The 56,867-nt window shown below is 45.0% G+C and carries 57 protein-coding genes and 2 tRNA genes (1 of these 59 running past the window's edge); 32 read left to right on the top strand and 27 right to left on the bottom strand.

Translation table 11 applies throughout. From position 1 onward, the window contains the following. The 6 genes from TH606_RS02135 to TH606_RS02110 all read left to right on the top strand — a co-directional run. On the top strand, positions 1–1,679 hold the 3' portion of the coding sequence (locus tag TH606_RS02135; protein WP_068541054.1) for an N-acetylmuramoyl-L-alanine amidase. Its footprint begins 1 nt before the window's first position; the window shows 1,679 of its 1,680 coding nt (coding positions 2–1,680); its start codon straddles the left edge of the window (only 2 of its three bases are visible, at positions 1–2); the stop codon is at positions 1,677–1,679. 258 nt (positions 1,680–1,937) lie between these two features. Beyond that, positions 1,938–2,657, top strand: a complete 720-nt coding sequence (locus TH606_RS02130) for a universal stress protein (protein WP_068541053.1) — start codon at positions 1,938–1,940, stop codon at positions 2,655–2,657. Continuing rightward, positions 2,657–4,267, top strand: a complete 1,611-nt coding sequence (locus TH606_RS02125) for a sodium/solute symporter (RefSeq protein WP_068541052.1) — start codon at positions 2,657–2,659, stop codon at positions 4,265–4,267. Before TH606_RS02130 ends, TH606_RS02125 begins: the two co-directional genes overlap by 1 nt. A 41-nt stretch (positions 4,268–4,308) precedes the next feature. Further along, positions 4,309–5,586: a bifunctional folylpolyglutamate synthase/dihydrofolate synthase gene (locus TH606_RS02120; RefSeq protein WP_068541051.1), complete on the top strand. Its 1,278-nt coding sequence runs from the start codon at positions 4,309–4,311 to the stop codon at positions 5,584–5,586. A 95-nt stretch (positions 5,587–5,681) separates the two neighbouring features. Then, entirely contained in the window at positions 5,682–7,139 is a 1,458-nt protein-coding gene (locus TH606_RS02115) for an acetyl-CoA carboxylase biotin carboxylase subunit (RefSeq protein WP_068541050.1), read from the top strand. Positions 7,140–7,150: 11 nt separating this feature from the next. After that, entirely contained in the window at positions 7,151–9,178 is a 2,028-nt protein-coding gene (locus TH606_RS02110; protein WP_068541049.1) for a biotin/lipoyl-containing protein, read from the top strand. A gap of 44 nt (positions 9,179–9,222) precedes the next feature. Here the strand turns inward: TH606_RS02110 and TH606_RS02105 are convergent, their stop codons facing one another. The 7 genes from TH606_RS02105 to TH606_RS02070 form a co-directional block, all read right to left on the bottom strand. Beyond that, on the bottom strand, positions 9,223–10,686 hold the full coding sequence (locus TH606_RS02105) for a multiheme c-type cytochrome (protein ID WP_068541048.1): 1,464 nt from the start codon (positions 10,684–10,686) through the stop codon (positions 9,223–9,225). Positions 10,687–10,736: 50 nt separating this feature from the next. Continuing rightward, positions 10,737–12,065, bottom strand: a complete 1,329-nt coding sequence (locus TH606_RS02100; protein ID WP_068541047.1) for a multiheme c-type cytochrome — start codon at positions 12,063–12,065, stop codon at positions 10,737–10,739. A gap of 21 nt (positions 12,066–12,086) precedes the next feature. Then, the gene (gene rd / locus TH606_RS02095) at positions 12,087–12,248 is read right to left on the bottom strand and encodes a rubredoxin (protein WP_068541046.1); all 162 of its coding nucleotides are present in this window, start codon (positions 12,246–12,248) and stop codon (positions 12,087–12,089) included. A 115-nt stretch (positions 12,249–12,363) separates the two neighbouring features. Further along, positions 12,364–12,963, bottom strand: coding sequence for a thioredoxin-dependent peroxiredoxin (prxU, locus tag TH606_RS02090; protein WP_157627839.1), 600 nt, complete (start codon positions 12,961–12,963; stop codon positions 12,364–12,366). Positions 12,964–13,096: 133 nt separating this feature from the next. Further along, complete coding sequence (locus TH606_RS02080; RefSeq protein WP_068541043.1) at positions 13,097–14,878, bottom strand: cation:proton antiporter; 1,782 nt, start codon at positions 14,876–14,878, stop codon at positions 13,097–13,099. Continuing rightward, positions 14,879–15,352, bottom strand: a complete 474-nt coding sequence (locus TH606_RS02075; protein ID WP_068541042.1) for an HAD family hydrolase — start codon at positions 15,350–15,352, stop codon at positions 14,879–14,881. Positions 15,353–15,361: 9 nt separating this feature from the next. Beyond that, entirely contained in the window at positions 15,362–16,195 is an 834-nt protein-coding gene (locus TH606_RS02070) for a fumarate hydratase (protein ID WP_068541041.1), read from the bottom strand. A 73-nt stretch (positions 16,196–16,268) separates the two neighbouring features. Between TH606_RS02070 and aroB the strand changes: the two genes are divergently transcribed. Next, positions 16,269–17,354: a 3-dehydroquinate synthase gene (gene aroB / locus TH606_RS02065; protein ID WP_068541040.1), complete on the top strand. Its 1,086-nt coding sequence runs from the start codon at positions 16,269–16,271 to the stop codon at positions 17,352–17,354. Here aroB and TH606_RS02060 read toward each other — a convergent pair. Beyond that, complete coding sequence (locus TH606_RS02060) at positions 17,340–18,758, bottom strand: metallophosphoesterase (protein ID WP_068541039.1); 1,419 nt, start codon at positions 18,756–18,758, stop codon at positions 17,340–17,342. The genes aroB and TH606_RS02060 overlap by 15 nt on opposite strands. 247 nt (positions 18,759–19,005) lie before the next feature. Here TH606_RS02060 and TH606_RS02055 point away from each other — a divergent pair, with 247 nt between their 5' ends. Next, complete coding sequence (locus TH606_RS02055; RefSeq protein WP_068541038.1) at positions 19,006–19,566, top strand: GNAT family N-acetyltransferase; 561 nt, start codon at positions 19,006–19,008, stop codon at positions 19,564–19,566. Here the strand turns inward: TH606_RS02055 and TH606_RS02050 are convergent. Then, the gene (locus tag TH606_RS02050; protein ID WP_068541037.1) at positions 19,482–20,564 is read right to left on the bottom strand and encodes a M20 family metallopeptidase; all 1,083 of its coding nucleotides are present in this window, start codon (positions 20,562–20,564) and stop codon (positions 19,482–19,484) included. The genes TH606_RS02055 and TH606_RS02050 overlap by 85 nt on opposite strands. 68 nt (positions 20,565–20,632) lie before the next feature. On the opposite strand from TH606_RS02050, the gene TH606_RS02045 reads away from it, so the two are divergent. After that, a tRNA-Arg gene (locus TH606_RS02045) sits at positions 20,633–20,709 on the top strand. Positions 20,710–21,066: 357 nt separating this feature from the next. On the opposite strand, the gene nth is transcribed toward TH606_RS02045, so the two are convergent. Further along, a complete protein-coding gene (gene nth / locus TH606_RS02040) occupies positions 21,067–21,747 on the bottom strand; it encodes an endonuclease III (protein WP_068541036.1) in 681 nt (226 codons plus the stop codon). Next, entirely contained in the window at positions 21,747–22,427 is a 681-nt protein-coding gene (locus TH606_RS02035; RefSeq protein ID WP_068541035.1) for a hypothetical protein, read from the bottom strand. The genes nth and TH606_RS02035 overlap by 1 nt, the downstream gene beginning before the upstream one ends. Between TH606_RS02035 and TH606_RS02030 the strand changes: the two genes are divergently transcribed. The 3 genes from TH606_RS02030 (at position 22,426) to TH606_RS11975 (ending at position 24,621) form a co-directional block, all read left to right on the top strand. Further along, the gene (locus tag TH606_RS02030; RefSeq protein WP_068541034.1) at positions 22,426–23,643 is read left to right on the top strand and encodes an MFS transporter; all 1,218 of its coding nucleotides are present in this window, start codon (positions 22,426–22,428) and stop codon (positions 23,641–23,643) included. The genes TH606_RS02035 and TH606_RS02030 overlap by 2 nt on opposite strands. Positions 23,644–23,738: 95 nt before the next feature. Then, the gene (locus tag TH606_RS02025) at positions 23,739–24,227 is read left to right on the top strand and encodes an FKBP-type peptidyl-prolyl cis-trans isomerase (protein ID WP_068541033.1); all 489 of its coding nucleotides are present in this window, start codon (positions 23,739–23,741) and stop codon (positions 24,225–24,227) included. A gap of 271 nt (positions 24,228–24,498) precedes the next feature. After that, entirely contained in the window at positions 24,499–24,621 is a 123-nt protein-coding gene (locus TH606_RS11975) for a hypothetical protein (RefSeq protein WP_269451039.1), read from the top strand. A 278-nt stretch (positions 24,622–24,899) separates the two neighbouring features. On the opposite strand, the gene TH606_RS02020 is transcribed toward TH606_RS11975, so the two are convergent. Then, entirely contained in the window at positions 24,900–25,748 is an 849-nt protein-coding gene (locus TH606_RS02020; RefSeq protein WP_068541032.1) for an SDH family Clp fold serine proteinase, read from the bottom strand. Positions 25,749–25,758: 10 nt separating this feature from the next. Further along, complete coding sequence (locus TH606_RS02015; protein WP_068541031.1) at positions 25,759–26,496, bottom strand: rhomboid family intramembrane serine protease; 738 nt, start codon at positions 26,494–26,496, stop codon at positions 25,759–25,761. A 58-nt stretch (positions 26,497–26,554) separates the two neighbouring features. Here TH606_RS02015 and TH606_RS02010 point away from each other — a divergent pair, with 58 nt between their 5' ends. The 8 genes from TH606_RS02010 to TH606_RS01975 are packed head-to-tail and all read left to right on the top strand — an operon-like array spanning position 26,555 to position 35,340. Continuing rightward, positions 26,555–27,508, top strand: a complete 954-nt coding sequence (locus TH606_RS02010) for an ABC transporter ATP-binding protein (protein WP_068541030.1) — start codon at positions 26,555–26,557, stop codon at positions 27,506–27,508. After that, positions 27,492–28,448, top strand: a complete 957-nt coding sequence (locus TH606_RS02005; RefSeq protein ID WP_068541029.1) for an ABC transporter ATP-binding protein — start codon at positions 27,492–27,494, stop codon at positions 28,446–28,448. Before TH606_RS02010 ends, TH606_RS02005 begins: the two co-directional genes overlap by 17 nt. Beyond that, positions 28,433–29,479: an RNA 3'-terminal phosphate cyclase gene (gene rtcA / locus TH606_RS02000; protein WP_082863465.1), complete on the top strand. Its 1,047-nt coding sequence runs from the start codon at positions 28,433–28,435 to the stop codon at positions 29,477–29,479. The genes TH606_RS02005 and rtcA overlap by 16 nt, the downstream gene beginning before the upstream one ends. Before the next feature lie 4 nt (positions 29,480–29,483). After that, positions 29,484–30,656, top strand: a complete 1,173-nt coding sequence (locus TH606_RS01995; protein WP_068541027.1) for an RNA ligase — start codon at positions 29,484–29,486, stop codon at positions 30,654–30,656. Between the two features lie 53 nt (positions 30,657–30,709). Beyond that, complete coding sequence (gene miaB / locus TH606_RS01990) at positions 30,710–32,041, top strand: tRNA (N6-isopentenyl adenosine(37)-C2)-methylthiotransferase MiaB (RefSeq protein WP_068541026.1); 1,332 nt, start codon at positions 30,710–30,712, stop codon at positions 32,039–32,041. Then, positions 32,042–32,557 (top strand): bifunctional nuclease family protein, encoded by a 516-nt coding sequence (locus TH606_RS01985; RefSeq protein WP_068541025.1) that lies wholly within the window; start codon positions 32,042–32,044, stop codon positions 32,555–32,557. Positions 32,558–32,559: 2 nt separating this feature from the next. Continuing rightward, positions 32,560–33,204: a histidinol phosphate phosphatase domain-containing protein gene (locus TH606_RS01980; RefSeq protein ID WP_068541024.1), complete on the top strand. Its 645-nt coding sequence runs from the start codon at positions 32,560–32,562 to the stop codon at positions 33,202–33,204. 27 nt (positions 33,205–33,231) lie between these two features. After that, a complete protein-coding gene (locus tag TH606_RS01975; protein ID WP_068541023.1) occupies positions 33,232–35,340 on the top strand; it encodes an ATP-dependent helicase in 2,109 nt (702 codons plus the stop codon). A 341-nt stretch (positions 35,341–35,681) separates the two neighbouring features. Here the strand turns inward: TH606_RS01975 and TH606_RS01970 are convergent, their stop codons facing one another. From TH606_RS01970 to TH606_RS01960, 3 genes are all read right to left on the bottom strand, one after another. Beyond that, positions 35,682–36,479 (bottom strand): prephenate dehydrogenase/arogenate dehydrogenase family protein, encoded by a 798-nt coding sequence (locus tag TH606_RS01970; RefSeq protein WP_068541022.1) that lies wholly within the window; start codon positions 36,477–36,479, stop codon positions 35,682–35,684. After that, positions 36,463–36,744 (bottom strand): hypothetical protein, encoded by a 282-nt coding sequence (locus TH606_RS01965; RefSeq protein ID WP_068541021.1) that lies wholly within the window; start codon positions 36,742–36,744, stop codon positions 36,463–36,465. Before TH606_RS01965 ends, TH606_RS01970 begins: the two co-directional genes overlap by 17 nt. Before the next feature lie 135 nt (positions 36,745–36,879). After that, positions 36,880–37,737 (bottom strand): transposase, encoded by an 858-nt coding sequence (locus TH606_RS01960; protein ID WP_068541020.1) that lies wholly within the window; start codon positions 37,735–37,737, stop codon positions 36,880–36,882. A 191-nt stretch (positions 37,738–37,928) separates the two neighbouring features. On the opposite strand from TH606_RS01960, the gene TH606_RS01955 reads away from it, so the two are divergent. Both TH606_RS01955 and TH606_RS01950 read left to right on the top strand, forming a co-directional pair. After that, positions 37,929–39,467, top strand: a complete 1,539-nt coding sequence (locus TH606_RS01955; protein ID WP_082863464.1) for a sigma-54 interaction domain-containing protein — start codon at positions 37,929–37,931, stop codon at positions 39,465–39,467. A 1-nt stretch (position 39,468) separates the two neighbouring features. Further along, positions 39,469–40,689, top strand: a complete 1,221-nt coding sequence (locus TH606_RS01950) for a hypothetical protein (RefSeq protein WP_068541019.1) — start codon at positions 39,469–39,471, stop codon at positions 40,687–40,689. Here the strand turns inward: TH606_RS01950 and TH606_RS01945 are convergent. Both TH606_RS01945 and TH606_RS01940 read right to left on the bottom strand, forming a co-directional pair. Continuing rightward, positions 40,686–41,363, bottom strand: coding sequence for a haloacid dehalogenase type II (locus TH606_RS01945; RefSeq protein ID WP_068541018.1), 678 nt, complete (start codon positions 41,361–41,363; stop codon positions 40,686–40,688). The genes TH606_RS01950 and TH606_RS01945 overlap by 4 nt on opposite strands. Then, positions 41,347–41,658, bottom strand: a complete 312-nt coding sequence (locus tag TH606_RS01940) for a hypothetical protein (RefSeq protein ID WP_068541017.1) — start codon at positions 41,656–41,658, stop codon at positions 41,347–41,349. Before TH606_RS01940 ends, TH606_RS01945 begins: the two co-directional genes overlap by 17 nt. An 86-nt stretch (positions 41,659–41,744) precedes the next feature. Here TH606_RS01940 and TH606_RS01935 point away from each other — a divergent pair, with 86 nt between their 5' ends. The 4 genes from TH606_RS01935 to hisF all read left to right on the top strand — a co-directional run bounded on the left by TH606_RS01935 (position 41,745) and on the right by hisF (position 45,055). Further along, entirely contained in the window at positions 41,745–42,512 is a 768-nt protein-coding gene (locus TH606_RS01935) for an MBL fold metallo-hydrolase (RefSeq protein WP_068541016.1), read from the top strand. Positions 42,513–42,576: 64 nt separating this feature from the next. Further along, positions 42,577–42,653 (top strand) — tRNA-Arg (locus tag TH606_RS01930). 23 nt (positions 42,654–42,676) lie between these two features. Further along, the gene (locus TH606_RS01925) at positions 42,677–43,372 is read left to right on the top strand and encodes a hypothetical protein (RefSeq protein WP_068541015.1); all 696 of its coding nucleotides are present in this window, start codon (positions 42,677–42,679) and stop codon (positions 43,370–43,372) included. An 87-nt stretch (positions 43,373–43,459) separates the two neighbouring features. After that, positions 43,460–45,055: an imidazole glycerol phosphate synthase subunit HisF gene (hisF, locus tag TH606_RS01920; protein ID WP_068541014.1), complete on the top strand. Its 1,596-nt coding sequence runs from the start codon at positions 43,460–43,462 to the stop codon at positions 45,053–45,055. On the opposite strand, the gene TH606_RS01915 is transcribed toward hisF, so the two are convergent. The 9 genes from TH606_RS01915 to TH606_RS01875 form a co-directional block, all read right to left on the bottom strand. Further along, the gene (locus TH606_RS01915) at positions 45,052–45,801 is read right to left on the bottom strand and encodes a dihydroorotate dehydrogenase electron transfer subunit (protein ID WP_068541063.1); all 750 of its coding nucleotides are present in this window, start codon (positions 45,799–45,801) and stop codon (positions 45,052–45,054) included. The two genes, hisF and TH606_RS01915, sit on opposite strands and share 4 nt — an antisense overlap. Then, complete coding sequence (locus tag TH606_RS01910) at positions 45,798–46,322, bottom strand: YeeE/YedE thiosulfate transporter family protein (protein WP_068541013.1); 525 nt, start codon at positions 46,320–46,322, stop codon at positions 45,798–45,800. Before TH606_RS01910 ends, TH606_RS01915 begins: the two co-directional genes overlap by 4 nt. Position 46,323: 1 nt before the next feature. After that, complete coding sequence (locus tag TH606_RS01905) at positions 46,324–46,851, bottom strand: YeeE/YedE thiosulfate transporter family protein (RefSeq protein WP_068541012.1); 528 nt, start codon at positions 46,849–46,851, stop codon at positions 46,324–46,326. Next, positions 46,848–47,912 carry a hypothetical protein gene (locus TH606_RS01900; protein WP_068541011.1) on the bottom strand — a complete coding sequence of 355 codons (1,065 nt, stop codon included), beginning with the start codon at positions 47,910–47,912 and terminating at the stop codon, positions 46,848–46,850. The genes TH606_RS01905 and TH606_RS01900 overlap by 4 nt, the downstream gene beginning before the upstream one ends. A 56-nt stretch (positions 47,913–47,968) precedes the next feature. Continuing rightward, the gene (locus TH606_RS01895) at positions 47,969–48,604 is read right to left on the bottom strand and encodes an RsmG family class I SAM-dependent methyltransferase (RefSeq protein WP_068541010.1); all 636 of its coding nucleotides are present in this window, start codon (positions 48,602–48,604) and stop codon (positions 47,969–47,971) included. Continuing rightward, entirely contained in the window at positions 48,588–50,267 is a 1,680-nt protein-coding gene (locus TH606_RS01890) for a CTP synthase (RefSeq protein WP_068541009.1), read from the bottom strand. The genes TH606_RS01895 and TH606_RS01890 overlap by 17 nt, the downstream gene beginning before the upstream one ends. 2 nt (positions 50,268–50,269) lie before the next feature. Beyond that, positions 50,270–50,662, bottom strand: coding sequence for a hypothetical protein (locus TH606_RS01885; protein WP_068541008.1), 393 nt, complete (start codon positions 50,660–50,662; stop codon positions 50,270–50,272). Between the two features lie 133 nt (positions 50,663–50,795). After that, the gene (locus TH606_RS01880) at positions 50,796–51,035 is read right to left on the bottom strand and encodes a transposase (protein ID WP_231887721.1); all 240 of its coding nucleotides are present in this window, start codon (positions 51,033–51,035) and stop codon (positions 50,796–50,798) included. Then, a complete protein-coding gene (locus TH606_RS01875) occupies positions 51,004–51,450 on the bottom strand; it encodes a hypothetical protein (RefSeq protein ID WP_068541006.1) in 447 nt (148 codons plus the stop codon). The genes TH606_RS01880 and TH606_RS01875 overlap by 32 nt, the downstream gene beginning before the upstream one ends. Before the next feature lie 338 nt (positions 51,451–51,788). On the opposite strand from TH606_RS01875, the gene TH606_RS12040 reads away from it, so the two are divergent. The 6 genes from TH606_RS12040 to TH606_RS01845 all read left to right on the top strand — a co-directional run bounded on the left by TH606_RS12040 (position 51,789) and on the right by TH606_RS01845 (position 56,770). Next, on the top strand, positions 51,789–51,875 hold the full coding sequence (locus tag TH606_RS12040; RefSeq protein WP_331710687.1) for a hypothetical protein: 87 nt from the start codon (positions 51,789–51,791) through the stop codon (positions 51,873–51,875). Between the two features lie 259 nt (positions 51,876–52,134). Continuing rightward, positions 52,135–53,529: a response regulator transcription factor gene (locus TH606_RS01865; RefSeq protein WP_197460487.1), complete on the top strand. Its 1,395-nt coding sequence runs from the start codon at positions 52,135–52,137 to the stop codon at positions 53,527–53,529. Positions 53,530–53,962: 433 nt separating this feature from the next. Beyond that, a complete protein-coding gene (locus TH606_RS11630) occupies positions 53,963–54,334 on the top strand; it encodes a hypothetical protein (protein WP_068541003.1) in 372 nt (123 codons plus the stop codon). Continuing rightward, positions 54,258–54,656, top strand: a complete 399-nt coding sequence (locus TH606_RS01855; RefSeq protein ID WP_197460486.1) for a VPLPA-CTERM sorting domain-containing protein — start codon at positions 54,258–54,260, stop codon at positions 54,654–54,656. Before TH606_RS11630 ends, TH606_RS01855 begins: the two co-directional genes overlap by 77 nt. Positions 54,657–54,725: 69 nt before the next feature. Further along, positions 54,726–54,947 carry a hypothetical protein gene (locus TH606_RS01850; protein ID WP_068541001.1) on the top strand — a complete coding sequence of 74 codons (222 nt, stop codon included), beginning with the start codon at positions 54,726–54,728 and terminating at the stop codon, positions 54,945–54,947. Next, entirely contained in the window at positions 54,944–56,770 is a 1,827-nt protein-coding gene (locus TH606_RS01845) for a PKD domain-containing protein (RefSeq protein WP_068541000.1), read from the top strand. The genes TH606_RS01850 and TH606_RS01845 overlap by 4 nt, the downstream gene beginning before the upstream one ends. Positions 56,771–56,867 lie beyond the last annotated feature (97 nt).

Genomic DNA, 56,867 nt, shown 5'->3' with positions numbered 1-56,867 from the left:
TGTCTCTGGCTGTCAAAAAATCAACGATTTTGTTTTTATTTTTGACGATTTTGTCCCTTACTTTTGGTTCTTATGAAATTCAAGCTGCCAGTGCAGAAAGGGCCTTTCAGCAGGCGGAGAAAGAACTTAAACGTTTTGCTAACTCCCGGAAGATAAAATACCGCCGCTACTGGATAGAAATTATAAATCGCTACCGGCAAATTTATTTGCGTTATCCTGAAAGTTCGGTGGCTCCCCGGGCGCTTTATAGGTGTGGGCGTTTATACGAGGAGCTATACGGCTATTCAGGGAAAAAGAGTGATTTAAAACGGGCCCTTAAGTATTACCGTTTAATCTGGGAAAAATATCCTAAAAGTTCATTGAAAGAGCTGGCCTTAAAAAGGGCCATTTTTATTTATGAAAAGAAGCTGAAAGACCCTGTAAAGGCTTTGGCTCTCAAAAAGAAGCTCAAAACTCTGGCTAAAAATATTTCTCAATCACAACCAGCTAGTAAAAAAGCTTCAAAGACAAGTCCATCAGAGAGTAAGGCCCCCAAAAATCTAAATACTAATAATTCTGGAAGGCTCCTGGCCTTCAAAATAGGCGGCACCGTCAAGCAAATTCGCCATTGGTCTGGTGAAAATTACAGCCGGGTTGTTCTGGATTTGACCAAGCCGGTTAAATACAAAGCTCACGTGCTTAAGGCCCACCAGGGAAAGCCGCCTCGTCTATATGTGGATCTTAAACCTGCAAGAATTTCTCCTTATACCAAGCCGTCAGTTCCCATAAAAGATAGCTTTCTTAAACAAGTCCGTTTTGGGCAATATCGGAAAGATACCGTAAGGGTGGTGTTAGATTTAACCAGCCTTACTGACCACCGTGTTTTCTTTTTGAATGAGCCTGCCCGCCTGGTGATAGATCTATATAACCAGGGACCTTCTTCTTCCCCGGGAGTTTCAGTAGCCAAGCCCAAAATCATAAATGGCGAACTTTCTTTGGCCCAGCAGCTTGGTTTAGGGATAAGGCGTATAGTAATTGACCCTGGCCACGGTGGAAAAGACCCTGGTTGCCGCTATGGCCGCCTTAAAGAAAAATATATTGTTCTAGAGGTTTCAAAACGTCTGGCCCAAAAACTTCGCGCTCGCCTGGGTTGTGAAGTGGTTCTTACACGCACTCGTGATAAATTTATCCCCCTTGAAGAGCGCACCGCCATTGCCAATCTAAAAAATGCAGATCTTTTTATATCTATCCACGTAAACAGCTCGCCTAACAGACGGGCTTATGGCCTTGAAACATATTACCTGAATTTTGCCAGTGACGAAGAGGCTATGCGCACCGCTGCCCTTGAAAACGCGGCTTCGTCACACTCCCTCAGCGAACTCCAGGATCTGCTGAAAAATATTCTTCTAAATACCAAGCTTGAAGAATCTAAACGTTTAGCCGTAGCTGTCCAGAAAAACATGGTAAGCCAGGTGAAAAGTCGTTATCGGCGCGTAAAAGATAGAGGAGTTCGAACGGCACCCTTTATTGTTCTAATTGGTACCAGAATGCCGGCTATACTGGTAGAAATAGGTTTTGTAAGTAATCGCTACGAAAGAGCCCGCCTTAAAAGCCCTGCCTACTGGAATACCATAGCTGATGGTATTGCCAAAGGAATAGAAGAATATATTAAATCCATGAAAGTAGCTACTCTTCCTTAGTTTTTTGTCATCAACGGGAGCCAAAAGGCGTGACATTTTGACCTGCCTTTTTAAATACGAATAATCTCAGAGACTGCCTGGCTTCTCCTGGACAAAGCTAGAATTTTTGCTATAACTTGATTAAATTTTGCTGAACAAAATGTAAAATCTTTTAAAAAATTTTTTTGTCAAAAAATCTGTATAAAATGTTTCATTTAATGAAATTTTTGGTTATTTATAGTCTCCTCAAAAATATCAAATTTGTTCAGGAGGTGTCGGATGGGTTTTAGGAAGATGTTGGTGGCGGTGGATGGCTATGAGCCATCCCTAGGGGCCTTTAAAAAGGCTGTTGAATTGGCACGGGACTACCAAGCAGAGGTAGTGGTTCTCCAGGTGGAGGAAGAAGTGCCTTTGCTCCCCACGGAAAAAATGATGGAAGCTGTGGAGCCGCCTATTACAGAAGAACCTCTTGAGCTGGCGAAAGCTTATGCACAGCTCATGAATGTACCGGTAAAAGTAGTTAAAAAAACAGGGCCAGTAGCCGGGGCCATTCTGGCAACTGCCAAAGAAGAAAATGTTGAGCTTATTCTTCTGGGAGATTCAGGGCGCAAAGGTTTTCAAAAGCTATATTTTGGTAGTGTGGCCCAGGCGGTCTCTGAAAATGCTGACCGCCCGGTGTTAATAATTAAACGGGGCTGGGTAGATATTTCTGACCTCAAAGAATTAGCCAAGCAAATTGTTGAAAAACCAGAAGCCATTGAGATTCCTGTCTATGACCCCCGCCTTGTTTACGAAAACCTTAAGTTTTCTGGGACTCTTTTCCTTGTTCTTACCTGTTTGTACTTTTTTGCCGCTATTATAACCTCAAAACCCTTAAAAGATGTGGCTGCTTTAGAAATAGCAGGTCTTCCTTTTGGTATCTGGTGCGGTTTAATCTTGGTCGTTTCAGGAATATTTTTAACCCGTATATATCTTAGCAAACAAGGAGGTGAGAGCTAATGAGTTTGACCTATCCTATTGCATTTCTTATCGTAGCCATAAGTGTTTTGATCTCTATTTATATTAGTTTTTATTTCCGTAAGCACACCAGAACCACTGCTGCTTTTTATGTGGCTGAAGGTAAAATCCCCTGGCGCATTAATGGTATGGCCATGTTTGGGGATTACTGTAGTGCTGCCAGTTTCTTAGGGGTAGCTGGAGCCATTTCTCTTATGGGGGTTGATGGCTGGTGGCTGGCTTTAGGATTTTTTGCCACCTGGATGGCTGTCTTGTTTTTAGTCGCTGCTCCTCTCAAGAATGCCGGTAAATTTACTGTAGGAGATGTTTTGGGGGCCCGTTTTGGTCATAGTAAAGGCATTAGAACTGTTTCCATGTTGACTACTATTGTATTGTGTTCTCTTTATCTTGTGCCTCAGATAGTAGGTGCCGGGCATCTTTTTAAGCTTCTGCTTGGCTGGGAATATCTAACCACCGTTATTGTATCAGGTGTTCTTATTACGGCGCTGGTAGTTCTGGGGGGCATGCGGGGAACCACTTTTAATCAGGCGGTTCAGGGGGTAGTTCTTCTCGGTGCCATGTTAATTCTTTTGATTAGCGCTACCATTATTTACTTTGATGGCAATATATTGAACATTATTAAAACGGCCAAAAAAATGGTGCCCACCGTAGTGGCAGCCAAGCAAATTCCTGACGTAGTGAAAAGTGCGCCTTCGGCGGAAGCGGCGGTGGAAGCGGCCCGTCAGGCTTTACCTGATGCTCCCAGTGCACTGACTCCAGGGGTTGGTTTGCGAGATTTCTGGAACCACTTGAGCTTAGTTTTGGGGCTTTTTATAGGTGTACTTGGGCTTCCACATATTCTTATCCGTTTTTACACGGTTCGTGATGCTAAAGCAGCCCAAAAAAGTATTGAATTTACTATCTGGGGTTTGGCTATCTTTTACACCTCGGTTCTTTTCGTGGGATTAGCTATTATGTTTAGCCTTTACCCTGTATTAGTTGACCTTGTGGCCACAGGCAAAAAGGGTATAGCCACAAATATGGCTGTTCCCATGCTTGGTCAGAAGATCGGTGGAGAGCTATTCCTGGGTATTATTGCCGCTGGTGCTTTGGCTGCTATGTTAAGCACCTGTACAGGGCTTCTCATTACAGCCACCACCAGTATTGCCCATGACCTCTATGCTTCTATCTTTAAGCCCCACAGCCCTGATGAAGAACGCGTTAGCTTTGCTAAAAAAGCGGTGTTTGTCTTAGCAGGTATATCAATTGCTCTTGCTATCTGGCTCAAGAATCAAAACGTCGGTATGCTCGTAGGTATGACTTTTGGTATTGCGGCCAGTACCTTTGCTCCGGCTCTTATTCTTACTGTTTGGTGGCCAAGGCTTACCAAGCAGGGTGTAGTTTGGGGTATGGCCACCGGGCTTGTAGTTTCACTTATCTTTACTTTTGCCCGCTTCTTTGGGCTTAAGTCTTTTCTCGGTCTCCCGGTGCTGGTGAATCCGGCTCTCTATAGTGTGCCGGCTGCTTTTATCGTGTTCATTATTGCCAGCTTAATGACAAAAGATGTGGGTGAAGTAGAAAAATTCATGGCTTTAGCCCATCGTAAAAAATAATTCTTCTGGGGGGACATTGTCTTCCCCCCTCTCTATTCCTTATGAAATTTAAAGAAGCGTTAACCTGGTTATCTCAATACGAATTCCACGGTATTAAACCAGGCCTTGAAAGGATTTCTTTTCTTCTAAATAATTTAGATAATCCACAACATCTTTATCCCGTAGTTCATATCGCGGGTACCAATGGAAAAGGTTCTACGGCGGCTTTCTTTGAAAGTATTTTGCGCCATCATGGCTTGAAGACCGGACTTTATACCTCCCCTCATTTGATTTCCGTTTGTGAACGCTTTGTTATAAACGGAAAACCTATATCAGAGGAAAGATTTGCTGAACTGGCTAAAAGAGTAAAAAAATCCTTAGGAGACAATCCTGCCACCTACTTTGAGTTAACAACGGCCATTGCCTTTTTAGTGTTTGCCGAAGAGAAGGTAGATATAGCCATAATAGAATGTGGCCTGGGAGGGCGTCTTGACGCCACCAATGTTATTCTACCTGAGGTGGCTATTATAACTCCTGTGAGCTTTGACCATCAGGCCTTCCTGGGGAACACGCTTTCAGCTATTGCTTCAGAAAAAGTCGGCATAATCAAACCCGAAAGACCGGTGGTAACAAGTTATCAAAAACAAGAAGCATTAGAAGTTATTGAAAAACATGCCCACGAGAAAAGAGCTCCTCTTTTTATTCAAGGAAGGGATTTTGATATTTTTCCTGCCAGAGAGACTCTTTCTTTTAAAGGAAAATATATCTTTTATGACCTCAGGCCTTCTCTTAAGGGTAGACATCAGCTTACAAATTTAGCCCTGGCTATTAAAGCAACTGAATTGCTGGAGGAAAAGGGTTTTTTAAGTCTCCAATCGGAAAAGCTTAAAGAGGCCGTTGCCAATACCAGCTGGCCCGGGCGCTTTGAAATTATAAGTACAGAGCCTCCAGTTATTCTTGATGGAGCGCATAACCTGGCTGGAATTAATACGTTGAAAGAAAATCTAGAGGAATTGGGAATTAAAGAATATATTTTATTGTTTGGCGCTTCAAACGAAGATGGGACCAAGCCTTTTAAAGAAATGTTAACAACCCTTTTACCTGGCTGTAAAAAACTTTTTATTTGCCAGCCACCAGGCCCCAGACGTCCGGTTTCTCTTGAAGAATGGCAGGTAAGGCTTAAAAATTTAAAGCATCCTCTTGTTCATTTTTATTCTTCCTGGGAAAAGGCCTTAGAAGAAGCTCTTGAAGATAGAAAAAATTTACCGTTGATAGTAACGGGTTCCCTTTATCTGGTGGGATTTGCGCGTGCTTATTTGAATACTTTATTTGGGAAATAGTTTTTTTGTTGATTATCAATTTTATTTAGTTTTGCCAAAAATATTTTTTTAGATTATGAGTTTAGCTTAAATTTAAAGGCCAGAGAGGAGGGGCCATGGAAAAGAAAATATCACACGTCCTTATTGCTAACCGGGGGGTGCCAGCGGTAAGGGTGATGGACACCTGCCGTGATCGCCGCATAAAGACTACGGCTATTTACAGTACGGCGGATCGCCTGGCTTATCATGTGCGCCTGGCAGATCAGGCCGTTTGTGTGGGAGAAGCTCCCCCCCTTGAGTCTTATCTCAATATGGAAAACATCATCAAAGCAGCCCTTGAAGTGGGAGCTGATGCTATTCATCCTGGCTGGGGGTTCCTGGCAGAAAATGCCGACTTCGCCGAAATGGTTCAAGAAGCTGGCCTTATCTGGATAGGCCCTAGTCCAGAAGTAATCAGGGCCATGGGAGATAAGGTAGAGGCTAAAAAATACGCCCGAAGAGCCAATGTTCCTACTATCCCTGGAATTGATAACGTTACAAGCCTTGAAGATATTAAAAAATGGCTTGAAGAAGAAAAGGTAGATTTTCCCATCATGCTTAAAGCCGCTAAAGGTGGTGGCGGAAAAGGGATGGTAAAGGTGGAATCAGAAGAAGAACTTCCTATAGCTTTTAACCAGGCCAAATCCGAAGCTATGAAGGCCTTTGGCGACGATACCCTTCTTGCCGAAAAGTATATTCGTAAGGGCCGTCATATTGAAGTTCAGGTGCTAGCTGATATTCACGGTAAAGTCGTCCATCTCTATGAGCGAGAGTGTACCCTTCAGCGTCGCAATCAAAAAATCATAGAAGAAGCCCCGTCTCCTACTTTAGACGAAGATTTGCGTGAAGAAATTTGCTTTACTGCCGTAAGACTCATGCGTGAAATAGGCTATACTTCCGCCGGAACCGTAGAATTTATTTTTGATGCCAGTACTAACAAGTTTTATTTCTTAGAAGTGAACACTCGTCTCCAGGTGGAACACGGAATCACTGAACTTATTACCGGGCTTGACATTGTTGGGCTTATGCTTGATATTGCCGAAGGTAAAAAATTACCTGTCAGGCAGTCTGAAATAAAAGTCAATCGCTGGGCTTTAGAGGCCCGTTTAAACGCGGAAGACCCGGTAACCTTCAACCCCTCGTTTGGCACAATAACCCGTCTTCAACTCCCTCAGGGGCCAGCGGTGAGAATTTCTCAAGGAGTTTATGAAGGGGCAGATATCCCGCCGTACTATGATTCTCTCATTATGCTGATAATGACAGCTGGCCAAAATCGTGAAGCTGCTATTATGACCATGGATCGGGCCTTAGGTCGCGATCTTCGCGTAGAAGGTATAAAAACCATTGCTCCCTTGCTTTTGGCTATTATTCGCCATCCATCTTTCAGAGCTGGCCACTTTTCTACCACCTTTATAGAAGAGCACATGGACGAATTGGTTTCCATGTTTAAGGAAAAAAGCTCAGAAGACGAAGTCCTTAAGATTGCCAAGTTTGTGGCCCGTGTTTCGGCCTTAGGCCCTCAACCCTGGATGTAAAGGAGATGCCTATGTGGAACATAATAAAACCTGGAATGTCACCCAAAGAAATAGTTAAGACTTTACGTGATTTTGACGGTGTACTTTTTACTTCAACTGGCATGCGAGACGCCGGTCAATCTGATTATAAAAACCGTCACCGTATTTATGACCTGGCTACCCTTGCCCCTTATTACGAAGAAATGGGGCTTTTCAGTACCGAATGTCATGGTGGTGCGCGCTGGCACGTAGGCATAATGAACCGTCGTGAAGACCCCTTTGAAGAAATACGCATCCTTCGCGAGAAAATGCCTTCAGTAATGCTTCAAACCCTCATCAGGGAAACTAACCTCTGGGGATATCGTCCGTATCCCAAAAACGTTATTGAATATGTTGTGGCCCGGGTAGATATTGATGTCTGGCGCTGTTTTTCTTTCTTAAACGATATTCGCAACATGCGCTCAGTGGCAGAAATTGTCATGAAAAGGGGCCGCCTTTTCCAGCCGGCTATATCTTTCACCCAGGCCGATTGGACTACTGATAATTACTATCTTTCCGTGGTGGACGAGATAGTTGACCTTTGTGGCGGGACTGACGAAATCGTCCTTTGTATCAAAGATATGGCCGGTGTTGGTAGCCCCAAGCGTATTTCCCAGTTAATTGATGCTATTAAGCAGAAATATACGGACCTGGTTATCCATTATCATCGCCATTCAACAGACGGCTTACCATTGCCAGCTTATCTGGCAGCGGTGCAGGCTGGAGCCAAAATCATAGACGTTCAGGAAGATTCCCTTTGTCGTTTTTACGGCCAGCCACCTATTCTGGCGGCGCAGGCCTATCTTGAAGAAGCCGGCATTAAAGTGCATTTAAACCGCAAGGCTGCGGAAGAGGCCGTCCAAAAAGTGCGTGAATGGATTAACCAGTACGCCTGGGCCGAGAGCCCCTTTAAAGGGCTTGACCACAACGTCACCAAACACAAAATGCCAGGAGGAGCCTTCCCTAGCTCCTTTGAGCAAGCGGAAAAAGGTGGTTTCTTACACCTAATGCCCCAGATTCTCAAAGTTATGTCCCTTTACAACCGCATAGTCAAATACTTTGACGTTACTCCTGGTTCCCAAATCACCTGGGTTACCTGCTCTGGTATGGTCAATAAATATGCCAAGGAACGTGGCCTCAAGGGAGTAGAGCATCTTATTAAGTTGCTTACCAAGTTTGTGGAAGAAGTTGATCAGGACTTTGACCGCATGGAGCCCTGGGAACAGGAAGAGCTTTTGCAGCTTTTCAGAAACGCTCCCGGGGACTTTAAAAACCTGATTCTTGGCAAATATGGTCGTTTACCCCAGGGCTGGCCGGCTGATTGGGTTTACCAGAGCGCCTTTGGTGACGAGTGGGAAGAAAAAATTAAAGAACGCTCAGATAAATCTCCTCTTGAAGCCCTCCCCCCTGACGATTTAGAAAAGCTTCGCCAGGAACTGGAAAAAAAGATAGAGAGAAAACCCACTGAGGAAGAATTCATTCTTTATCTTATGCATCCCAAAGATGCCGTAGAATACATAAAATTCCGTGACGAATACGGTCAGGCTCCTTTGGTGCTTCCTACCAATGTATGGCGAGAAGGCCTTAAAAAACCCGGAGATAAAGTGGAATTTGAGCTTGACGGCAAACCTTATGCTATTGAGCTTGTCTCTATTGGAGCTGAACACGAAGGCCTGATTCACGTGGTGATGAAGGTAAATAACAAGACCAGGGTTTATACGGTAGAAACTCCTAGAGCCAAAAAGAAGGAAGTGAAGAAGGCCTCTGGCCCCAACCAGATTGGCGCTCCCATTAGTGGAAACGTCTGGCGGATCGGAAATCCTGAAAGAGGAACTATCAAAGAAGGAGATATCGTCCATAAAGGAGAAGAGGTAGCTAACATAGAAGCTATGAAGATGGAAAACGCCGTGTTAGCACCTTTTGATGCTCAAATTGTAGCTATTCACGTGAAGGTAAACGATACCGTTGAAGAAGGGCAGCTTATGTTTGAGTTAAAACCCCTGGAGGATCAGGCAAGATAAAAAAAAGACAATAAAAAAGGCGGGGACTACCCCGCCTTTTTTATTTATTGAGCCTTTTTAGCCGCCTTTAGAAACCCTAACCAGTCAAGCATTTGCTGGAGATTCTTGTTGAGATACCAGCGACCATTGGCAAAGGCACCATAGTCTGCTCCAGCCATAGCCGAAGCGTAACGGGTAGAGTTGGCGTAGAAGAGCCATTGCTCAACCCACATTTTTTCAATGGCTTCGTCAAAGATACTTGAAGGCAACCCTTTAGCCACTCCGGCATTCCAGGCTTCAAGCAGGATTAAAGTAGCGGCCAGGGTCTGTTTATTGGTGGTTTCTATGGATTTATCCAGTTTGGCAAAGTGGCCTTCTACCCAGTCTTCAGCATGGCAGGCGAGACATACTTTCTTCATGGTAGCGCGGCGTTTGGCCATCTCTTCCTTAGAAATCAGATAGCCTTCTACAGGTTCTCCGGTTAACTCTGTAGGAAGAGGTAGCCCGGCTTTGTTTTTGATCTTGGTGGTGTCAGGGTCTTTGGGCTGAGGATGAGCATAAATCAGCCCAAAAATCCTCCAAGCCAGGCGATCATTCATCTGGTGTGTACGTTTGACAATGATATTCCCGTCAGCATCAACCAGTTGGCTAATATGACAGGCAGCACACGTGGGAGCTGTAAAGTCTTTGCCTACTGTCCAGTTATTGGGTTTGAAGTTCCATTCGTGATTTTTAGAGGAAAAGATATTTCCATGTTTGCTCACCATGTAAACTTTGTAGCCAGGAACGTCCGGGCCTTTGTGGCATTCAGAGCAGGTATAAGGCTTGCGGGCTACTTCTATAGAGAAACCATGACGAGGATGACAGGAAGTACAGGATCCCATTGAGCCGTCCGGATTTATACGGCCAACACCATTGTTCGGCCAGCCAGCTAGGTCAACAAACTCCATTTCTCCAAAGTCGGTATCACGTACCACCTTGCCTTTTACCTCTACTTTGGTGCCATGACAGTGGAGACAGGCGTCAGCTTTGGTTAAATTACTGGTTTTTTCATAAATAAGTTTTCCTTCTTTAAAGGACTGCGGACCAAGAGAAGCCTCCACTAAACCGTGGTAAACAGGGTTTCCTAAAAGGTTATTATAGGCATGGGACATTTTATTTTTTTGATATTGGGCTACCTCATGGGGATGACAGGTAGCACAGTCACGCGGGGTAACTACTTTGTGTACCTTAAAACCATTATGGTCAAAGGTATCTTTGTGGGCTCCATGGTTCTGGGTATGACACTCAGCACAACCAACTACTACCCCTGCAAACTTTTTAGGTACCTGTACGTTGTACTTTTTAGAAAGGATATCTCCTGGAAGTATTTGGGCGTGAACACTCTTTTTCCAGTCAGCTACTATCCCGGGAGTTACTGATTCGTGGCAGGAAAGACAGGTTTCAGTGGCCTCACTTATTTTTGCCCACGAGGTACTAAATCCCAAAATAGCCCAAAAAGCTAGAAACAAAGGCACTAACCTAACCATAATCCCCCCTCCTCTTTTAAAGTTTTGGGGGCCTTACCGCCCCCAAAATTTTATTCCACCTCAACTACTATTTCAGAAGTATTGACTAAAAGAGGTTTGTATTCAAACTCAGGTAGCTTAAAAAATTCTCCCACAGAACTTGGCACCTGGGAGTAAAATAGATTGGCTTTAATGGTCAAAGGCCCTTTAGCGTCTTTAGGAATAGTAAATACGTAGTTTTCTATTTTGGTTTCGCGAGGACCAATGCGATAATCCACCAGATCATTGCTAGCAGTGTACCACTGGCAAATGGTCATGCGGCCTTTGGGGTCAAAGAAAGGCCTGCGGAAAATACGAGCACCAGCCGGGACATTTCCATCTCTCTTAAGGCCTTTGAAATTGGGAATCTCCATGATTTCACCAATGGCGAAATAGGCATAGGCATTGGGGTCTGCGATGGTGTATTCTTCACCTTTAAAGCCTTTGGGCTGAACAGGAATGTGCCAGCTTTTACCGTTGGCATCAATTACCCACACTTCCAACCAGAGCATCCTTTCTTCCGAAGAACCAGAAGGAATCATATGCCCTACTTTGCCGTTAAAAAGGACAGCCTTAATTTTCAAAGTATCGCCGGGACGCAATTTTTTGCGATTAGCGTAAAGGGCAATATCTACTGCTCCAGCTAACTTTTCAGTTGAGTGGGAACCCTGAAAAACATGATGGGCAATATCGGCTCTTTCTGCCCCCATTCTAGCTGCTTTGCCAGGGGCTCTATACATGTGACAGTCCTGGCAAACAACGCCTTCTTTAGCGTAAGGACCAGCTTTCCACTCACGATAGGTTTCTTTAACCCAGGCACCATAGGGGCTTGCTTCATCGTGACAGGTGGCACAAAACTCAGCTGAACGGAGAAAATCAGATTGGGCTACTTTGTGCCCCTTAGGTTTAGCATCAGCACGAGGGCCTTGTTTTACCCGCCCAGGTTCAATAGTGTAGCTGAAGTTGAAAGGCTCCTTTTCCGTTGAGCCAGTGATATTATGGCAGATTTCACAGGAGACACCTTCATTAGCCCTGGTACCTGCTTCAGCTGTTTTAGGTGGAATATCCCCTGTTAGAAAGGCTAAAGGAGCGTGACAGGCTATACAGCCACCTTTTACCCCCGCAACTTTAGGCTCTTTTAAAGCATGCGGAAGAGCAAGCTTAAAATATTCCACCTGGTCCCATTCATGGGTAAAAGATTTGGCCATTAAAGATTCCTGCCACTCTTTGTAAATTTCCCGGTGGCAAGCTCCACACTTTTGAGGTTTTTTAAAGTCTCCATACTTAAATTTACCCATTTCAGCAGCCATGGTTTGAGAAACCAGTAAAAGAAAGCTGGCTACTATTAATAAAACTCTCATAATCCCCTCCCTTTTTGTGATTTAGTTTATAGGATTAAAAGCTGATTTAGGTGCTCCACATACCGGACAAGTCCAGTCTTCTGGAAGATCTTCAAACGCTGTTCCAGGTGCAATGCCCCTTGAAGAATCTCCTTCGTTGGGATCATACACATAACCACACACTGAACATTGATACTTTTTCATCTTTCTCCCCCTTATTTGATAGCTTTTAAGATTTTTTGTTCTTCTCTGGTATTTACTGGGGCTTCCTTTTGATATGCAATGACAAAGGAGGGGACCCCCCTCCTTATAGATATTATTAATTTTCAGGTTTCCAGACTTCCCAAACTTTGCCAGCCAGAGAAGGAGCAGGCTTAAGAGTGGGCTTGCCAGGGGTCCAACCAGCCGGACAAGCCTCACCAGCATGGTCACGTACATATTGAAAGGCCTGAATCTGACGGATAAGTTCGTTTACATTGCGACCTACAGGGGCGTTCAAAACCTCAATGGCCTGAATTACGCCATCTGGGTCAATTATAAAACGGCCTCTCAGGTTAAGACCTAAATCAGGATCATAAACTCCATAAAGCTGACCCATCTTGCCACCTTTATCCCACAATAAGGGGAAGGGTACTGGTTCACCAATCATCTTGGAAAGTTCAGTTTCGTCCCATACCTTGTGAGAGAAAACCGTATCAACGCTAGCAGCAAGCACTTCGGTGTTTAAGTCTTTGAGCTCTTGATAGCGGACCGCTATCGAAGAAATTTCAGTAGGTCAGACAAAGGTAAAATCAGCAGGATAAAAGCAAAGAACAACCCATTTGCCCTGATAATCAGAAAGCTTAATGTTTTTTACTTCTCCTTTTACATAGGCCTGGGCCTCAAAATCAGGGGCCTTCATGCCAGGTCTCAAACACATAATTTAACCTCCTTTTCTTTTTAGTTTTTTTATTTTTTTAGAATTATTTTAAGCTTATGTCAATAGCACTTTTTAGAAAAGTCTAATTAAAAAATAAGTACAAGTTTTTTAAGAGCAAGGCTTCAAAGCAATTTTATTTGGGAGGAGTTAGGGCTACTAAAAGATCTCCAGGGCTGGGGTTAGGACGATAATCGGTGGTATAGACTTTTATTTTCTTGCGGTCTTCGGTTATTAAAAATAGAGGGATAAAATCGCCACTAAAACAGGCAAAAGCGTCTTCCATGGAATATTTTTCGGTAATTTTTATCTTGCGTATTACATAGCCTTTTCTATAACGGTATTCAAAAAACTGGTAGTCTATTTCTTCACCAAAAAGGATTCGTCCTCTTTTAGGAGCACTTATCCGTAAGCAGCCAATATTCTTTTGAAGTGGGGGAAGCTGATAGACCTCTTTATAGCCGAAGACTTCGGCAAAATGAACTACGGCCAAAGAGTTTACTTCATCATTGCCAGTTAAGGCGAAAAGCTTTCCTATGCCCTCAAATTCTATTTCTTCCAGCACGCAATCTGAAAAAACGCTGGCGTAGAAATGAGGGAGGCCTTCCTGTTCGGCTAACTTTATGTGAAACCAGTTAGTATCTACCAATAAAACTTCAAATCCTTCTTCATGAATTTTGCGGGCCATTTCCCTTGCCCAGTCATGGGCTCCCACAAAGAGCACTCCTTGAGGGTCTGGCTGAGAAACTTTTAAAAAGTTGGCTAAAGGTTTTAAAAAGAAGCTGTTTATCACTACCGTTCCCATTATTACTAAAAAAACAAGGCTTACTAATTTATCCGCCTGGGGGAAGCCATATTCACTCAAGTGAATAGCAAAAAGAGAGGAAACAGCCGCAGCGATTATTCCTCGTGGAGAGACTGCTGATAAAAACAGTTTTTCCCTTAGAGAAAGGCCTGATTTTATAGTGGAACAAAATACCGCAATGGGTCTAACCAGAAAAATTATAGCCAGAAGAAATAAAAGTTCTTTCCATCCATATTGATTTAAAAATTCCGGTTTGAGACGGGCCACCAGAATGATGAAAAGATTGGCTAATAAAGGTATAGCTAAGTTTTCTTTGAATTGGGCTACGTGGGTTATGGAAATAACATTCTGGTTAGCTAAAAGTATTCCCATTACCGTGGCGGTTAAGAGCCCGGATTCTGGCTGTAAAAAATTTGAAAAGGTAAAACCCACCATTAAAATCATTAAAAAGAAGGGAACTTCTAAAGACTCTGGCAAAAAATAGCGCTTAACAAAAAATTGGAGCAATTTCACCAAAATAAAGCCCACAGTTAAGCCCACTATAACTATTTTGATTAGAGGAATAAAAAGAGATAAACCTGAGGCCTGATGCATAATAGCCTCAAAGACCAGTACCGCTGCAATTGCACCTAATGGGTCTATTAAAATGCTTTCCCATTTAAGGATAGGGCCTAAAGGTTTTTTAGGGCGGGTATGACAAAGAAGAGGGGCTACCACGGTAGGGCCACTTACGATAAGAATAGCCCCTACTAAAAAGGCCAGGTCTAATGGTAGGCCCAGAAGTAAATAGACTAAAAGACTGGTAAGCACCCAGGTAATTACTGCCCCTATAGAAACGAGATTAATTACCACTGAGGCCTTGGCTTTTATGTCCTTTACTTTTAGACGCAGGCTTCCTTCAAACAAAATTATGGCAATAGAGGCTGAAACTATTGGAGCTAAAAAATTCCCTAAAAGGGCGTCAGGATTTAAAAAGCCCGTGAATGGGCCCAAAAATAGACCGGCTACCAAAAAAAGTAAGATAGAGGGAAGCTTAAGCAGCCAGGCTAACCACTGACACAAAATACCTAAAGCGATAATGGCTGATAAATAAAGAAGTAAGTTTTGTTCCATTTAGCGGCGCAAAGTAGCTTTAAGCCTCAAAGGATTTAATAATAGCTCCAGCGCATCGTTTATATCCTTGACTAAAATGTCGGCGGCAAGAAAGGCCTCTTTGGATAGGCCTTCTTCCATCAATACGGCTATGCCCAGCCTGGCTTCAGCCAGCATTAAGGCATCATTGCTGCCATTTCCTATAGCACAGACATTAGTGGCTCGCAGTTCTTCCACGTATTTTAACTTTAATTCATCATGGGGTTCATCAGGAGGTAAAATATGGAGCTGGCAATTTACATCTATAAGCGCTTTTCTGGCTTTCCCAAAGGTATCCGCCGTAATTACATGGACTTCAAGATTTTTGCCCAGTTCAAATAACTTTTCTTTAACTCCTGTTTTAATACGTCCGTCAACAGAGAGAGTGCCGTTGAAATCTAGAACTAAGTGTTTGATTTCCAATAGTCCTGTTCTTGGAATCTCTATCTTAAGCATTTTTTACTCCTAGAATTCCAGTTTTTTAATCCTGGCGGCATGACACTGAATGTTTACAGCCACGGGAAGACTGGCAATGTGAGTTGGAAAGGTTTCAACGTGTACAGCAAGGGCGGTGATCTTGCCGCCAAAACCAAGGGGACCTATTCCTAGAGTGTTGATTTCTGCCAAAAGCTCTTTTTCTAGTTCGGCTATTTTTTTCTCAGGATGAGGCTCACCTAAGGGCCTTGTAAGGGCCTTTTTAGCGAGATAAGCTGCTTTTTCAAAGGTGCCACCAAGGCCTACCCCCACCGTAATTGGAGGGCAGGGGTTAGGCCCGGCGTTTTTGACCACCTCTTTTACGAATTCTTTCACTCCCAGAAGCCCGGCCGAGGGGGGAAGCATCTTTAGAGCGCTCATATTTTCACTGCCACAGCCCTTGGGAAAAACTGTTATTTTGAGTTTATCTCCAGGAACTATCTCAAGATGAATAACCGCTGGCGTATTGGTGCCGGTATTCTGGCGTGTTATAGGGTCAGCCACAGATTTACGCAAAAGCCCCTTTTCATAACCTTTGGCTACTCCCTGGTTTATAGCTTCATATAGCCCCTTTACTTTTACTTCTTCGCCGAGTTCTACAAATATTACAGCTATGCCGGTATCCTGGCATATTGGTAAATTTTCTTCCTGGGCCAGGCGGGCATTTTCAAGCAGGATATCAAAAACTTTTTTCCCGAGGGGAGAAGGTTCTTCCTTTTGGGCTTTTTGAAAAACTTCCCAAACCCTGTTAGGTAAAATCTTACAGGCTTCTTCAACTGCTTGAGCCACTTTAGCAACTATTTCTTCCGTTCTTACCTGTTTCATAAAACTTGAATTACCACAAAAACAGGGACAGGCAAAATTTGAAAGTTCTCTGATTTTAGTTTAAGAAAAAGTTATGAAAATCTTAGAGGTAAAAACAGGTAAGCCCTACAAAATATTAATTGAAGGTGGCCTTTTAACCGAAGTTCCTGAAGATTTGAAAAAACTTAATCTTGGCTACCGTTATGCCCTTATCTCTGACAGCCAGGTAGCAGAACTCTTAGGGGAAGATCTCCTTTGCCTCCTAAAAGAGGCCGGGCTTTCAGCTGAGCTTTTTATCTTTCCGGCAGGAGAAGCCTCAAAAAATATGGACACCGTGGTTAGCCTGGCCCGCGAGATGATAAGAGCAGGCTTTGACCGCAAATGTGCGGTTATTGCCCTTGGTGGAGGAGTCACTGGAGACCTGGCCGGCTTTCTTGCTTCTATCTATCTACGCGGAGTGCCTTATGTGCAAATCCCAACAAGTCTTCTGGCCCAGGTGGATAGCTCTGTGGGCGGAAAAACCGGCGTGGATCTCCCTGAAGGGAAAAATCTCCTTGGCACTTTCTACCAGCCGTGGCGAGTTTACATTGACTACGGTGTGCTTAGCACCCTTCCCTTTGAACACCTTAAAAACGGCCTGGCCGAAGTGGCTAAATACGGCTGTATCTCAAGCCCTGAGCTTTTTGAATTCCTGGAACAAAATAGCCAGAAGTTACTTAATTATGACGCCGAAAGCCTTGAGCACATTATTTATGAAAGTTGCCGCATTAAGGCAGAAGTGGTCTCACGTGATGAAAAAGAAGGAGGCTTAAGGCGTATCTTAAACTTTGGTCATACCCTTGGCCACGCCATTGAAGCGGCGGCGAATTACCAGATACTCCACGGTCTTTGCGTAAGCATTGGTATGGTGGCGGCAGCCCTTCTTTCAGAAAAGCTTGGTGTGGCGGAAGAAAAAATAAGCCCAAGGCTTGTCAAACTCCTTGAGGCCTTAGGCCTACCCACCCGCATACCCCAGGAGCTTGAGACAGAAGAAATTCTTTCTTTCCTGCGAGCGGATAAGAAAGTCTGGAAAGGGAAACTAATTTTTGTTTTACTAAAAAAACTGGGAATACCTGTTTTTTACGAAGAGCCGCCTAAGGAATTGCTAAAAGAAATCGTAGAAGAATTAAAGGCCAAATAAGCGCCTTCTTAAGTGCCCAACCCTTACCTGGGCGGCACTCTGAACAACCTCTACGAACTCCTGCCATACCGGGCTTTTAAGTTTTTCTTGTAACCCAGCAACTATAGGAGGAAGCGGTTCATCAGGGCTTTTTACGTATGAAACTTGGGGCGGTTCAAGGCGTCCCTGACGAAAAAGTTCAAGGGGTATTACTTCTAAATCGTCTGATATCAGTATTAATTTGGCCCCATAAGTGTGGATAAGTTCCAGGCGATCAATAACCCAGCCTCCGGTGTTAAAAACTTTAGTCCAGGGTTTAAAGGGCTTAAATTTATCAAGTCTGGCAAAGGGTTTGTGGGTATGGCCAAAAACGAATTGAAATTGATAAGTAGAAAGCTCTTCTTCATCAACGGGCAGGGCTTTTTTGATCTCATGCAAAATAGGGCCTTCTATGAACCAGCGTAATTCTTTTTCAGTTTTTCCAGCGAGGATTGTTTTTTCCATTTGACGTTCTGGTAAAAAGTTTTCTCTTAAAAATTTCGCCACAGCTTTTTCAATAAGATCGTCTTCCCATCTTTCGGGAATAAAAGGCAGGTCAAATTTTTCGGCTAGGGCTCTGGCCAAATTGGCAATAAGGTCTTTAAAAGTAGCTGGAACCAAAAGCATTTCATAAATCCTTTCTATTTTGGTGCCCACTTTGCCAGAACGCCCCATGGTGGACCAGAAAAAATCAATCCAGGCGAAGTTTTCTTTTTCTATTTCATTCAAAGTTTCAGGTTCTTTTTCTTCAGGGAAAAGGGCGACCTTGAGTTTGCTCATAAGGCGGTAGATAGATTCAAGCAGGTGGCCGTGGTGTAAGCAGACTATTCTTTTTTCCTCGTTGCTAATAAGGCCAAATACCGGATAAAGTATTTTTACTTTGACTTCTTGAAGGGCTGGGTAGCGGTTAACTAACTTTTGCAAAAAGGGAGAAGGTACAAAGTGATAATCCTTTTCGGGAAAAACTGTGGAGATATGCCAGGGTTCTGGTAAAAAATCCCCGGGAGACTTTTTTCTTTCAACAAAATTACTATATTGTATCTCGCGGGCAGTTTCCCATAAGTGATGGTCGTGGTTTCCGGGAACATAAACTATGCCAGAAAATAAATGGCGTTTAATGAAAAACTCTTCAATAAGCCTTTCAAAGGCCATGGCAGCCTGGTGCACCCCGGCCAGCGCCATTTCCAGGCCGTCGCCTATTATGACTAATTCTGGCTTGGCAGAGTTATTCCTTAAAAGTTCTTCAAGTCCCTGGCCAAGCTTTTTAAGCACCGGGGAAGGTTGAAGGGGGCCTTCTTCCGCTACCCCTGGTTTAAGGTTAGTCAAAAGGCTATCTTCTTCACCCAGATGTAAGTCAGAAAGGACAACGTATTTAATGGAAGACATAAAAGCCTCCTTATATTGCTGGGAGCGCAAAACAGATGACTATGTTGATTGGCCATGGCAAACTATCATTGTAGTGCCCCACTCTATTATTGCGAGCCCTCTTTGTCATTGCGAATCCTCTTTGTCATTGCGAGCGAAGCGAAGCAATCTCTTTCGCGAGGCGCATTGTGGGATTATGACGGCTCGCATGACTTTTGTTATTAAAAACTTATATCATAAATTTTTTAGAGGCTAATAATCAGGAAAAATGGAAAAAATTGAAATAATCTCAATAAAAGACTTAAAACCTTTAGCCGAAGACTTAAAGCGCATTTATCTTGAGGCTTACCGGGAGGACTATATTTACGCTTACAGGGACCCATCGCGGGTAAAGCGATATCTAAAATGGCTTATGAAGCATGCTGATGGAGGCTTTTGGGTAGCCTTTGTTAATGGGAAACCAGCTGGCTTCATTGTAGTCCAACCTGACTGCCGCTTTCACGGCAAGGTAGTTCCGGAGATACATGAACTGGTAGTTGACCCGGTTTACCAGGGGCAGGGTTTAGGTAAACTTTTGATGCAAAAAGCCCTGGAGTTTTTAAAAAAACGAGGTTTTAAGCGAGTGGCTCTCTGGGTGGGAGAAAAAAATGAAGACGCCCGCCGTTTTTATGAAAAACTGGGTTTTAAGGTGACGGACCGCCAGGGTGCCTGGCTTCGTATGGAGAAAGAGCTTGAAGACAAAGCTTATGACCAGATATCAAGCAAAGAATCAAGCACCAAAAAGGCCTCAACTACATCTACCAATTCTATGATTTCTTCAGGGGTATGACAGCGAGAAAGATCCCCTGGACCAAAAACAACCGGTTCAACCCCTGCGGCATATAGGTGGGCGGCATCAGTCCAGCTTGGCATGCCAGAAAGTTCTGGCTCTTCTTTTAAAGCATGGCGATAGGCCTCACACATCTTTTCCACAATGGGTGATTCCGTAGGAATAGCAAAGGGTTCAGAAATATCTTTTACTACATAATGGACATTCGGAATTTCATCTAAAATTTGCTTAATTTCATTGATAACATCCTGTGTTTCCTGGCCTGGTAGGACGCGAAAGTCTATCTCCACGATACACTGGTCAGGCACCCTGAGTTCTCCATCTCCGCCGGTAAATCTTTCCACGTTAAAGCCGCCCGGCCCCACCAAGGGGTGTTCGGTGTAAAGAAAAGAAAGCCTTTTTAGTTTGCCTATAAGGTCTATGGCTCGTTCAATGGCGTTTTCACCGTGGGGGATACAGCTACCGTGAACAGCTTTTCCTTTGACTCGTATTTCAAACTCTACAGAACCACCCTCAGCAATGGCTATTTTTAAATCTGTAGGCTCTAGCACTACGGCATAGGGCGGAAGGTTGGCCTCTCTGGCAAGGATGGCTGAACCCTGGCCTTCTCTTTCTTCGTCCACCACAAAGGCAAAGGTAGCAGGAATAGGTTTCCCCTGTTTGAGCCTTTCTTCAAGAAGCATAAGCATTATGGCCACGCCAGCCTTGTCATCACATACGCCCAAGCCTTCCAGGTGATCTTCTCCCATGCGAGGAGGAAAAATCCCAAGCCAGGGGGGTACAGTGTCCACGTGAGTGGTAATAAGTAACTTGTTTTCTGGAGATTCGTTAACAATGATGTTCCAGAAACGGTCAGGCACTTCTTGTTTGCGTAAAGGAATATTTAGCTGTGAAAGCCTTCCCCAGAGATACTCAAGAATAGCCCGCTCCTCACCACTTGGGCTGGGAATTGACGCCAGGGTAAAAATGAGTTCTTTGAAACGGTTTTTTAAGTCCATGGGAGAATTAAAATCCCTCCGTGAACCCTTGTCAAATTCTGGGAAAAGGGTTAATTTAGTTTTCGTGCGCGCCCGTAGCTCAACCGGATAGAGCGTTGGACTACGAATCCAGAGGCTGGAGGTTCGAGTCCTCCCGGGCGCGCCAAAATCAATCATTCCTCTGATTATAACTTCAAGCTTAGTAACTAAATCTTGTTATGTGGCAGAATTTAAGAGCCTCTCTCTTTAGAGAGAACTCTAAAACATTAGTTTTTTTACAATTTAAGGAAAGAGATTGCTTCGCCATTTTGTGGCTCGCAATGACAATCCATTGTCACTGCGAGGAGGCCGAAAGGCCGACGAAGCAGTCTCAGTAAAATATTTTGCAAGGGTCTCATTAGAGTTACCTTGCAGTGCAAGGATGAATTATTATGAACGAAATAGAATATTTCTACATCCTGGCTTGGTAGGGCCCCTTAACAGCAACTCCTTGTTTAAGGTACTCAAGCTTGGTCATTAATTATTATTGAGTTAAGTCTTGCCTGCTGGGGCACAAATCTTTTACTACGCACCGGTTACAAAGAGGTTTTTTGGCTTTACATATTTTGCGGCCATGGGCCTGGAAGACGTAAGCAATCTGACCCCATTCCTCCCTGGGGATTAAGGCCATGAGGTCCTGTTCTATTTTGTCAGGGTTCTTTTCTTTGCTGAACCCGAGCCTTTGGGCCAAACGCCTAACATGGGTGTCAACAGGAATTCCTTCTACTACACCGTATGCATTGGATAACACAATATTAGCTGTTTTCCTGGCCACTCCAGGAAGCTTGAGCATATCTTCCATGGTACGCGGAACTTCTCCGCCAAAGTTTTCAATAATTAAGCGGGCGCACTCTTTAATGTATTTGGCTTTTTGCTGGTAAAAGCCCGTAGGCCTTATATCTTCAGCCAGTTCTTCTAACGGGGCCTCGGCATAATCTTTAGCAGAGCGATATTTCTTAAAGAGTTCAGCGGTGACCTGGTTTACCCTTTCGTCAGTGCACTGGGCAGAAAGTATAGTGGCTATTAAAAGTTCCAGTGGATTGCTGAATTTTAAGGCTATTTTAGCTTCGGGATAAGCATCCTTAAGCCGTTTTAATATTTCTTTAAGGCGCTTTTTTTCTTCCTCGCTTAATTTTGGGGGTTGATACTTATTTTTCTTGGCCATTAATCACTCCCGAGAAAAGGCCTTGTTCTCATTTTTATTTCGTCAATAAGAGAAGAAATCTTTTCTTCATCATGGAGATCTTTTTGCCAGTCTTTAAAAGGCTCCATATCGAGAGTTTTTTCCGCTATAGGAAGAGCCTTATCTTTAATCAGCTTGCTGCTAAGGGTAGGTCTTATGGTTTCACTTAACACAAAAAAAGATATGAGCCGACGAAAGACATTGAGGTCATACGTATCCATGGGTTTCCCTGCTTGTTGGCAGGACTCGCAGGCCTGATAAAGGTGTTTTAAGCGTTCAAGAAGGGGGATTTTGATCTGCGACTGGACCATTTCATCTAGCTTGGTATATTCCCAGGCAATATCTGCGTATTCTTTAAGGGTAAAATCCCTCATCATCAGCGTTTCACGGAACCATTCTGAAAATTTTGTTTTGAGATAATCTACCAGAGTCATAAAATCTAACTGTTCCCGGTGGAAGTCCAGCTCTTCTTGAGGAAGACAGGCAATCTCGGCAATTTGCGTTAATTTAAAGGTTCCAGTGTAAATATGAAGGAGAGCTGCAAGATAATGGAAGTTAGAAAAGATAATGCGTTTACCCATAATAGTGGCTCTAGGCGGACGATTATGATAGCGATTAAGGGCTTCTTCTATCCATTTTGCAGCCAAAAAGGTGTTAGCCATGATTAAAAAATATCACAAGGAAGCCTTATCCCCAAGTAGGCGAAAATTACTTTTAATAGCTTTGCTGTATTTTGCCGAAGGGTTGCCTTTTGGTTTCATTTACGTAAGTCTTCCCGTTTTCTTGCGTACCGAAGGGCTAGATTTGGTTAAAATAGGCCTTCTTTCTCTGGCAGGCCTGGCCTGGACGGCTAAGCCCCTTTGGGCGCCTTTGGTGGATATTTGGGGGCGTAAATACTACTGGATGATAATAGCCCTTTTAGGGCTCATGGTTTCCGTGCTAGGCCTTACTTTTTTACCGCTTAACAGCCCCTTTTATCTAGCTTTGGTGTTTTTAGCCTGCTTTTTCTCTGCCACTCTGGATATAGCTATTGATGGATATACTATTGAAATGGTTTCCCCTAAAGAGATGGGGCCAGTCAATGGGGTGAGGGTGGCTTCTTATCGGGTGGCTTTAATTTTTTCTGGTGGAGCCCTGGTAGCATTGAGTGATTTTTTAGGGTTTAAACTTTCTTTTGTTCTTTTAGTCCTGTGTTTTTTATTTTTGGCCTTATTAATTCTCGGAACCAAGGATTTTCATAGCGCAAGCCCGCAGAGGGACACCAAGAGTATCAGAGAAGCATATTTTAACCCTTTGCGTGAACTTTTAAGTCGTTCAGGAGCTCTTTGGCTAATTCCCTTTGTTTTACTTTTCAAGGTAGGTGACGCCATGATGGGGGCCATGATATACCCCTTTTGGGTGGATAGGGGTTTTTCACGCGCTGAAATTGGTCTTATTTCAGGCACTTTGGGGACAGTTTTTAGTATTTCTGGTTCTTTTATTGGTGGCTTCTGGATTAAGTCTCTGGGAATTAGGCGTGCCCTCTGGCTTTTTGCGGCCTTACAAGCTCTTTCTAATCTGGGATACGCCTATGCCGCTTTGCCAGGTAAGGGTAAAGTAGAAGTTTATGCTGCCTCTATAATTGAAAGCTTTACCGGAGGCCTGGGCACGGCTGCTTTTCTTGCCTTTTTGATGGGTCTCTGCCGTCGGGATATGAGCGCCAGCCAGTACGCTCTTTTATCTACTCTTTTTAGTTTCAGTCGTTCGGTAGCTGGTGCTTTGAGCGGCTTTGGCGCTGAACACTTTGGCTACGCCACGTTTTTCTTTTACACTTTTTGGGCAGCTTTGCCAGCTTTTCTCCTTATTCCTAAAGTGGGAGGTTTGATTTCTGAAAAATAAGTTCACAATTTTTCAGAAAAATTTAACAAAAATTTTGACGATAGTTTAGTTTTTTGCTAGAATTAAAGATTACAATTTGCATCCTGGAGGAAAATATGGAAGACAAAACTGTTGCCCCTAACAAAGTAATTACTTTGAGCTATCAGCTCGAAATTGAAGGCAAAGAAACACCGGCTTGGTTTGCCAGGCCTATGAGGGTTAGCTTCCTGCTTGGCCGTGATCCTCTTATGCCTATTATTGAGCAGGCCATTGTTGGTGCTAAAGAGGGCGAAGAAATTACCGTTACTATCCCGCCTGAGCAGGCTTACGGGCCTTATGATAAAAATCTTGTTCAGGAGATTTCCCTTGACCAGCTCAAAAATCCAGACCAGGTAAAAGAAGGCGAGTATTATCAGGAAGTTACTCCCACCGGCCGTCAGTTAATGTTTTTGGTTCTGGCCAAGAAAGACGGCAAAGTAGTGGCTGATTTTAACCACCCTGCAGCTGGACATAACGTTATTATGAAAATCAAGATAGACGAAGTACGCGAAGCCACTGCCATGGATTTTGCAGCTTGTGATATGCGCAACTGTGGGAGCGGCTGAAGCTGCTAAAATAAGGTGAGTTTCACCTTGATAACTTAAAAAGCCCCGCCCAAGCGGGGCTTTTTGTTTTTTGGCCTCGATTTATCTTCAATATTAAAAGTATCTGTCCTTTAGACTGCGTCGTCGGCCTTTCTCACAGTAACAATAGAGGGACAACAAAGGGAATATTATTGCATGCGAAAGTTCAGGAACTTTACATCATCCTGCGATGGAATTATGTTTGCAGGTTAAACATCATGTTAGAATCTTCTTATATCTTGGAAAATTCCTGATGAAGAAAGATACTTCCGGTATATTTGCTGAAATAGCCCTAAAGGTAAATCAAAAAATGCTAGAGAAGCTCCTCCTAGAACTCCCCCTGGAATATAACCGGGAGGAAATCCTAACTTTTTAACCCCCATGCCCCTGTGAGGCACAACGAAGGCATGAGAAGCGTGGCGTGGTGAGGCTCCCTGGCCTGTCCCCTTAAGATTGCGGCGGTTTTTATTGCCCTGCCATACCTTGGCCTTTCGCCAAGAATTGTAGAAATTGTCGTCTTTTCTCTATGTATTAGTGCTGGAGTAGCCTTTGCCCTGGCTTTTGGTCTGGGCGGTAAAAAAGTAGCTGAAGAAGTTTTGAGAAAGCTTATTAAAGAATAAATTTTTAGGGCGGGATATCCCGCCCTTTGATTATTTAAGCACCCTTTAAAAGGGATTCTATCTTGTTTCCACCTGCCTTTTTAGGAGTAGGATCAAACATTACCGAGGGTTGATACCTAACTGGCTGCGGAAACAGGTTCATAAGCTGGTAAATTTCAGAAGGCATATCCGTACGCACAGGAAGCCCAAGTTTTTTGGCTTCCTCATAAGTTATAGGATAATCATGGGTCCAGCGACCTTGAGACATAATTTCTGCCAGTTCTTCTACCTTTTCTGGAGGATATTTATCTGAAAGCAGTTCTTTCAGCTGTTCTTTCATCTGTTTTAAGGCCTTTTCCGAAACATCCGCCAGAATCAAAGTCTGGTCATCAATTTTGTCCACAGGTTTTTCCTTTTTTACCTTAACGATAGACGCTGCCGGATACTGCCCAAGTTGCGGGTCAACCGGACCCAACACTGCATGTTCGTCCATGACGATTTCGTCAGCGGCAAGGGCTATCAAAGTACCGCCACTCATGGCGTAATGTGGTACAAACACGGTGGTCTTGGCCTTATGACGTTTTAGAGCCTTGGCTATTTGCAAAGATGCCAGCACTAAGCCACCCGGCGTGTGAAGAATCAGATCAATGGGGACATCCGGGTCTGTCATGTGAATAGCCCGAATTACCTGCTCAGAATCGTTAATGTCTATGTAGCGCATTACCGGAAAACCAAAAAAGCTCATGGTCTCCTGACGGTGAACCAAAAGAATTACCCGGGAATTCCTCTGCTTTTCAATCTTTTCAATCATGCGCTGGCGAGCAGCCTCTAAAAAGCGCTGCCGCATCAAAGGTTGAAGCGTCATCAAAATGAAAAAAATCCAGAAAATGTCAAAACCTGTCATCTTACACCTCCTAACGATTAGTTTTTTGTTGATAAAGGGCTAAAACACCCCAGGGTTTGTATTCATCAGCAAAGTAATGGCACTTCCGCTGGCAGAACAACCGGTGAAGCAGTAGCCCGGCTACAAATCCTCCGGCATGGGCCCACCAGGCCACCCCTCCTACAATCTCTCCGTGCACCACTGAAAGGGTCCCTGAGAAGACCTGGAGGAAAAACCACCAAGCCAGGTAAAAGACCGCTGGCAGCTCAAAGAAGAACGGGAAAATGAAGATAGGTATCATTACGATAACTCTGGCCAGAGGGAATAAAGCGTAATAAGCCCCAAGCACACCTGAGATAGCCCCTGAAGCCCCAATGGTGGGCACGGTGGAGCCAGGATGAAAGTAAATATGGGTAAAAGAAGCCGCCAGGCCGCACAATATATAAAAAACTAGAAACCTGAGGCTGCCCATACGGTCTTCCACGTTGTCACCGAAAATCCAGAGCGTCCACATATTGCCAAACAGGTGAATCCAGCTTCCGTGGAGAAAAAGTGAGGTGAAAAGGGCTAGATACTTGAGACCTGGACCTACGTCTTCCAGACCACCAGTGTAACGGGCTGGCACCACCCCCAGATAAAAAACCAGTTGCTGTAGGAGCTCTTTGGGTAGCGCCACTTCCACCAGAAAAACCGCTACATTTACCGCTATCAAAAAATAAGTAGCAAGCGGCACCCCGCGTCTAGGGGCATCGTCCTGGATAGGAAACATATTCTGCCTCCTTTATTTTGTTGCCTGAAAAAATGGGGACAGTTATGTTTGTGTCAAGATGAATATTCTTGAGGTGAGTGCCTTAAACATTTTTTATAGCAAGTCAAGGATACCGGTGGTGGAAGAAGTCTCTTTTTTCCTACCAGCGGGAAAGACCCTGGCCCTGGTGGGGGAATCGGGTTGCGGCAAAAGCCTAACCGGGCTTGCTATTATGCGCCTTTTACCTACAGGCCTTGAGATAACCGGCGGGCAAATTCATTTTGAGAATAAAAATCTCCTTGAACTTTCTCCTGAAGAGATGCGCCGTGTGCGTGGCGGAAAGATTGCCATGATTTTTCAGGACCCTATGGTAAGCCTTAACCCAGTTTTCACCGTGGGCACGCAAATTGCCGAAGTTCTTGAGCTCCATCGGGGTCTTGGCCGACAGAAGGCCCTGGCTGAAGCCGAAAGGCTCCTTGCTGAGGTGGGCCTTCCAGCCCCCAAAGCAAGGCTTAAGGCGTATCCCCACGAGCTTTCAGGAGGGATGCGCCAGCGGGTGATGATAGCCATGGCCCTGGCTGGAAATCCCAAAGTACTTATTGCCGACGAGCCTACCACTGCCCTTGATGTTACCATTCAGGCCCAGATACTTGCCCTCCTTGCTTCTTTGAAAGAGAAGCATAATCTTTCGGTGCTTCTCATTTCGCATGACCTGGGCGTGGTGGCCACTCTGGCTGATTTGGTAGCGGTGATGTACGCCGGCCGTCTGGTGGAAAAGGCTCCCTGTGAAGAACTATTCTCAAAGCCTCTTCACCCTTACACCCGGGCCCTTCTTGAGGTTTTGCCACGCCCTGAAAAGAAAAGCTTAAAACCACTTCCCGGGCAGGTGCCACCACCAGGAGCAAGGCCTGCGGGATGCAAGTTTTCTGACCGGTGTCCCTCAGCCCAGAAGAAGTGCTTTGAAAAAGAACCTCCCTGGCAGGAAGTTTTTCCCAGGCACTGGGTGAGGTGTTTTTATGTCAGTGATGCTTGAGTTTCGTAAGGTATCCAAAGTTTATTATTTACGTCGTGGCTTTTTAGCCCCTAAAAAGCCCTTTTATGCCCTGCGTAACATTGACCTTGCTGTTCACGAAAACGAAGTTCTGGGCATTCTGGGGGAGTCAGGTTGTGGAAAAAGCACGCTGGCTCGCCTGGCCCTTGGTCTTGAAACTCCTGAAGAAGGAGAAGTCCTCCTTGAGGGAATAAATTTTTCAGCCCTTTCTGAGAAAGAGCGCCGCAAACTTCGCCGTAAGATTCAAATCGTCTTTCAGGACCCTTACGCTTCTCTTAATCCCCGCAAAAAAATCTACGACCTTTTAGCTGAACCTTTAATTATCCATCAGCTTGTACCTAAAAAAGACTTGCGGGCCAGAGTAGGTGCAATGTTAACCAAAGTAGGCCTAAGAGAAGAAGACATGGAGCGATACCCACATCAATTTAGCGGGGGGCAGCGCCAGCGCATAGCCATAGCCCGGGCCCTTATTCTGTCTCCCAGGGTGCTCGTGCTTGACGAGCCCACTTCAGCGCTTGATGTTTCGGTGCAGGCTCAGATACTTGAATTGCTTAGAGAATTCAAAGAAAAAAGCAAATTGACTTATGTGTTTATTTCTCACGATTTGCCCTTGGTGCTCTTTTTAAGTAACCGGGTGGCGGTGATGTACCTTGGCCGGGTGGTGGAAATTTCGCCGGCAGAATCTTTTATGGCGAGACCCCATCATCCCTACACCAAGATGCTTCTTGAATCCGTGCCCGAGCCAGACCCTTACAAACGCAAACTACCCAAGGTGAAAGGCGAGCCTCCTGACCCTACCCTTGAATTTTCTGGCTGTCCCTTCTTCCCTCGCTGTGAAAAGGCCTTATCTTCTTGTGAAAAGGAAGTTCCCGGGCTCAGAGAAATCTCTAAAGGGCACCTAGTGGCATGTCACTCTCTATGATTCGTATAGACGGCTCTTACGGAGAAGGCGGAGGGCAAATACTTCGCACTTCTCTTACGCTTTCGCTACTTACAGGAAAGGCCTTTGAGCTGGTGAATATTCGCGCCAGAAGGCCAAAGCCAGGCCTAAGGCCCCAGCACTTAACCTGTATTAAGGCGGCGCAGAAAATTTCAGGCGCAGAGGTTGAAGGGGCAAGGGTAGGTTCACTTTACCTGGCTTTCAAGCCCGGGAAAGTAAAGGCTGGTTCTTACCAGTTTGATATTGGCACGGCAGGTTCCACAGCCCTTGTTTTTCAGACGGTAGGCCTTGCCCTAGCCATGGCTGGCACTGCCAAGCTTTTATTGAAAGGCGGCACTCATGTGCCCCATGCTCCGTGTTTTCATTATCTGGCCGAAGTTTACGGGCCGGTGCTTGAGGCTCTTGGCTTTTCTTTTGTTTTTGAACTGAGGCGCTACGGTTTTTACCCCGCTGGTGGCGGTGAAGTGGTGATAAAAATAAACTCTTACCAACCAGTTAAAGAGCCCTTGGTGCTAAAAGGGCCTTACCAGCGCAAGAGGGTGAAAGTCCTTTCCATTGTAACAGAAGACCTCCCTTCTCACATTCGCACGCGCCAGGCCAAGGCGGCCTCAGAGCTTCTTGTAAAGCAAGGCTTTGAACCCATAGTCCTGCTAGAGAAAGCAAAAGCTAAAAGCCCCGGAACAGTGGTTTTTCTGGCCTATCCGGAAGGTGAAAAAAGGGCTGGCTTTTTTGCCCTGGGTAAAAAGGGAAAACCTGCTGAAAAGGTAGCTGAAGAGGCGGTTTTAGCTTTCTTTGACTTTTACCGCACAGGTAAGGCCGTTGACCCTTATCTTTCTGACCAACTCCTCTTACCCCTTGCCCTTACGGGTGTGCCCTTTTATTTTGACTCTTCTCGCCTTACCAGACATTTTTTTACTAACCTCTGGGTGATAAGGCACTTTCTGCCGGGATTTATACCTGAAGTTAAGGGAGACCTTGATACTCCCGGTGAAGTAACTCATCTTTTAGGGTAAGACTATGTTTGAAGAAGAGCTTAAAAAGCAAAAAGAGCTTTTGCGCGAAATTTACGAAGCTCTGCGTCCTCTCCGCAGGGTTAAGCTTTCTGACCTGGAAAACGCCCTGGAACAGGGAAAAGTTCTTTTTATTGAGGGACTAAAGGAACCAGCTTTTCGCTTCAAGCGAGAGTTTCGTGGTTTCCCTGCAGGCACAGTAATTGGCTCTGGTTTTCTTATGCCAGGCTTTCCCAGTATTCCCAGGGTTTTTGTGCTTGAAACCGGCATTCCTCGCTATATTTCCGGCCCTTTTTACGCCGAGGAAAAGATAGAAGGCTATAACGTAAGGCTTGCCAGAGTTTTTGGCGAGATAAAGGCCTTTACCCGCCGTGGTTATGTTTGCCCTTTTGCCACTGACCGCTGGCCCGACTTTTTACCAAGGCTTCCCGAGTTTTTTGATAAATACCCACATTTTGTTGTTTGCTGCGAAGTGGCTGGCCCTGAGAATCCTTTTGTTTCAGAATGGCCACCTTACCTAAAAGAAGACGTGGCTTACTTTGTTTTTGACGTGTTTGACCTAGAAAAGCAAAAGTTTCTACCACCAGAAAGAAAATATGAGCTTTTGCGAGAATACGAGTTCAGGACCCCGGAAATAAAAGGGCCTTTTAATCCACAGAAGCTTGAGTCCCTTAAAGAATTAATCCTTCGCTACGACGAAGAAGGCCGTGAAGGAGTAGTTTTAAAGCCAGCTTCTTTTAAAGAAGGCCGGGTTATCAAATACGTTACCTCTTCTTCAAATGTTTCTGACCTGCGCGTGGCTTATCCTTACATTGGCGAGCTAGACGCCAGCTACATAGTCCATCGTCTGGTGCGTATGACTATAACCCGCTGGGAACTTAACCAGCCCTTTGATGAGAAGTTTTACCACTCTTTAGGCGAGGCGCTTTTTGGAGAGATGAAAGAACTCCTGGACAAAGTGGCCCGCGGTGAGCCAGTGGAAGAAGTTTTTAGAGTGCGTTTGCGCCGCAGGGAAGCGCTTGATGCCCTTTTAGCTCATTTTCGTACGGCCCAGGTGCGCATTGAAATTCGCCGTGAAGAATGGAAAGATGGCTATCTGCACGTGGAGTTTGCCAAGATTTATCCCAAAGCTACGTCTTTTTGGGTCGGGAAGCTCCAGGGCCTTGCTCAGATAGACTGATCAAAATCAGTCTTGATGCGAAAATTCTCTGGTCTGCTAAACTTATAAATGTCATGAAACGAGTTTTTATAAGGACTTTTGGCTGCCAGATGAATGAATATGATTCCGAGCGCATGTATGCGCTCATTAAGGACGAATATATTCTTTGCCAGGAGCCCAAAGAAGCTGATCTTATCCTTGTAAATACGTGCTCTGTTCGCAAAAAAGCAGAGGAAAAAGTTTATGGCCTGGTAGGGCGCCTTAAACACCTCAAGAAAAATAGACCTGAAGTAATAATCGGGGTTTGCGGGTGTGTGGCCCAGCAGGAAGGCGAAAAGATTTTAAAACGCCTGCCCCATGTGGATATGGTTTTAGGGCCTCAGGCGGTTTATCGCCTTCCTGAAGCCCTTAAAAAAGTAAAAAGCGGGCTAGGCCCGGTGGTTGACACGGAGTTCAAACCCGATTTTCGTCAACCCTTGGTGCTCCCCTTTTTAAACAGCACAAGGCCGGTTAAGGCCTTTGTGACTATCATGCAAGGGTGTGACAATTTTTGTGCCTATTGTGTGGTCCCTTATACCCGTGGCCGTGAGATAAGCCGCCCTCCAGAAGAAATTATTGCTGAGATTGAATGTCTGGTAAGGCAGGGTGTTCGCGAGGTTATGTTATTAGGCCAGAACGTGAATTCGTATGGCCGAAAGGAAAAAGGGTTCCCTTCTTTTGCGGAGTTATTGCGAGAGGTGGCTCAGGTAGAAGGGCTCTGGCGTATCAGGTTTACCACCAGCCACCCCAAAGACTTAGATCGTGAACTCATGGAAGCTATAGCCGATATCCCCCAGGTTTGTGAACACCTTCATCTTCCAGTACAAGCTGGTTCTAACCGGGTGTTAAAACGCATGAATCGCAAATACACCCGTGAAGAATATCTTGCCAAAGTGGAGCAGTTGCGCCAACTTTGCCCGGAAATATATTTGACCACTGATATAATTGTAGGCTTTCCTGGGGAGACTGAAGAAGATTTTGAAGAGACCCTAAGCCTTCTTGAAAAGGTGCGCTACGCTGAAATATTTTCTTTTAAGTATTCTGACAGGCCTCTGGCCAGGGCTACTGGCTTTGAAGATAAAGTTCCAGAAGAAGAAAAGGCCCGTCGCCTGGCAGAGGTGCATCGCCTGCAGGAAAAGATTACTCGTGAAATCAACGAGTCTTTTATTGGCAAGGAAGTAGAGGTTTTAGTGGAAGGCAAAAGTCACGGCAATTTGTCTCTCTGGACGGGGAGAACTCGCTCAAATCATGTGGTAAACCTTGAAGGTGAGGGGGATTTGAAAGGTAAGCTAGTTCATGTTTTGATAGAAGGTTGTGGCCAGCATTCTTTACGTGGCCGTCTGGTAAATATCCTTCGGGAGGCATAGATGAAAGTTAAGATGAAGGTCCAGGCCATAGCCCTGGATCCGGTATCAAACAGTCCGGTTATGTTGCTTAAAGAGGAAGAAGGGGAACGAACTTTGCCCATCTGGATAGGCTTGCTTGAAGCTACAGCTATTGCCACACGCCTTGAAAACATTCAGTTTTCACGCCCTATGACTCACGATTTGCTCATTAATATTTTAGACCATTTAGGGATAAAAATTCCGCGCATAGAAGTTTGTGACCTGCGGGACAATACCTATTACGCGCTTATCACCCTTGATATAGACGGTCGGGAGGTAAAGATAGACGCTCGCCCAAGTGATGCCGTAGCCATTGCCCTGCGTACCGGGGCTGACATCTGGGTTCACGAGGCTGTTTTGGAAAAGAGCAAGCTCCTTGAAGAAGAGGCCAAAAGTGAAGCTTCCTCTGAAACCACCGGGCAAGACCAGGACAAAGAGAAACTCAAAGAACTGCTTGAAAAGCTCGACCCAAGTGCTATTAGCAAATACAAAATGTAGCTATGTTTGATTTTCATTGCCATTCTATATTCAGTGACGGTGAGTTGATTCCGGCTGAACTATTACGCCGGGTAACGGTCCTAGGTTATGAAGCGGTGGCTATTACTGACCACGCTGACCAATCTAACATTGACTTTATCCTGCCAAGGATTATTTCAGCCGCCAAGGCTTTAAACCAGGTTTCTAAAACCCGCTTAATCCCAGGCATTGAAATAACACACGTTCCGCCCATGCAAATACCTGAAATGGTAGCCCGGGCTCGCATGCTAGGGGCAGAAATAGTTGTAGTTCATGGAGAAACTCTGGTTGAACCCGTTGAACCGGGAACAAATCTTGCGGCTATAAAGGCCGGGGCTGACATTTTGGCTCATCCTGGTCTTATATCCGAAGAGGAGGTTCGTCTGGCCGCTGAAAAAGGGGTATTTCTTGAACTGTCTGGCCGAAAGGGTCACTGCCTGGCCAATGGCCATGTAGCGGCTCTGGCTCGGAAATTTAATGCTCCTCTTATTGTCAACTCTGATGCCCACGCTCCTCAAGATTTTTTGACCAAAGAATTTGCCGAAAACGTAGCCCGAGGAGCCGGGCTAAATCTTGAAGAAGTAGCCAATCTTTTCTTCACCGTACGCGAACGCTTCCTCGGTGTTTAAGCAAGTCATGTTAAGGGGTTTTCGTTTATGAAATACCGTATTGATTACGCCAGTGAGTTAAACCCTGCCCAGCTTGAGGCAGTGAGAAATATTTTAGGCCCGGTGCTTGTTATTGCCGGTGCAGGTTCTGGTAAAACTCGCACCCTTGTTTACCGAGTAGCAAGGCTAGTTGAAGAAGGGGTTCCTCCAGAACGGATTCTCCTTTTAACTTTTACGCGTAAAGCCGCCCGGGAAATGCTCCGACGGGCGGCCCTTCTTCTTGATGAGAAGTGTGAAAATGTTTCTGGAGGAACCTTCCATTCCTTGGCCCATTTAATGTTAAGGCAATATGGCCATCTTATTGGCTACTCACGAAATTTTACCATTCTTGATAGGGGAGACGCTGAAGACGCCATTAACCTTTTGCGCACCGCCCTTGGCCTGGCAGATCGCAAGCGCCGCTTCCCTCGCAAAGAGACCATTGCTTCAATTTTCAGCATGGCTGTAAATAAAAGGATATCCCTTGAAGAAGTAGTTAACGAAGAATATCCCCATTTTCTTGATGACCTGGAGGATCTCGCCAGGCTATTTGAACATTATGTTCGTTATAAACAGGAACATCAACTCATGGATTATGATGATCTTCTGGTCAACTGGTATCGGGTATTAAAGGGTTTTCCAGAAGTCAGGCGAGAGATGGGTAGGCGTTTTGAGTTTATTATGGTTGATGAGTATCAGGACACCAATGCTCTCCAGGCAGAGATAGTTCGTTTTATGGCCGAAGAACATGGGAATGTAATGGTGGTGGGAGATGATTCCCAGTCTATTTATGCCTTTAGAGGGGCTAATTTCAAAAATATAATTGAATTTCCCAGGCTATTTCCTGGCACAAAAATAATAAAACTTGAGGAAAATTATCGTTCCCGTCAGCCTATTCTTGACCTGGCTAATACGGTGATAGAGTATGCCAAGGAAAAATATACCAAGTGTCTTTTTACCAGACGTGAAGGTGGAGCTACACCTGTTCTTTACAAGGCTCGCGATGAAGCGGACCAGAGCCGTTTTATAGCTGATCGTATTCTTGAACTGCGCGAAGAGGGCGTGCCTCTTTCAGAAATAGCCGTGCTCTTTCGTTCGGCTTATCATTCTTTTGATCTTGAGCTTGAACTTGCCAAAAGAAACATTCCTTTTGTGAAACAGGGGGGCATGAAGCTTATTGAAACCGCCCATATAAAAGACATCGTGGCTCATTTGCGCCTTCTCGTAAATCCCTATGATATGCTTGCCTGGAACCGAGTCTTGCTTTTGATTGAAGGCATAGGCCCTAAAACTTCTAAACGCCTCATGGAATATCTCAAAGTAGAAGAAGACCCTTTTGAGGCCCTTTATCGCTATCCTTCTAAGCCTTCTTTTGCTAAAGGATTGAATGAACTTGCCCGGCTTTTTGGGGAGCTTAGAGCAAATCTCTCTCCAGAAGAAAAGCTCGCCCGGCTCTATGAGTATTATGAGCCCATTTTTGAAAGAGTTTATTACGATGACCATCCCAAACGAGCTAAGGACCTTGATCAACTCCTGGCCATAGCTCACAAATACGAGACAGTAGAAGAATTTTTAGCAGACCTTGCCTTGGAACCACCAGAAGCCAGTGTGGCTGAAGTGGAAGCCCTTGAAAATGAAGACGAAAAACTTGTTCTTTCAACAGTTCATTCAGCTAAAGGCCTTGAGTGGCATAGTGTGTTCGTAATTTCTCTGGCTGAAGGCCGCTTTCCTTCAAGTTATGCCCTTGGTAAAGAAGAGTCTATTGAAGAAGAAAGAAGGTTATTTTACGTGGCTGTAACCAGAGCCAAAGAGAACCTCTATCTTACTTATCCTGCTACGTACTATGCCCCTGGAGAAGGCCGTATATTTAGTAAACCCTCCCGCTTTCTTGAAGAAGTCAAGGATAAGCTTAATCCTTGGTACGAAAAAGACGATTCTTTTATGGAAGACGAAGAAGACGTTGGTTCATCTTTTAAGCCTGGAGAGTTGGTCTGGCATCCAGTCTTTGGCGAGGGTAAAGTCAAGCGTATGGCAGATATTGATAAAGTAGTGGTTCAATTTGCTTCAGCAGGCGAGAGGACCCTTCATCTCAAATTCGCCAGGCTTGAAAGGCTTTAAGCCGGGCTACGGGACTTCTTCTAAAACTTTTCCGTTGTTTAAATTAAGAGACCTTTACAAAAGATTTTCCTGAGACTGCTTCGCCTGGCCCAAGCGGAACAGGGATCTCCTCGTAGTGACGGCACGGTCAAGTCATGCGAGGCCTCATTAGAGGCTGAAGCAATTTCAACCCGGCAATCTCAGAGATTGCTTTGTTCGTCCTTTCGGCCTCCTCGCACTCCTCGCAGCGAGGAAATGAGCTTGTCATTGCAAGCCAAGAAGTGGCGAAGGAATCCCTGTCGCGAGACTACATAGTGGTCCGTGGCGATCTCAATCTAATATTTTAGGATTTTGCAAAAGTCTCAATTTAATTTTAAATTGCGACTTAATTTCTGGACTTCTTTAAAGATCGAGACGAAGTCTTTTAGGTCTTTCTGGTCAGCTATTCGGGTTAAATCCTGTAAGATGGAAAGATATTTTTGTCTCAAGGCCTTCCCTTCAGGATTGTCAAACTGGATAAGGGCGTAGAGGTGAGGGTCCTGATCAGCAAAGCGGGCCACGATTTCAAGCTGACGTTCAAAGCTGGGGGTGGCCAGGTCTTTTATAAGTTTCAGGTCAATTCCAGAGTCATCCATAAGTTTACCCAGGGCCAGTAGTATAAGATGGTTAATAACCTGCACAATGGCCATTACGCGGTCATGTTCTTCAGGTGAAACTAAAATAGTGTGGGCGCCTTTTATTTCCAGGAATTCTTTGAACCATTTGAACCAGAATTGGCCACGTGAAGGCCAGAGGGCTATTTTTTGTCCTTCAAGGGATTTTTCACCAGGGCCAAAAAGAGGATGAGCTGCTACTACTTCAGCCTTGGTATGGGCGAGCATTATTTCATTTTGTTCCTTTTTAAGGGAACAAAAGTCAATCAAGCCCTGTTCTTCGCTGAGAAGGGGCCCAACTTCTTTTACCACTCCTTCAAAAACTGACATGGGCACCGAAACGAAAACTACCTGGCAGGCTTTTGCGAGGTCTTTATTTGAAAGAGATGACCCCCGGTCTGAGATTAAGACTTCATATCCCTCAGATTCAAATTGGCGTTTAAACCAGCGGCCCATACGGCCGGCACCGCCGATTATGCCAAGGCGTATCTTAGAGGCAGGAGCCATTGGGATGATGAAAATTTCGGGCCAAAAAACTACAGGCCTGCCTGGTTTCTAAAGGTAACCAGCGTCCACGGGAGTCTAGAAAGTACCATTTACCATTTATATTGCGAGCTACTAAGGCACCGTGATATTTCATAAGGACTAAAATTTTTTCCTGCTCTACAACTGGCTGAGTCTCTTTTATTTGGGCTTCACTTACCTGGATTAGTGTTTTCCAGCCACTAAAAAGACTTATGGCCAGGGCTAAAATCAGAAAAAATCTTAACAAACACCTTTTGATTTTCATGCCTAAAATTTAAAAACTTTTTGTCAAAAAAGCAACTGTTTAACAACTATCTACTATCTCTTTGGAGAAACTTTTTTCTTTCTGGTATCTGTGCCCGATGTTAAATACAAATTTAGCTCAGATAAAAGCCATATCAGCTAATTTTTTAGTCATCTTCGGCTTTTTCTCTCGTTTAAGCCCAAGAAATTGCTTCAACTTAGCTGCGGTTTCTTTGACAAAACTTTTGCTTCCTATGGCCAGTCTCTCGGTAAAAAATCTAATCCTTTGCCGATAAATTTCGCCTGTCCCTTTTTCTGGATCATTAAGCCCGCCTTTTCCGTGAACAAACTCTCTCAAGAGCTTAAGCTTTTCTTTTTCCGTCTTGTTTTCCCAATTGGTAAGCCCTAGATTGAGCGAAAGGAAATTTTTGCCTGTCCCTTTTCGCGCTCTATATCCCAACGAGCACCAGCGGTAGTCTTCTGGTTTCTCCACTATCCCTGCCCGCACAGGGTTTAGTTCTATGTAAGCCAGGCAGTTTAGCAATGACTCGCCTGTCTCCACGATTACGGACTTGAACCTGTCCGCCCAGAAGTAGCCTCTGCGGTCAACCCGCCGGTTATACCAGCGAGAGAAGCGCTGCTTTATATCCTGGACATAGCGAGAAAGATTTCCGAGCCTTGCCCGCCACTTTTTGATTAGCTCTTCGTAAAAGAAGATTTTGCGTTTCTCTCCGTAATAGAGCTTTATGCGGCGCTTCACTTCTTCGTCGGAGAATTGGTCTTCAGGAAGCATACGGCATAGTAGGTGGAAGTGATTGCCCATAATAGCGAAACCATAAACTTCAACAAAATAGACCTGAGAGAGCCAGCGGATGAGGTGTAGTAGGTGGTTTTTTTCTTCAGAGCCAAGGACGTTGTGGCCAGGGAGAGCCGTGCGGGAGATGACGTGATAAGCCGCTCTTGGGTCTTTCATGAAGAAGCGAGGGATACGTGGCATAGAAACCTCCTTAAAATTTTTGCCTTAAAATTTTTTTAAAATTTTTGCCTGTCCCTCTTATCGGCATAACATGGCGAAGGCTAAAATTTGGCTAATACCCTGAAACCTGTTAAAGTCTTTTGCTCTAAATTGTCTCGCAAGTTCAAAAATAATTGTTAAAATTTTACAAAATTGTTATGGCAGAAGGAAATATGCATAATCGGGAAGTACAAGAGCTTAGCTGCCTTTACGAAATTGCTAAAACGCTTTCAAGCTCTCTAAATGTGCGGGAGTCTCTGCAAGAGATTCTTGCCATTTTGGCGGAAAAGCTTGATATGCGCCGGGGGACCATAACCATCTTTAACCCTCGCACTAAAGAAATTCAAATAGAAGTAGCCCACGGTTTATCGGAAGAGGCGCGAAAAAGAGGCCGCTATCGTCTGGGAGAAGGCATAACCGGCCAGGTGGTAGCTACGGGCCAACCCATTGTAGTGCCAGCTATTTCTGAAGACCCGCGATTTTTGAACCGCACACGCAGCCGTAAAGAAGCCGAAAAAGAGAAAATTTCTTTCATTTGCGTACCCATCAAAACCGGCACCAAAATTTTGGGTACCCTTTCTGTTGACCGAGTTTTTACCAGCGATATCTCTCTTGAAGAAGACGTGCGGTTTTTGACTATCATTGCTGGCCTTATTGCCCAAACCGTAGCCAATATTCAGGCTATCCAGGAAGAGAAAGAAAGGCTCCTTGAAGAGAACCTGAAACTTAAGCAAGAGCTAAAAGGTAAGTATCGCCTTGATAACTTTGTTTGTTCAAGCTCACGCATGCAGGAAGTGCTCCAGATGATGGAGCGGGTGGCCCCAAGTTCAGCTACGGTTCTTATCCGTGGAGAATCAGGAACAGGCAAATCCCTTATCGCCAAAATGATTCACTTTAATAGTCCTCGGGCAAGTGGGCCTTTTGTAACTATTTCCTGTACTGCTCTTCCTGAAAATCTCATAGAATCAGAGCTTTTCGGCTATGAAAAAGGTGCTTTTACTGGAGCCCTTGCCCGCAAAACCGGGCTCTTTGAAAAGGCAAACGGCGGGACCATTTTTCTTGATGAAATTGGTGACCTGCCCTTGCCCCTTCAGGCCAAACTCCTTCATGTTATCCAGGAAAAAGAATTTTACCGGGTAGGAGGCACTCATCCGGTAAAAGTAGATGTGCGTATTATTGCGGCTACCAATCGCAACCTGGAAGAACTGGTTGAACAGGGGCTCTTCAGAGAAGATTTGTATTACCGTCTGAATGTGTTTCCGTTATACCTGCCGCCTCTTCGGGAAAGGAAGACAGACATTATCCCTCTGGCGGAATTTTTCCTGGAAAAATATAGCCGTCTTTACAATAAAAAGATTAAGCGTCTTTCATCTCCGGCTATAGATCTGCTGGTTCAGTACCACTGGCCTGGAAACGTGCGTGAACTTGAAAACGTAATTGAACGGGCGGTACTTATCTGTGATGAGGAAGTTATTCGGAGCTATCATCTTCCTCAGAGCTTACAGACGGCCGAAAGCTCTCACACTCACGCTAAAAAAAGCCTGGCCCAGGCCGTTAAAGAAGTAGAAGTTGAATTGATAATAGAAGCCTTAAAGGAAACTAAAGGCAATCAGAGTAAAGCGGCCAAACTCCTTGATACCAGCCTTAGAATCCTTAACTATAAAATCAAAAAATATGGAATTGACCCCAAGGCTTTCCGTTCCAGAGTATAAAATGCTTGCTGAAGAAAAAACATTAAAACAGGGAAAACTCTTTGCTGAGACTTTTACTGAGCCTGTTATTGTTCCACGAGGAGAGCATAACATTTCTCGTCAGGATATCTCTAAAGAGGCTCTCAAAGTTCTCTATCGTCTGAAAAAAAAGGGCTACCTTTCTTATCTTGTAGGAGGAAGTGTAAGAGACCTCCTCTTGGGAATTAAACCCAAAGATTTTGATGTGGGTACTGATGCCCGTCCTGAAGAGATAAGGAAGCTTTTCCGCTGGAGCCGTATCATAGGCAAACGTTTTCGCCTGGTGCACGTTTATTTCCCAGGAGGTAAATTTATAGAAGTAGTTACCTTTAGAGGGCCTGAGACCGCTGAAGAAAACGGTCTTGAAGTGTTTGGCACACCTTATCAGGACGCCTTTCGCCGGGACATAACTATAAACGCCTTATTTTATAACATCGCTGACTTTACCATCATTGACTACGTGGGTGGTATGAAGGATTTACGAGCCGGCATAATAAGGGTTATTGGCCCCCCTGACATACGCTTTATCAGGGATCCGGTTCGCATGATAAGGGCTATACGCCACGCTGCCCGCACAGGCTTTATTATTGAAGAAAACACCTGGGAAGGGATTCTTCGCCATTACCAGAAAATAATGCTTTGCCCGCCTATGCGTATAAGGGACGAATGGCTAAAAGACGTCCTTGGCTTCTGGACGAGCTCTTGGGCGGATTTGATGCTTAAAAGCGGGCTTTTTCAAGAAATTTTCCCTGCTTATGGAAAATATCTGAAAAGGGCTTCTTCTCAAGAAAAACAATTTTTCTTTAAACTTCTTGCCTGGGCAGATAAAGAAGCAAAAAAGGAAAAACTCTCAGAAGCTCAAAAACTGGCCATTTTTCTTTATCCATTTTTGGTGGGAGAAGGAAGCCTCCCAAGAATTCCCAAAAAAACAACTCGTCCTGGCGGCTTAATACGGGAACAGATGAAAAAGGTCTTTTATCCATTTGACTTTAAAAGAGAGCTCTTTGAAAACACCTTGCAACTTTTAACGGGTATATGGCCGATAAAGTATCACTTAATTAGAAGCAAACATATGCCAAGGCGCCTTTCTGGAAAGAGTTATTTTAAAGAAGCCCACTTTTTGGCGAAAGTTATTCTTCGCCTTGAAAGAGAAGTTCTGGGGATAGGCTGTTCAAGCGGTAAAAGAGGCCGCAGAAAGCGCTAGCTAATCTTTGTTATCACTTCCCGCAGGTTAGAGACAATGAAATCCGGCCTGGCTTCGGCTGGAGGAGTGGCTCCAAAAGTGTCCCTATCAGGCCTTTTTACCCAGCAGGTGGTCCAGCTTCTTTTTTTAGCCGGGGCTATGTCATGAAAAAGGCTCTGGGCCACATGAAAAATAGCTTCAGGCTTTACTTTAAGCCTTTTTTCTGCAAGTTCAAATATGGCTTTCCCGGGTTTGTAACAACGGGCATCTTCAGCTGTTACCAGGGTATCAAAAGAAACACCCATTTGGATTATGCTCTTGGCTAGAAGGTCGTTGTCAACGTTTGAAATGATGGCGAGCTTAAAGCCTGCCTTTTTAAGATTAATAAGGGCTTCTTTCACTTCGGGAAACGGAGGCCAACCCGGCAGGCTTCGCCAGAGAACGTCTTCTTTTTCTGGCTTGACTTTAAGAGAGAAATATTCAAAAAATTTACGCGCCACTTCTTTTAAGATTTCACGATAGGGTTTCCAGGTTTTTTCTGCCTCGCTTTCAAAGCGGGCGTATAAATTCAAAATTTCTTTATCTTCCAGGGCCAAAGGGGAAAGGATAGGCTTTAAAGCTTTTAAAATACCGGTTTCCCAATCAATCAAAGTGCCGTAGCAGTCAAAAGTTACCCACTTAAAGTTTGCGGACATCAAGCTCCTCCAGGTCGTCCTGATAGCAAAGTATTACCTCTAAACCTAAATTTTCAAGTTCTTCTATCAATTGGTCAACCTGGGCAATGCGGATGGGATTACCTTCTGAATGGGCTGGAATTTTTACTATCACGCGGGGGGGATTAACGGAAAGGACTTTTGCCTCAATACGAAAGCCTGCAGGAAGCCCTTTCAGGGATTCTTTGAAAAACTTTTGTGTAAGGAGCCTTAAGTCTTTTTCAGTGCGGGCTTTTTTTAACCGCACGCCAAAATCTTCACTCATGTCTATAAACATGGAACACAAAGGTCTTTTCGGCAAGATAAATTTTTGCCTGTCCCTATTTTGACTTTTTTTAAAGAAAACTTATTTTCCTAATTGCTATGGCTATCATAAAAATTTTGGGTACAGCTGGAGCTCGTTACGTCGTAGCCAGGCAGCTTCGTTCCTCGGCAGGCACTTATATTGAACATGAAGGCACTCGTTTAGTGCTTGACCCAGGTCCGGGCACCCTTGTGCGCATGGCTTCAGCTAAGCCTCGTCTTGATGTGATGAAGCTTCACGGCTTGATACTTACCCACGCTCATCTTGACCATTCAAATGATGTAAACATTCTTATAGATGGCCTTACGGAAGGTGGCCTTAAAAAGCGCGGCGTCCTTTTTGCCCCTAGGGAGTGCTTAAGTGGTGATAGCGCTGTGGTTTTAAAATACCTGCGTCCTCATTTAAAGGACATAAAAACCCTTGAGGGTGAAAAATATTATACTATCGGAAATATTAAATTTCGTACTTCCAGGCGGCATTATCATACGGCTGAGACATACGGCGTAATTTTTGATTTTGCTGGCAAAAAGGTGGGGTTTATAGTGGATACCTTGTTTTTTCCCGGGTTAATTGAATCTTATAAAGACTGCCAGATTCTCATTATAAATGTAGTCCGCTTTAAGCCTCATACTTCACCCAATGTGCAGCATCTTTGCGTGCGTGACGTAGAAGAAATACTTGAGGAAATCAGGCCAGAGCAGGCCATTCTAACCCATTTTGGTATGACCATGCTTAAGTCCCAGCCCCATCAGGTAGCGGCAAAACTTAGCCGCAAACTGGGGTTGGAAGTGGTAGCGGCCTATGATGGCATGACTCTGGAAGTTTAAAAATAGGGACAGGCAAACTTAACTGCTTGAATACAGTTTGAGAACTTGTTAAATTTCTGTAAAAGCCCCCGTAGCTCAGGAGGATAGAGCACGAGATTCCTAATCTCGGTGTCGCAGGTTCGAATCCTGCCGGGGGCACCAACAAAGTGCTCTCTGAGGAATCTATGGAGCTTCACGAAATCGTCGCCAAACTTACCAACCAAGAAGAAAAGGTTGACCGTACTCTTAAAGAGCTAGAGCTTTTGCGCCAGATTTCCACTGATAATTTAATGGCCGTCCTTGAACTACGAAAATATCACGAAGGCCTTAGCCGTGAATTTAAAGAATTCAAAAATGAAATGAAGGCCTTCAAGGATGAGATGCGGGTTTTCAAAGACGAAATGCGTGCTTTCAAAGATGAGATGCGGCAATCTATTAAAGAACTTAACAGGAGATGGGGAGAACTTGCCAATCGTTTGGGAACAATAACTGAAGATATCTTTGCCCCGGGTATTCCTTACCTGGTTAAAAGCCTGGGTTTTGGGGTCAGGAAGAGAATGCTTAATGTGGAATACAAAAAGGACCAGATGTATAACCAGTATGATGCTATCGTGGTAGCTGAAGATAAGGATGGAAGAGATGTAGTGTTTGTGGCTGAAGTTAAGAGTCAGCTCAGGGCCGACCACTTTGACGATTTCAAAACAAAGCTTGAGAACCTGGCTATATACGAACCCGAATATGTGAACAAAAAGATTGTTCCTGTCCTGGCTGCCTTCAATATCCCTGAGGATCTGATCCAGCTTGCCAATAAACGCGGGGTTCTCCTCGTTCGTATGGGCGGGGAATATCTTGAACCCCTAAACCCCGAGATAGTCAGCTAGTCCATACACATATAAGTCTTTCCTGATTAAGGCCTGTTGGCAAATGTAGTCAAACTGTATAAGCTTAAGGTCCAGGAGGTAGAGGCTATGCTTACTCTTTTGGACTATGGTGCCGGAAATGTTAGAAGTGTAGTTAATGCCCTTGAAAGCCTTGGGAAAAAGGTAAAATTCGTAGAAAAACCAGAAGATATCCTTTCCGCTGAAAAACTCATATTTCCTGGGGTGGGTAATTTTTCTTCTTTAATAAATACCCTCCATGAAAAAGATTTTTACGAGCCATTAAAACGTTATCTTCAAGAAAATAGGCCATTTTTAGGAATATGTCTCGGGCTTCAGGCCCTTTTTGAGTACTCTGAGGAAGCGCCAGGAGTTAAAGGTCTGGGCATTTTTAAAGGATATGTAAAAAGATTTGATACCAATCTTTCTGTGCCCCATATTGGCTGGAATGGTATTAAAGCCCAGAAGCCTTCAAGGCTTTTTGAGGGGTTATCAGGTGAAGAAAAATTATATTTCGTTCACTCTTATCATATAGTCCCAGAGGAGGCTGATATTGTCCTTTGCACCACTGATTATGGTTATGAGTTTGTTAGTGCCATTGAAAAGGGAAACATTATAGCCACCCAATTTCATCCGGAAAAAAGCGGCCAGGTAGGTTTAAAAATCCTTAAAAATTTTTTAGAGCTTGAAAAGCCTGCGGTAAAACCCAAATTCATTCCATCCAAGACCAGGCTGGCCAAAAGAATAGTGGCCTGTCTTGATGTACGCACCAACGATGAGGGAGATTTAGTGGTCACCAAAGGAGACCAATATGACGTGCGCGAAAAAGGCCGCGTGCGCAATCTTGGTAAACCTGTAGAGCTTGCCAGGCGTTACTATACTGAAGGCGCCGATGAAATAACTTTTCTCAATATTACAGGCTTTCGCGACTTCCCGTTAAAAGACCTCCCCATGCTTGAGGTCTTACGCCTCACATCCCAAAATGTTTTTGTTCCCCTTACCATTGGTGGAGGGATCCGTGATTTTACTGACCGAGACGGAAGGTTTTATTCGGCCCTTGAAGTAGCTTCTGAATATTTTCGTTCTGGAGCTGATAAAGTCTCAATTGGGAGCGATGCGGTATTGATTGTTGAAGAATATTTGCGCACAGGAAAGGCTACTGGCCAGAGCTCAATAGAGACAATCTCTAAAGTTTATGGAGCCCAGGCCGTGGTTATTTCTATTGATCCACGCCGGGTTTATGTAGATTCTCCTGAAAAGACCAGGCATCCAGTAATTGAAACTGAAATACCCGGTCCAAATGGAGAAAAATATTGCTGGTTCCAGTGTACCATAAAAGGCGGCCGCGAGGGGCGAGATATTGACGCCATAACCCTGGCCAAGGTGTGCGAAAAACTTGGCGCTGGAGAAATTCTCCTAAATAGTATTGACCGCGATGGCACTAATCTCGGCTTTGATATAGAGCTTATTCAAGCGGTGAAAGAAGCGATCTCTATCCCGGTTATTGCCTCAAGTGGAGCAGGTTCCCCTGAACACTTTTACGAAGTATTTACCAAAACAGGGGTGGAAGCCGCTCTTGCTGCTGGCATTTTTCATCGTAAAGAAGTCTCTATTGAAGAGGTTAAATGTTATTTAAAAGAAAAGGGGATAGAAATAAGGCCTATTTTTAGAGAGGAACTCCTTTAGAAAACTCTTTCAGCTGGCACCACCGGGCCTTCGCTGCAGACGTGAAGATAGCCCCTTTCCTGGCGTTTAACCACACAACCTAAGCACATGCCCAGGCCACAGGCCATATGGGCTTCAAGGGAGACATAGGCCCTAACTCCCAAATCTTTAGCCACCTTGGCTACCGCGGAAAGCATGGGCATAGGCCCACAGGCAAAAATAATTTTTTCCCCAGGTTCATGGAGATAGCCTTTTAAAGGCTCAGTAACAAAACCCTTGAACCCCAGACTTCCGTCTTCGGTGGAAAGATTTAAAGATATTCCCAAGTCTTCAAACTCTTTTAAACGCAAAAAATCATTTTTGGTCCTTGCACCGTAAAAAAGGTTTATTTGCAGGCCTTTTTCTTTGAGTTTTTTGGCTGTCCAGAAAAAAGGAGCAATGCCAATGCCTCCTGCCACCAGAATAACTTCACCGCTGTTTACTTCTGGAAAGCCCTGCCCGAGAGGCCCTAGGACTTCTACCTTTGCACCGGGTTCAAGCGCAGCCAGCAATTTTGTTCCACGGCCTTTAACTTCAAAAAGTAAACTAAGTTTGTCAGGTTCGTGGTCATGAATTGAGAAGGGGCGTGCAAGGAGCGGGTCAAAACCGGGCCAGGCTCGTACCATTACAAATTGGCCTGGAAGAGGATTTTCTAGTTCCCCTTCCAGTATTAAAAGGTGATATCTCTGAGAGAGTTTGCGATTTTCTTTAACGGTGAATAGGTTCACAGGTTCTTTTTCTCCAGAAAATAACAAATAACAGCCAGCATGGCTGCAAACACTACGGCTACTAAAATTGGTGGCATAGAAATTAACTCTGGAATCCGGACTTTGCCAAGGGCACCAATGGGATAAATATTGGCCTTCCACCAATCATAGGTGTGGGCAAAGGCAATGGCTCCCAGTATCCCGCCTAATATACCGAAAAAAGCGTCTATAGCTCCTTCAGCCAGTGCTCCTGTAGAGGTGCCGGGGCAATAGCCTAAAAGGGCCCAACCCAGGCCAAAAATGAGACCGCCCAAAAAATTAGCTAAAAGATAAGTAGTTTTTACAGAATATGTAATTATTCCCAGTTGAGCCAGGAGGTTAACCCCTAAACTTCCTACCATAACCGCTGAAAGCAAATACTTAAGTACGGTAAAATCCTCTAACAGGAGAAGGCCTACTTGTTTGTCAAACCTGATAATTCTAGTGCGCTGGAATATATAGCCCCAGATAATACCGGCTATAAGGCCCATTATGAGTTCCATTTTACCGCCTCCTTTTGTAAAGGATGAAAGCTAAAGGTATGCCTCCTATAAAAAAACCAGCTACACTGATAAACGCTGAAAGCGAGAGTTGAGACATTCCTGAAAGGCCATGCCCGCTGGGGCAGCCTCCTGCCAGACGGGCTCCGTAAACCAGGAGAAAACCTCCCATAAAAGCCATAGCTGCTCTCAAAACTTGGTTTTTACCAAATGCCCTCTGGAAACGTTCATGAATCATTCGCACTTTAAATTCTTTGTTTTTAACAGCAGCTAAAAATGCTCCTATAGGAACCCCTATGAAAACCAGAACCAGTTTCCAGTCAACTTTGGGCTTGTATTTTTGGTAATAAGCTAAAGTTTTTACGGCCTGAGGGTTAATTTGATTTTCCACCAGGGCAGCCACCCGCACAAAGGCCGTTGAGGCTCCAAGCATTTTGGTCTTTCCCAAAATAAAAGTGGTTGAGAGAACCCAGGCTATCAAAAGCAAGCCCGTTAAAGCTCCTCCTAAATATGGAGACCAGCCGTTTTTCATTTGTTTCCTCCTTGGGCAAAGATTTGACGCATAATTTTGGCCATTTCTTCAGGGGGAGTGATTATCAGCTCAGCCCCCAGCTGGCGCTGCAGGAAATAATCATCAGTACGGTAGTTTTCGTAAAGGTTCTGCCGGGTAATCAGGCGCAAGTGAGGTGTAAAATAAGGAGCCCTTTCATCAAGGGCAGGCAAAAACAAAGTAAAGTTAAACGTGCCGTAACCCATTTTATCATAACCTTTAAGGGCCAGGCTTAAACCCCGTGCTAAATCTAACACATCGTCGGTAGTTATTTCAGGAAGACCTTTTGTTCCTTCTATAACCGCAAGGATTTCGTTTCCGCCAAGAGGAGCAAAACTGGCCATAAAAGCCACTCTTCCTTGTTGTCCTATAAAGCGCTCCTGTTTTTCTTTTTCATGGACACAAAGCTCTTCCCAGAAGTTTTGGCCGTGACGCAAGTAGTAAGCATGGCTTGCCTTCAATAACTCATTTTGTCTGGGGAAAGCCTCCTTGGCAGCTACCACCTGAAAATGAGGGTGCACCAAACTGGCCCCAGCTGGCAGGAGATAGTTGGCACAGAGGAGTCCAAAACGAATGGTCGGGTCTTCCTCAAAACAAAGGCGTAAAAATTCAAGGCCGAGATAAAGGGCGTCTGCCAGAAGGCCTGGTTCAAATTCATCTATCTTCCGGAGGTGGGCTTCACCCACGGCAATAACCGCATGCCTTGGTGCTGTAGGGAAAAGATTGGGAAAAAGAGTGCACTCTCCGCGTACAAGGCGTCCGTCAGGGATAAAATCTTCTGGATACCTGGGCGTAACTTCTCTCACTTTGGGCGGACACATAAAACATTGTTCCTTTGAAGCTTCTGCAAGCTTTTTTACGAGCTCCCAGTCTTGAGCGCCAAAAAATAGTCTGGCCTTGTCTTCCAGGGCAGGATTAAATACGGCGAAATGATTGAGCAATGGGTCAAATCTTAACTCAACTTCTTGAGGTTCAGGAGCAAAGTTATTTAATGGATTGTGAAAGGTTTTGATATATTTTTCTCGGCGGAATTCAATGCTCATAGGTTGCCTCCTAAAGCTTTTAACTAAAATATGAGCACACTTTTAAAGATGGCAACTCAAAAGTAAAAGACGAGCAAATCAACCAGTCTTTCGGGGACAGGCAAACTGTAAACAGGTCTTAAGGGAAGTTTCTCAAGTGAGCCTTTCTCTACATCTTTGCGCCAGAGATAGTACCCCTGCGTAGCCTTAAAGATTTCTCGGCTGTGTTTGGCAAACTTGGCCGGGTTTCCGTAACCACGAGCTATGGTGAAGGGGACTTTGAGGGAGCAATCTTTGAAGCCGAGATGACAAAGATAGGGAAAAGCTTCTTTAAGTCCTAGGTTTTTAATAACTTTTTCCATAAAGTGCACCCGAGGAGCATAACCTTCTACCAGGTAAATTTTTAAGTCAGGCCTTGCTATCTTAACAATTAGGCCCGGAAAACCTGCTCCTGTTCCCAGGTCGGCACAGGTTATATTTGGCGGTAGTTGCTTGGCCAGAAAAAGGGCTTCATAAACCGGGCCAGCAAGCAAGTCAAAACGGCTTTTAGCCGCGGTGAGGTTTAAGGCCTCTGCTTCTCGAGCAAAGGCTATTAAATAGGCTTTAAGTTCTGGCCAAAAACTTTTCAGCTCAAGCGAGATGTTGTGTTTTTCAAGTCTGTCTTTAAGCCAGACAAAACCTTCTTCCCAGGAAATATCAGGCTGCTTCCTCATCTATCTTTTGAGCCTGTTCAAGGGCTGCGTTTACAAAAGACACAAAAAGTGGGTGAGGAGCCATGGGTTTGGACTTGAATTCCGGGTGAAATTGACACCCCAGAAACCAGGGATGTTTTTCTTTAGGTAGTTCAATAATTTCCACCAGCTCGTTATCAGGAGATACCCCGCTTATTACCAAGCCTTTTTCGGTAAGAATATCGCGAAATTCGTTGTTGAATTCATAACGGTGACGATGGCGTTCAAATATTTCGTCCTGCTGGTAGGCTCCCTTGGCTAAAGTTCCGTCAAGCAGGCGACATGGATAAGCCCCAAGCCGCATGGTGCCGCCCTTTTCCGTGGTTTCATCGCGCACTTCAACTTTCTGGGTGCGGAAATTAAACCACTCACGCATAAGATAAATCACCGGATACGGAGTGTTGGGGTTAAATTCTGTAGAATCAGCCTCTTTTAGTCCGGCTACATGGCGGGCAAATTCTATTACGGCGAGCTGCATGCCTAGACAAATACCAAAAAAGGGAATTTTGTTTTCACGGGCAAACTTGATGGCCTGAATCTTGCCTTCTACCCCGCGAGAGCCAAAACCTCCAGGGACTAAAACAGCGTGTACACCGTCAAGTAATTCACCTATATTTTCAGGAGTTATTTCTTCAGAGTCAAGGTAGCGAATGTTTACTTTAGTGCGCGAAGGAATTCCGCCGTGAACCAGGGCTTCATGTAAAGACTTGTATGAGTCTTTAAGATGTATGTATTTCCCCACCACGGCTATGGTTACTTCGTGCTTGGGGTTTTTAAGGCGATAGACCAATTCTTCCCAGACTTTAAGGCGAGGCTCTCTGGTCCAGATGTTTAGCAGCTCTATTATTTTTTCGTCCAGTTTTTCTTTGTGAAAAATTAACGGGATTTCATAAATACACTCTACGTCTTTAGCGGTGATAACGGCGTCTTCATCAACATTACAAAAAAGGGCAATTTTTCTTTTTACTTCTGGAGGCAAAAAGCGTTCAGTGCGGCAGAGGAGTATGTCTGGTTGAATACCAATGGCCCGCAACTCTTTGACACTGTGCTGAGTGGGTTTGGTTTTAAGTTCACCAGCGGTTTTTATATAAGGGACATAGGTTAGGTGGATGTAAAGAGTGTTTTCACGGCCAAGGTCATAGCGGAGCTGCCTTATGGCTTCAAGAAAAGGGAGGCCTTCAATATCGCCCACAGTGCCTCCTATTTCAATGATGGCAATGTCAACATCATTTCCTGCTAGCTGAAGGATAGAGGCTTTAATTTCGTCAGTTATATGGGGGATGATTTGCACCGTGCCGCCAAGATAATCACCGCGGCGTTCTTTCATAATAACCGAGTAGTAAATTTTCCCTGAGGTGAAATTGTTTTTCTGGCCCATTTTGGCTGAGGTGAATCTTTCGTAATGGCCAAGGTCAAGGTCAGTTTCGGCGCCGTCATCTGTAACGTAAACTTCGCCGTGCTGAAAGGGGTTCATGGTGCCAGGGTCAACGTTTATGTAAGGGTCAAGTTTCTGGAGGGTGATGGTAAGGCCCCGGGCTTCAAGAAGAGTGCCTATGGCAGCTGCTGCCAGGCCTTTACCCAAAGACGAGAGAACTCCACCGGTCACAAATATGAATTTGGTGTGCAATTTTTGTTTCCGCCCCATGTTTACTCCTTATTGGTCAAATATGTCTCCGCCAAAATACGCCCGGTCTCGCTGGAACGCAACTCTACTTTTTTGAGTTTTTCAAACTTTATATTTCTAGGCAAAGTGTAAATGAAAGTGGCTCCCGAGAAACGGCCAATTTCTCTAGATATTCCATCTTTTTCAACTACAAGGACTATAAGTTCAAAAGGAGGGTTTTCTTTAAGTTTGATGACTACATATTCTGAATTATCGCCTCGGCGCTTGAAAGTTACCTCTCCAGAAATATGGTTGAAAGAGGTCAAAGGGGCACGAAATAGTTCTACTGTTTGCGATTTCTGAGCTCGCAATGAAAGAAAAAAGACAATAACTATAACAAATAAGACGTAAATAAGTGTGCGCGAAAATCCTCTCACGCCTTTACACTATATTAGCCAAAAAAGAATCGTTCAATAGATGAATGAACCGCCCTGGGTTTGCTGGAGGCGACGAAGCAGTCTCTGAGATTGCTTCGTCCCTAACGGGGCTCGCAAGATACTGTGGTTTTTGTCAAGCACTTTGAGCTTCCATCTGCCATTTTTCCTGCCATTTTCTGTAATTGTAAAAGGTGTATATCAATAACTTCCGGGCACATGCTATCAAGGCCACTTTCTTCAGTTTTCCTCTCTTTACCAGTTTATCGTAATATTCCCTTAATCTACCTTCTTTGCTCCTTACCGCACTAAGCGCCCCCATAAATAGTAATCTCCTCAGCCTGCTATCCCCTTTCTTGCTTATCTTGCTTACCATCTTCCTCTTCCCCGATTCCTTTACCTCTGGGGGGGGTCCACGGACCTTCCGGCCTCTGGGCTCCCAAAACTACCCTCACCTCTGCCCACCCTCCGTCTAACCCTCGCCCTGCTTGAAGACAAATCTTCATCGTATCTGCCATAAGATAACGAAATTCCCGGTTTCTAAACGAAATCTCATTACCATCAAAAATATCCCGAAAATTCCGATAAACCGTGGTATGGGAGGGTGTCTCAGCTCCTATCTCGTATCTTGCTTCTTGGGCTGCTTGCCGAAAAGAGTTAAGTACTGAAAGCCTTATAGCGGAACGTAAAGCTCCCAAAGAAAAACGTTTCTGGGAACGAAAATCCACGGCTAATGGAAGAAGCCTAAGTGTCTTTCCCGTCTCTTTATCTCGAAGCTGACGATTGGTCACCTGGATCTTCCCGAATATTGTATTGAAGAGGCGCTCTCTTCCATGCCGCCCGTTTTTGACGAATTTTCCAGGATACGAGGCTTGCAATATGAATAAAAGCCGTTCCTGGAGAGCTTCCAGGAAAGCTTTATCATAAGGCGACCTGCTTCCTTTAGGTTTTCACGAACGGCTTCTTCTATAGCGGCCAATGAGATCTTGCCTAAAGGAATTTCAAAGGGGTTATAGAAATATTCATAGTTAATTGTTTTGGGGCCACCCTTTCACCTCCTTATGAGAGTTTATTTCCCGGTGGCCCTATTTTACCATTTCATCACGCCGGCCTACTTTTACTTTCACCAGTGGCTCTGCATATTTGTGAAGAACTCTGGGAAGCTTTAGGGAAAGAAGGCCTTATAGCCAATGCCCCCTGGCTTGAAGCTGATTAAGGTCGAAGAAGTTACCATCGCTATTCAGGATAACGGAAGCTTAATAGAGAGATACAGGTGCCAGTCGGAACAGGCGAGGCCACCGTCAAGGAGGCGGCGCTTGAAAGCTCCAAAGTAAAACACCATCTTGAAGATATGAGATCAAAAGGGTCATCTTTATTCCCAGTCGGCTTATAAATTTTGTAACATGCTAAAAGATAGCCAAAGTTTTTGACCAAAAGGCCCCTTTATGCTATTCCGAAAAAGGGGAGGAGAGTCTGTGGACCTATTTTTCCGCTTTTGGAAAGACTCTCTATTTCGCGGTTTTGTCCTCCTTTCTGTACTCCTACTGGGGGTGGGATTGGAGCAGGGGCTTTTACCTTCTCATGGCCTAAAGTACGCTCTCTATTTCCTGACAGGGAATATCTTAGGCCTTGGGATCGGTATCTTTCTCTGGCGCAAGGAAAAGATAGCCTCACAAACCTGGTTTATAGAAGGACTTTTAGTCGCCCTCCTTATCTGGAAGCAGAACGAATTTCTTTTTCTTTTGCTCGGGCTATTATTTGGTCCTTTGATCTTGCATCTTTTTATTTTGGCTCACGGGCGAACCCTTAAAGATATTCTTTTGCCTATTGGTTCAGGTATAATTTGGGGCAATATCCTTCTCTATCTTCTTAAGCTGGTTCCTCTCCCTATATCTCTGGCCTTCTTAGCCCTCTTTTTGGCGGGTTGGAAAGTAGAAAGGCCCAAAAAATTTGGTTCGAACCTTTCTTTTTCTCCAACGGGAAGACTTTATTTGTTCTGGCTATTCTTTCTTTTATTTTATGCGTTAGGCGGGCTTTATTATACCTCTCTCTTCAATTTGGGTCTTTCTTTCCCCCAAAAGTACTTTGACCTTATCTCGCTTTTGGCCTACACGGTGGGCATTGGCCTGGCCCTCTTGGGAGAGAAGTTTCTCTTTCGTTTCTTTCCGCCGTTGGTGGTGGTACTTATAGGTCTTAGCCTGGTATGGCAGTTTCCTTCGTCACACTTTTCCCTGTTTTCTCTTGCTTCTATAGAAGCTTCTTTTGGCCTAGCAGACGTATTTTCTCTTGCTTATCTTTTTTATTATTCTGGAAGTATCTTGGAGGGCATGATAGGTTTAGCCCTGTATCCCTTGGCGATTATATTAGGAATCATATTTCAGATAAAATTTTCGACAAACTTTTTACAGCAATATCAATGGGCTCTTGCGTCTCTGTTTGCCACCATAATACCGGCCATATTTTGTTCACGCTATCTCTTAGAAAGATCTGGGGTAGATAGAGAAATGAAGGCCCTACCCTCTGGCCTTGGTAAGACCGACAGTCAAAATCTTGGGCACGGAAAATTTCCGGCTACCACTGATCAAAAAGCCTCCCAAGGGATCACGTTTGAAGCGCAAAAATATATTTCCCAGGAGCCCCAGGGCCCGATTCCTCCCACGGAAAATTTCCCGAAAGACCTCCTTTCAGATCGGGAAAAGGAAGTCTTTGCCCTGCTTCTTAAAGGTTACAAGCTCAAGGACATTGCTAACGAACTGGATCTAGCGCTGGGGACAGTAAAGACCTTTTGTAACCGTATCTATGAAAAATTGGGCGTAAAAGGGAAAAAAGACCTCCTCCGTAAATTCGAACACGATCATTTTTCTCAATAACCCGTAATCCTTCTTTTTTCCTCGAGGTTTACAAAAGGTTTATAAAAAAATTTTCCTGTTTATGGAAATATTTTCTTAGCAATTCTTTTTTAGCGTTTTACTTTGAGTGCGCTAAATTTTAGCACGTAAACCCTTTTGGTCTCATTTACCTGCTGAGAAAAAATTTTTCCTTTTATAAGGTTTTTTTCAGGTCGTTTTTTCTCCCTTCGTCTAAGTCTGCTATTTTCAGCTATTTTTTTAACCCTTTGTTTTGGCACCCCCTTTGCTAGAGCCGTTTTATAAACGGGAGCTTTTTACCCGGGAAAAGGTCATAACCTGAAAAAGCGCCGTGGGGACAGGCCCCCTGGCCTGTCCCCTTAATGGTTTTTACCCGGGAAAAGGTCATTGCGAGGCCGATTGCTCCCGGCAAAAAAACAAGAAAGGAGGAAGAGTGATGAGGTTTTTAGGGACAAGGTTTCTTTTTATGGTTTTGCTGGTGGGTTTTCTTTTACTGGGCTTAGGTGTAAAGGCCAAGGCTACCCCCTTTCAAAATGGGGATTTTGAGACCGGGGATTTTACAGGATGGAGTGGAGAACTTATCGATATTAATATAAATACTGTATATGTAGACCCGGATTCAGACAGCCACTTTACCCTCTTTAAGTCATCTGATCTGAACTTTGACTGGGTCGCCGAGATAAGCCTTGATGACACCTACTGGCAGAGCACCCTCTATCAGGACTTCACCCTTGACTCTCTCAATTCCGGGCTACACCATGGACATCACCTTCTGGATCCAGTGGGATCCCACGGACAGCGATTATGATGGGCTCTCGGTGACCCTTGAAGATATCGGTGGAAATACCGCTCTCGATCTCCTCGCCGGGGTCTCCGACACGGACCTTCTTGCCGGCACCTGGGTCACCCAGGACATCACGAGCTTTGCCCAGACATGGGGCGGCCAGGACGTAGAGCTCGCCTTCTCCCTTTGGGACGTGGATTGGAACACAAGTGACACCCTTGACATCGACAACATCTCCTTTAACCAGCACGCCCCGGCCGCTGTACCTGAGCCTGCAAGTATGGTTCTGCTCCTTTCCGGGCTTGCGGGCCTGGGGATTGTGAGAAAGAAGATCTTTAGGTCCTAAATAAAGAGCCATGTAAGGGCTTCTTCTCGCCCTTTTACAGGATCTTTTGGCTTTAAAAAGGAGGGAGTGATGCCAAATTTTGTACCAAGATATCTCTTGTTCTATTTTTCTTTGATTCTGGTGTTTATCAACATAACCCCCACGGCGGCAAAAGCCGCCTACTGGGCCAAGAAATTTGGAGGCATCGCTTACGACCAGGCCGAGGCCGTTTCTCATACCAGCGATGGCGGTTTCATCGTGGCCGGCTGGACGTATTTTTCGGCAATGGTTCAGACAATATCCTGCTCTTGAAGCTTGATGCCGAGGGAAATCCTGAGTGGCAAAGGCTATACGAAGGCCCCCAGGTAGATCGTGCTTACGATGTCAATCAGACAAGAGATGGCGGATATGTCATTGTAGGGAAGACCAATTCCTTTAGCAGCAGCCATGAAGATCATATCCTAGTCATCAAGACCGACGCGGGCGGGAATATTTTGTGGCAGAAAGGTTTTAGCGCTGGCCAATACAAGCACGCCTGTGCCTACTCTGTACAGGAGACCGCGGACGGCGGCTATGTGGTGGCCGGGAAAGTCCAATCCAGTCCTGGTGGCTTGAGTGATCTCTTGATCATGAAACTTTCTCAAACCGGTGCCATCCAATGGCAACATCTTTACAGCAAGCGTCTTGAGTCTTCCTACAGCTACGACCCCACGGAGGAAGCCGCCTATGCGGTGCAACAGACCCGTGACGGCGGCTATATCGTTGCTGGTTACACCCAGTTTTTCGGGGCCGGCGGGGTCTGGAGGCATCATATTTGGGTGCTGAAACTCGATGAAAACGGCTATCCGGAATGGAGTCAGGAGTTCGGCGGTTATTTCTCCTGGGATGAGGCCCAGGCCGTGAGGCAGACCGCGGACGGCGGCTATGTGATTGCCGCCACCCATCAAGTTTCGGATGACACCCATAGGGATACCTGGATTATCAGGCTTGACGCCGATGGCGGCCTGGTATGGAGCAGGACCTATGGTGGCTCTGGAGATGATGGCGCTTATGCCGTACAGGAAACCCTGGAGGGTGGTTTTATCGTGGCAGGTTATACTGATTCTTTTGGCCCGTCGGCGGATCTCTGGCTGCTCAAGCTCTCCTCCTCTGGTGAGATTGTCTGGCAGAGGGCGTATGGTTCGGAGAATCAGGGTGATTATGGTTATGACGTTGTGGCTCTTAGTAACGGAGGCTACGTAGTTGCCGGCCACACATCTGGAGATAACGCGGATTTCTGGGTTTTTAAGCTTGATCAGGAGGGCCGTATTCCATCCTGCCCCCTGGGCAAAGATACCGAAGCCCAGACCTTTGCTGGAGGCGGAGGTATTCCCCTGCAGACAACCAAGTGGGCACAGCCTGTTTCTCCTGCCGAAACAAATCTCACCGTTATTGAACCTGAAATAGATGTTAATGAACAATGCTTCTATGAGCCGCCCAATCAGCCCCCTGTCATCGACTCCTTCACGGTCGATCCCACCGAAGGCGTGGCCCCCCTCGAGGTGAGCTTCACCTGCCAGGCCCATGACCCCGATGGAAGCGTCGTGGCCTACGAGGTTGACTTCGGAGACGGAAGCGAGCTTGCCACCTCCACGAATGGCACATTCTCCCACACTTATGAAAACCCCGGCACCTACAACGCCACCTGCACGGCCTATGACGAGGCCGAAGGCTCAACCACTTCTGACCCTGTGACAGTGAGCGTGAACGAGGCAGCCACTCCAACCTGGCAGGATATTACGGAGATGGTCACCACCAACCGCTCCCGCACCCTGTATGATCGCATCCACCGGGCCTTCTTCGTGCTCATAGACGTGGAGAACACCTCTGGCGAGGATCTGTCAGGCCCAATCCGCATGGTGATCGAAGACCCCACCATCCCGGTCAAGACCATAGAAGGCGTTGGTCTTACACCAGATGGGGTGACGGAAGACGGAAACCCCTACTTCATCATCGTGCCTGAAGGGGAAAGTCTTTCTGCTGGAGAACTTCTCGAAGACCTCCGGGTGAACTTCGAGCTCCAGAGAAGGCGCCTCGACTTCGGCATAAGGATAGAGCAACTGGTTGTGTCACCCGGCGGGCAAACGCCCATGTAAAGAGGGAAAGAAAAGAGGGGGCCTTAAGGGCCCCTTTGTACTTTGGATAAGGAGGGGAAAAGATTATAAAAGTTTAGACTTTATCTGACAGTCACCC

Origin of the sequence: Thermodesulfatator autotrophicus, assembly GCF_001642325.1 — a bacterium.
Lineage (GTDB): Bacteria > Desulfobacterota > Thermodesulfobacteria > Thermodesulfobacteriales > Thermodesulfatatoraceae > Thermodesulfatator > Thermodesulfatator autotrophicus.
This window is presented reverse-complemented; position numbering and strand designations above follow the sequence as displayed.

Coding starts and splice junctions, on each gene's coding strand:
- rtcA (WP_082863465.1), top strand. CDS start 28,433: ATGTCACTCTCTATGATTCGTATAGACGGCTCTTACGGAGAAGGCGGA.
- TH606_RS11630 (WP_068541003.1), top strand. CDS start 53,963: ATGAGGTTTTTAGGGACAAGGTTTCTTTTTATGGTTTTGCTGGTGGGT.
- TH606_RS02100 (WP_068541047.1), bottom strand. CDS start 12,065: ATGAGAGTTTTATTAATAGTAGCCAGCTTTCTTTTACTGGTTTCTCAA.
- TH606_RS02030 (WP_068541034.1), top strand. CDS start 22,426: ATGATTAAAAAATATCACAAGGAAGCCTTATCCCCAAGTAGGCGAAAA.
- TH606_RS01955 (WP_082863464.1), top strand. CDS start 37,929: ATGCATAATCGGGAAGTACAAGAGCTTAGCTGCCTTTACGAAATTGCT.
- TH606_RS01880 (WP_231887721.1), bottom strand. CDS start 51,035: ATGGTAAGCAAGATAAGCAAGAAAGGGGATAGCAGGCTGAGGAGATTA.
- miaB (WP_068541026.1), top strand. CDS start 30,710: ATGAAACGAGTTTTTATAAGGACTTTTGGCTGCCAGATGAATGAATAT.
- TH606_RS01900 (WP_068541011.1), bottom strand. CDS start 47,912: ATGAGCATTGAATTCCGCCGAGAAAAATATATCAAAACCTTTCACAAT.
- TH606_RS11975 (WP_269451039.1), top strand. CDS start 24,499: ATGAAGAAAGATACTTCCGGTATATTTGCTGAAATAGCCCTAAAGGTA.
- TH606_RS01980 (WP_068541024.1), top strand. CDS start 32,560: ATGTTTGATTTTCATTGCCATTCTATATTCAGTGACGGTGAGTTGATT.
- TH606_RS01910 (WP_068541013.1), bottom strand. CDS start 46,322: ATGGAACTCATAATGGGCCTTATAGCCGGTATTATCTGGGGCTATATA.
- aroB (WP_068541040.1), top strand. CDS start 16,269: ATGAAAATCTTAGAGGTAAAAACAGGTAAGCCCTACAAAATATTAATT.
- TH606_RS01850 (WP_068541001.1), top strand. CDS start 54,726: ATGCCAAATTTTGTACCAAGATATCTCTTGTTCTATTTTTCTTTGATT.
- TH606_RS02055 (WP_068541038.1), top strand. CDS start 19,006: ATGGAAAAAATTGAAATAATCTCAATAAAAGACTTAAAACCTTTAGCC.
- TH606_RS02115 (WP_068541050.1), top strand. CDS start 5,682: ATGGAAAAGAAAATATCACACGTCCTTATTGCTAACCGGGGGGTGCCA.
- TH606_RS02050 (WP_068541037.1), bottom strand. CDS start 20,564: ATGGACTTAAAAAACCGTTTCAAAGAACTCATTTTTACCCTGGCGTCA.
- TH606_RS02130 (WP_068541053.1), top strand. CDS start 1,938: ATGGGTTTTAGGAAGATGTTGGTGGCGGTGGATGGCTATGAGCCATCC.
- nth (WP_068541036.1), bottom strand. CDS start 21,747: ATGGCCAAGAAAAATAAGTATCAACCCCCAAAATTAAGCGAGGAAGAA.
- TH606_RS01950 (WP_068541019.1), top strand. CDS start 39,469: ATGCTTGCTGAAGAAAAAACATTAAAACAGGGAAAACTCTTTGCTGAG.
- TH606_RS01905 (WP_068541012.1), bottom strand. CDS start 46,851: ATGAAAAACGGCTGGTCTCCATATTTAGGAGGAGCTTTAACGGGCTTG.
- TH606_RS02070 (WP_068541041.1), bottom strand. CDS start 16,195: ATGAAACAGGTAAGAACGGAAGAAATAGTTGCTAAAGTGGCTCAAGCA.
- TH606_RS01925 (WP_068541015.1), top strand. CDS start 42,677: ATGGAGCTTCACGAAATCGTCGCCAAACTTACCAACCAAGAAGAAAAG.
- rd (WP_068541046.1), bottom strand. CDS start 12,248: ATGAAAAAGTATCAATGTTCAGTGTGTGGTTATGTGTATGATCCCAAC.
- TH606_RS01970 (WP_068541022.1), bottom strand. CDS start 36,479: ATGGCTCCTGCCTCTAAGATACGCCTTGGCATAATCGGCGGTGCCGGC.
- TH606_RS02035 (WP_068541035.1), bottom strand. CDS start 22,427: ATGGCTAACACCTTTTTGGCTGCAAAATGGATAGAAGAAGCCCTTAAT.
- TH606_RS01945 (WP_068541018.1), bottom strand. CDS start 41,363: ATGTCCGCAAACTTTAAGTGGGTAACTTTTGACTGCTACGGCACTTTG.
- TH606_RS01935 (WP_068541016.1), top strand. CDS start 41,745: ATGGCTATCATAAAAATTTTGGGTACAGCTGGAGCTCGTTACGTCGTA.
- TH606_RS01960 (WP_068541020.1), bottom strand. CDS start 37,737: ATGCCACGTATCCCTCGCTTCTTCATGAAAGACCCAAGAGCGGCTTAT.
- TH606_RS01890 (WP_068541009.1), bottom strand. CDS start 50,267: ATGGGGCGGAAACAAAAATTGCACACCAAATTCATATTTGTGACCGGT.
- TH606_RS02060 (WP_068541039.1), bottom strand. CDS start 18,758: ATGTCTTCCATTAAATACGTTGTCCTTTCTGACTTACATCTGGGTGAA.
- TH606_RS01940 (WP_068541017.1), bottom strand. CDS start 41,658: ATGTTTATAGACATGAGTGAAGATTTTGGCGTGCGGTTAAAAAAAGCC.
- hisF (WP_068541014.1), top strand. CDS start 43,460: ATGCTTACTCTTTTGGACTATGGTGCCGGAAATGTTAGAAGTGTAGTT.
- TH606_RS02075 (WP_068541042.1), bottom strand. CDS start 15,352: ATGCTTAAGATAGAGATTCCAAGAACAGGACTATTGGAAATCAAACAC.
- TH606_RS02025 (WP_068541033.1), top strand. CDS start 23,739: ATGGAAGACAAAACTGTTGCCCCTAACAAAGTAATTACTTTGAGCTAT.
- TH606_RS02110 (WP_068541049.1), top strand. CDS start 7,151: ATGTGGAACATAATAAAACCTGGAATGTCACCCAAAGAAATAGTTAAG.
- TH606_RS02120 (WP_068541051.1), top strand. CDS start 4,309: ATGAAATTTAAAGAAGCGTTAACCTGGTTATCTCAATACGAATTCCAC.
- TH606_RS01985 (WP_068541025.1), top strand. CDS start 32,042: ATGAAAGTTAAGATGAAGGTCCAGGCCATAGCCCTGGATCCGGTATCA.
- TH606_RS02020 (WP_068541032.1), bottom strand. CDS start 25,748: ATGACAGGTTTTGACATTTTCTGGATTTTTTTCATTTTGATGACGCTT.
- TH606_RS02125 (WP_068541052.1), top strand. CDS start 2,657: ATGAGTTTGACCTATCCTATTGCATTTCTTATCGTAGCCATAAGTGTT.
- TH606_RS02005 (WP_068541029.1), top strand. CDS start 27,492: ATGTCAGTGATGCTTGAGTTTCGTAAGGTATCCAAAGTTTATTATTTA.
- TH606_RS01975 (WP_068541023.1), top strand. CDS start 33,232: ATGAAATACCGTATTGATTACGCCAGTGAGTTAAACCCTGCCCAGCTT.
- TH606_RS02105 (WP_068541048.1), bottom strand. CDS start 10,686: ATGGTTAGGTTAGTGCCTTTGTTTCTAGCTTTTTGGGCTATTTTGGGA.
- TH606_RS01895 (WP_068541010.1), bottom strand. CDS start 48,604: ATGAGGAAGCAGCCTGATATTTCCTGGGAAGAAGGTTTTGTCTGGCTT.
- TH606_RS01995 (WP_068541027.1), top strand. CDS start 29,484: ATGTTTGAAGAAGAGCTTAAAAAGCAAAAAGAGCTTTTGCGCGAAATT.
- TH606_RS02010 (WP_068541030.1), top strand. CDS start 26,555: ATGAATATTCTTGAGGTGAGTGCCTTAAACATTTTTTATAGCAAGTCA.
- TH606_RS02080 (WP_068541043.1), bottom strand. CDS start 14,878: ATGGAACAAAACTTACTTCTTTATTTATCAGCCATTATCGCTTTAGGT.
- TH606_RS02015 (WP_068541031.1), bottom strand. CDS start 26,496: ATGTTTCCTATCCAGGACGATGCCCCTAGACGCGGGGTGCCGCTTGCT.